We start from the raw sequence: 57,671 nt of genomic DNA, 5'->3' as shown, positions 1-57,671 counted from the left end.
GGGCGATGCCCGGGTAGGTGTCCAGGAAGTCCAGGCCCTCCAGGTCACGGCCGGTGTACAGCGGCTTGACGGCGATGCCTTCCGGGGTCTCCCAGAACGCCTCCTCCCCGCCGATCGCTTTGCGCCAGGCTTCGGCGCTGCCGTCGGCGGTGGGCGTCCCCAGCTCGATTCCGGAGAAGTCGGGGATTCCCATCAGGACACTCCCATGCGGTCGAGGGTGGTGGAGAGTACGGCGACGGCGTCACAGCCGGCGAAGACGTAGGCGTCGACATCGGTGTACCGGTCGGGGCGGCCGGCCAGGAACACCTGCCCGGCGCCGGCCGCCTTCAGCGCCCCGGCGGCCTCGGCGGCCTGCTCCTCGTACAGCGCGTCACTGGAGCACAGGCAGGCCACGGTGGCGCCGCTGTCCTTGAACGTGCCCTCCGTGACGGGTTCGATGCCGCCCGCCTGGAAGAGGTTCGAGGCGAAGGTCGCGCGTGCGGTGTGTGCGGCGGCGGGGCCCAGGGTGGCCAGGAAGATCCGCGGCCGGGTTCCGGTCGCCGCGAGGTGGTCGTCGGAGCGGGCCCGCAGAGCCTCGTAGGCCTCGTCGCGCCGTACGCGCGGCAGTCCGCCGGGCGGGGGCTCGGGCGCGGGCTCGCGCTCCACCGGCCGCTCGGCGAGATACGGGAACTCGCTGACCCCGGTGATGGGTTCGCGGCGCTTGGCGAGCTTCGCGCTGCGCGCCTCCCAGGTGCCGGCCAGGTCCTGCCCGAGCCGGCCCGAGCGCAGGGCCGCCGCCTGACCGCCCGCCCGCTCGATCTGCTGGAAGAACTCCCATCCGGCGTGGGCGAGTTCATCGGTGAGCTGCTCCACGTACCAGGAGCCGCCCGCCGGGTCGATCACCCGGGACAGATGCGACTCCTCGACCAGGATCGTCGAGGTGTTGCGGGCGATACGGCGGGCGAACGCGTCCGGCAGGCCGAGGGCATGATCGAAGGGCAGCACGGTGACGGCGTCGGCGCCGCCGACCCCGGCCGCCAGCGTGGCCATCGTCGTACGCAGCATGTTCACCCAGGGGTCGCGGCGCGACATCATCACCGGCGAGGTCACGGCGTGCTGCACCTGCGCACCCGCGCCCGGCGCTCCGCACACCTCGGCGACCCGCGCCCACAGCCTGCGCGCGGCCCGCAGCTTGGCGATGGTCAGGAACTGGTCGGCGGTGGCGGCGTACCGGAACTCCATTTGCGCGCAGGCCTGTTCGGTCGACAGTCCCGCCTCGGTCAGCTCCCGCAGATAGGCGACCCCGGTCGCCAGCGAGCAGCCCAGCTCCTGCGCGGCGGAGCCACCGGCCTCGTGGTACGGCAGCGCGTCCACGACCAGCGCCCGCAGCCCCGGATACCTCTCGGCACACAGCCGCGCGAGCCCCGCCGCCGGCGCGAAGTCGAAGGCCTTCCCCGTACGGGCCTCATGACCCAGCGGGTCCGCGCCGAGGTTTCCGCGCGCGGCCTCGGGGGCGACACCCCGCTCCTCGTACAGGCGCAGCAACTCCCGGGCGGCGGGCTCGACTTCGCGCCCCGCCTCGAGGATCACGGGCGCCAGGTCGAGATAGACACCGTCGAGGACCTGGGGGAGCGAGGACACCGGGAATCCGCCCTCGCCGACGACCAGCCAGAGCGAGGTGACGCCGTTCTCCAGGTCCGCGAGCACCGCGTCGGCCGCACCCGCCGCGTGCCGCTGCCGTACGTCCCAGCCGTCGACGCTGCTTCCCTCGGCGCGGCCGCCACGGACGAAGGGTGCGAAACCGGGGAAACCGGCATCGGGGGTGGTGTCCAGAGCCGTGTACAGGGGCCGGGTGACGAGCCCGTCCTCCAGTCGGGTGGACAGTGCGTCCTCGGCTGCTGCGCCCGAGATATCTTTGCCCGACTTGCGCAGTACGCCCTCTACGAGGCGCTGCCACTGTTCATGGGGCGCGGAAGGGAATTCGGCGGCCAGCGAAAGCCCGTCGTTGGGCAGGACTGTCATGCTCGGATGCTAGGGCAGAGTCCTCGAGCGACAGCAGAGGCCGAGCCTGTGACCTTGCCCTCGCCACCTCTGTGACCCCGGCCTCATGGCCAGGGAGAGTCGGTGTGCTGCAGGGCGAAGACCGCTTCGGTGGTGCGGCACAGGGCGTGGACCGCGTGGCGCAGTGACCGCCAGGAGGCCGGGCCGAGTACGACTCCTACGGGCGCCGCGGGCCACCACCAGGCGCCCAGGAGCGTGAAGGCGGTGCTCCGGACGAGGGCCTCCGGTCATGGAGTCCGGCGCCGCGACTGCCGCTGCGGGGTTCATGCCGGCCGGACGAGCCCCGTGTCGTAGGCGAAGATGGCGGCCTGGACGCGGTCCCGGGCGCCGATCTTGGCGAGGATGCGGCTGACATGCGACTTGACGGTGGATTCGGCGAGGTGGAGGCGTTCGGCGATCTCGGCGTTGCTCCAGCCGGAGGCGATGGCGGTGAGGACCTCGCGTTCGCGTGGGGTGAGGTCGGAGAGCTGTCGTTCCTGTTCGGGGGTGTGGCCGGGCAGTCGCTCGGTGAACGAGTCGATGAGTTTGCGGGTCAGGCCGGGGGCGATGACGGCGTCCCCGGCGGCCACCGCGCGGATACCGGCGATGAGCTCGTCGGGCAGCGCGTCCTTCAGCAGGAACCCGCTGGCTCCGGCGCGCAGGGCGGCGTAGGCGTACTCGTCGAGGTCGAAGGTGGTCAGCACCAGGACGCGGGAACGTCCGCCGGACTCGACGATGCGGCGCGTGGCCTCGATGCCGTCCATGCCGGGCATGCGTACGTCCATCAGGACGATGTCGGGGCGCAGTTCGGCGGTCATACGGACCGCCTCGGCGCCGTGCCTGGCCTCGCCGACCACGGTCAGGTCGGGGTGCTGCTCGATGAGCATGCTGAAGCCGAGGCGTTGCAGGGCCTGGTCGTCGACGATGAGGACGGTGGTCATGCGCGGCGTTTCTCCGTGGTCGAGGTCGAGGTCGAGGTCGAGGTGGTGGTCGTGGTCGTGATCAGGAGGCGGGCGCGGACCGTCCAGCCTCCGAGGGGGTTGGGGCCCGCGGTGACACTTCCCCCGTAGAGGGCGGCCCGCTCGCGCATCCCGACCAGGCCGCGTCCGTCGCCTTCTTGGGCGTGCGCCGGCGGGGTGCGCGGCGGTCCGGTGTCCTCGACGGTGACGTGTACGGCGGTGCCGTCGGCGGTGACGGTGACATGGGCGCTGGTGTCGGGGGCGGCGTGCTTGAGGGTGTTGGTCAGGGCCTCTTGGACGACGCGGTAGACGGCCAGTTGGAGGCCGGTGGCGAGATGGGTCAGGTCGCCGTCGGTGCGCAGGGTGACGGTGGGGCCGGCGGCGCGGACGCGCTCCAGCAGGGGTTTCAGGTCGTTGATGCCCGGCTGGGGGGCGAGCGGGGTCTCTTCGGGGGCGGCCTTCTCGTCATCGCCGATGACGGCGAGGAGGCGGCGCAACTCGGCCAGGGCGCCGCGTCCGCTGTCGGCGATGATGCGCAGAGTCTCGGCGCCCCGTTGGGGTTTCGCCTCGGTGAGTCCGGCGGCGCCGTTCGCGAGGCCGACGATGACGGCGAGGGTGTGGCCGAGGATGTCGTGCATCTCGCGCGCGACGCGGGCGCGTTCGGCGGCTGCGGCGAGGCGGGCACGCTGGTCGCGTTCGACCTCGAGGCGTACGGCGCGCTCGTGCAGGGCCCTGATGTACGCGTTCACGACCCGGCCCACCAGGCCCGCCGCGGCGACCGCGGCCACGAGCGCCGACTGGACGAGCGCCAGCACCGGAGTCTGCAGGTCGGTCGACTGGGCGCCGCCGCGGACGACGACCGCTACGGACGTCTGTGTGACGGCGACCGTCAGACAGACCGCCAGCGTGACGGGCCGGACGCTGCGGCCCACGCTGAGCAGCGCCACGATCCGCGCGGCTTCGGAGCCCGTGGCGGCGTCCAGGGCGAGGGACACCGCGGCGACGGCGGAGGTGAGGGCGAAGACCAGTACGGGCCGCCGCTGCCGCCACAGCAGCGGAACGCAGTATCCGGTCATCACCGCCAGCATCGTCGGTACGCCGGGTCCGATGCCGTTCACCGCGTCCCGCAGAGCCGGGCCACCGATCGCCGCGCAGAGGATCGGCACCGTCCATCGCCAGACCCACGGATGAGCCTGGTCCGCCTGGCGCATCCGCATGAGCCACTGCATGACCACGACGTCCGAGCGCCGCTCCGCCCCGCCCAGCAGGGTCTCGGGCGTGACGGAAGGAGCCGAGGGCCCGGGAGCGGTCGGTGCGGTCACGTCGTACACCCTCTCGATACAGGGGCCGCCCGCCGGTCCCGGGGGAGTGGGACCGGCGGGCGGGGCGGGTGGTCACGGCTGAGGTTCGTGCCGTACGCCTGCTTCGGATCGTACGGCCGACCGCTCAGCCCTTTCCGGTGGGAACCGGCTGGGGCTCCTCCATGGCCCTGGGGTCCTTGTCCAGCAGGTGCCGCAGCTTCTCGCCCTCGACATCCACGTCGGGCAGCACCCGCTCGAGCCAGGCGGGCAGAGCCCAGGCGCGGCGGCCCAGCAGGGCCATGACCGCCGGGACGATGGTCATCCGGACCACGAAGGCGTCGAAGAGCACGGCGGAGGCGAGGCCCAGGCCGATCGACTTGATGAGCGCGGTGTCGCTGAACAGGAACCCGGCGAACACGGAGATCATGATGACCGCGGCGGCCGTGACCACCCGGGCCCCGTGCCGGAAACCGGCGACCACCGCTTCCCTCGGCTCGGCCCCGTGGACGTACTCCTCCCGCATCCGGGTGACGAGGAAGACCTGGTAGTCCATCGCGAGCCCGAACACCACACCGACCATGAAGATCGGCAGCACGCTCACGATCGGGCCGGTCTGGTCGACGCCGAAGACATCCGCCGCCCAGCCCCACTGGAAGACGGCGACGACGACGCCGAGGGTCGCGAGGACGCTGAGAAGGAAGCCGAGGGCCGCCTTGAGCGGGACGAGGATCGAGCGGAACATCAGCATCAGCAGGACCAGCGCCAGGCCGACGACCACGCACAGATACGGGATCAGGGCGTCGCTCAGCTTGTCGGAGATGTCGATGTTGAGCGCGGTGGTGCCGGTGACCATCAGCTCGGCCCCGGTGTCGTTCTGGAAGGCGGCGCCCCGGTCGCGGATCTCGGAGACGAGGTCGACCGTCTCCTCGCTGGTGGGGGAGCTGTCCGGCACGGCGCGGATCAGGGCCACGTCGCCGGTCGTGTCGAAGGTCGCCGGGCTCACCGACGCGACATCGGGCAGATCGTCGAGCAGGGTTACCGCGTCCTTGGCCGCGGCCTCGGGGTCGTCGCTGCCGTGGGCGTCGACCACGACCGTCAGCGGGCCGTTGTAGCCGGGGCCGAAGCCGTCGGTGATGGTGTCGTAGGCGGTGCGCTGGGTACTGCCGGGCGTGGCCGTCGCGTCGCTGGGCATACCGAGTTGCAGCGAGAAGGCCGGAAGGGCGAGCAGGAGCAGACCGGCCACCGAGGCCGCGAGGACCTTCACCGGGTTGCGCAGCACGAACCGCGCCCAGCGCACGCCCATCGATTCGCGCTCGCCGCTCTCGATCGCCCGCATACGGCGCGTCTTGAGCTTCCCCGTCGAGATCCGCGGCCCGACGAAGCCGAGCATCGCGGGCAGCAGGGTGAGGGCGATGACCACGGCGACGACGACCGCGAACGCGGCGCCGAGCCCGATGTCGGTCAGGATCTTGATGCCGACGGCGCCGAGCCCGGCCAGCGCGATGACCACGGTCAGACCGGCGAACACCACGGCCGACCCGGCCGTCCCCAGGGCCCGCCCGGCGGCCTCCTCCGGCTCGTGCCCCTCCCTCAGCTCCCCTCGATAGCGGGAGACGATGAACAGGGCGTAGTCGATGGCCACCGCGAGGCCCAGCATCAGCGCCGGCGTGCTGGTGCTGGAGCTGAGGTCGATGAACGCGCTCGCGACGGTGATCCCGCAGATCGCCGCGATGACGCCGAACAGCGCGGTCAGCAGCGGCAGTCCGGCTGCGACCAGCGAGCCGAAGGTGATGACCATGACGACGGCGGCGATCGCGATGCCGATCAGCTCGGTCGCGCTCTGCTCGGGCTCTTCGTTGACGGCGGTGCCACCCATGCTCACCGCGAGGCCGGCCTCCTCACCCTGCTCGGCGACCTGCTCCAGGTCGGCGCGGGCCTGGTCGGAGACATCGGCCTGGACGACCGAGTAGGTCACCTGGGCGTAGCCGATGGCGCCGTCCTTGCTGACGGTGCCGCTGGTGTAGGGGTCGGCGACACTCGCCACCTGGGACGCCGACTTCAGCTCGGTGACCAGGTCCTCGACCTCGGCCTTGGTGGCCGCGGACGTCAGCTTCTTCCCGTCCGGCGCCTCGAACACCACCCGGGCGGTGGCCCCGGAGGCCGACGCCTGCGGGAACTCCTTCTCCAGCAGGTCCAAGGCCTTCTGGGACTGGGTGCCGGGGATGGCGAAGGTGTCCGTCGTGCCGGCGGAGACGGTGCCGGCCCCGATGCCGACGGCGGCCAGGACGGTGATCCACAGCATCAGGACGAGCCGTCGTCGTCGGAACGAGAACCGGCCGAGCCGGTAGAGGAAGGTGGCCACGGAGTACTCCCGGAGGGCGTGCCTGAAGACGTGCACGAAGACGTGCCTGAAGACGTGCCTGAAGACGTGCACGAAGACGTGCACGAAGACGTGCTTGAAGACGTGCACGAAGACGTGCACGAAGACGTGCTTGAAGACGTGCAGAGGGCAGTGAGAGGGCGGGAAGAGCGGGTCGGAGGCCTCGAGGCCCCGTGGAACCACGCTAGGAACGCTTCGCCGTCATCCGATGGCACCGGCGAGGTGAATACGGCCTCGGCCACCGGTACCCCGGTGCCGTACGCATGTCATCCCTCAGATGTACAGGCAGAAACGGGGACCATTCCCCGGTTGCATGCTACCGTCGGGACGGTAAACGGGGACCGGTCCCCGATAGTCGGGAGGGTGGAAGTGGCGGACACGGCACTGGTGTTGGGCGGGGGCGGGCTCACCGCGTACGCGTGGCAGGTCGGCATGCTGGCGGGGCTGGCCGACGCCGGGGTGGACCTCGGCGGTGCTGACGTGCTCGCCGGCACGTCGGCCGGCTCGCTGCTCGCGGTGGAACTGGCCACAGGTGCGGCGCCGGCCGACCTGTACGCGGTCCAGGTCGTCCGGAAGCGGGCCATGATGGAGGTGGACTTCACCTTCACCATGACGGTCAAGTACCTGTGGGCCGCGCTCGGTTCGCGCGATCCGGCGACCGTGGTCAAACGGCTGGGCAGGCTCGCGCTGAAAGTGCGCCACATGACGGAGGCCGAGGTCCTCGACGCGATCCGTCCCCAACTGCCTGTTCAGGAGTGGCCAAAGAGGCCGGTGCGGCTGTTCGCGGTGGACGCGCTCACCGGCGAGCCGAACGGCTTCAGTGCCGACAGCGGAATCGACCTGGTGACGGCGATGTCGGCCAGTTGCGCGCTGCCACCGCTGTTCCCGCCGATCACGATCGGGGCGGGGCGCTGGATGGACGGGGGTGTGCGCTCCACGACCAACGCCGACTTGGTGCACGACTGCCGACGGGTCGTCGTGCTGGCCCCGATTCCCAACCCACCGGGGGCGACCCCGGGCGCCTCCGATCAGGTGGCCGCCCTTGTCGCGGGCGGCGCCCGGGCCGCTCTGCTGGTCCCGGACCGAGCGGCCCGCCGCGCGTGCGGCCGTAACCCCCTGGACGCGTCCCGCATCCCCGGCGCGGCCCGCGCAGGGCTGCGCCAGGCAGCCGAGCACGCCGAACAGATCCGCACCATCTGGCACGGCTGAGCCTCCCGTCCAGGAGGCCATCGTCGAGGCCGTCCTCGGCGGCGCGACGCACGCCGAGGCACGCGCCGTGTCACTTGCTGTCGGGCCCCGAGAACACAGGGGCGGCGAGCAGTGCGTCCGCCGACGGCCAGATACTCAACGCCAGCGATGCAAGGCAGGCGCCTCGGGCTCGGATCCGGCACTCGTCCCAGGTGGAGGCCCAGCCGCTGATCTCAGCGGTCGGCGGGGGAGGCCAGGTGCACCAGCGGGGCGCCCCCTGCTCCTCGTCGACCAGGAGCCCTCGGCCCAGCCCGTCTGGTCAGGCCTTGATCACGGTGATGCGTCCGCCGCACAGTGCGGTGACGTCTTCGGGATCCGAGGTGAGGACCGTGACGGGGCCCGGTGAGGCAAGGGCGGTGGCGCTGAGCATGGCTTCGACGGCGTATTTGTGGCCGTGCAGGCCGGCGTCGGAGAGGAGGGCGGCGGCGCTGGCCAGGGCGAGCCGGGCGGTGACCGTGCGGTCGCGCAGCACGGCCATGGCCTGAGACCTGCTGCGAGGGCAAGGCACACCGCACCCGCCATGAGGACACCGTGAAGGTGGGATGCAGTGCGCACGCGAAGGGCGTCGTCATATGCGCCTGATGACGAGCACGGCCACGTCGTCGAGGTGGTCCACCGCGACCGCAGCGTCGAGGATCCGGTCAGCGATCGCCTCGGCGTTCAGTCCGTCGTGGAGGGCTTGGGCGGCCAGTGTTCCGACCCGCTCCAGGCCGGCGTCCAGCGTCAAGCCCGGCCCTTCGACCACACCGTCGGTGACCATGATCAGCGCGGTGCCCTCCTCCAGCGTGAAGGTCTCCTCGAGGTAGTCGGTGCCTGACAGGACTCCCAGCACCGGACCACCCGGCAGCTCGCGGATGTCACTGCTGCCGTCCTCGCGCACACAGAGCAACGGCACATGGCCTGCGCTGGTGCCGGTGACCTGTCCTTCGCGTGGACCGATGTACAGCATGGTGCAGCTGGCGAATCGTGACGCGTTCATCGTGACAAGCAGTTCGTTGGTGCGCGTCAGCACGGTTGCCGGCTCCGGTTCGTGTGGGGCGATCGCGCGGATGGAGGTGCGTACCCGTCCCATGAAGGCAGCGGCATCCACGTCGTGCCCTTGGCTGTCGCCGATCTCCAGGGCCACCGCACCGTCGGGCATCACGAAGGCGTCGTACCAGTCGCCGCCGATGTCGAGCCCGTCTCGGCTGGGCCGGTAGCGGGCGGCGACCTCCAAGCCCGGGAGATGCTCGGGCAGCGTGGGCAGCATGCTCTGCTGGAGCGCCGCGGCCAGCTCGACGCGGGCCTGCTGCAATCGGATGCGTCTGAGTGCCTGGCCTGCCAGGTCGGCCAGAGTAGTCATGAGGGCACGCTCGTCCGGGGGTGAGTGGTGCTCGCTGTCGTAGGTCACGACCCAGGCCCCGAGCGGCTGGTCGCCGACCGGACTGAGCGGGGCGATCGATATGCCGATGAAGGAGCCGAGCCACGGAATGCCGGCCGTTTGCGGCCAGTCACGCATGAGTTCTTCGTGGTTGGGGATGAAGTGCGGCTTGCCGGTTCGGATCGCGCAGGTCAACGGTTGCGGTTCATCGAGAGGCAGGCCTTCCATGGCGTCGATCTGCCGAGGGTCGACCCTGGCATCGGAGGAGGCGCGCAGGAGCCCTGTTTCATTGTCGAGGAGTGTCAGTACGGCGCCCGTGCCGCCGAAGGTTGCGGCGACCCGTGTCAGGACGACCTGCTGCAGTTCCTGCTCGGTGGCGGCGGTGATCAGGGCGGCGGAGAAGGCGGCGATCTCGTCGGCACGCTGCCGCTCGGCCCAGAGCGTGGCCAGTGCTTTCTGTCTGCCCGCCTCGAGCCGGGTGTCGTCGCGGATCACTCCGAAGACCTGCTCAGGGCCGCCATAGCCCAGCTGGATCCGACGGATCTGGCAGGCGATATGGTGCCACCCGTCGTTCTCGGTACGGAACCGCAGGCTGATCCAGGGGGACTGGGCTGCGGTCGAGCGCACGAGCCGTCTCAGCGCTTTCCGGTCATCTGGGTGAACTCGCCGGACCACCCTGGACAAGGACGTCGAGGCATGCGGGAACAGCGGGGCCAGAGCGGGTGCGCCACCCAGCCAATCCAGCCGGCGCCTTCCGGGTGCGTACATCCACAGGCCGAGGTCCGCGGCTGCGGCCGCCAACCGGAACGGGATCAGCAGGCCGCCCGGGTCGTTTCGCGCGTCCACCGAGTGCACCCACACCAGCCGCTCGCGACTTGCGGGATCCTTCACCGGCCGGGCCTCGATGAGGCTGACGACGGATGCGCTGCCCGGTCCGGAGAATTCCAGCACACGCATCGCGACCGTCTTCGTCGTGACCCCGTGTATCAGCAGACTCTCGGCCGAGGCTCGTTGGGTTTCGGGCAACAGGCCGAGAAAGTCGTAACCTACGCACTGGTTCGCCGGCCTGCCGAGCGCCGCGGCCATCGGGGCGTTGAGGGAGTGGATGGTGCCATCCATCGTCAGAAGAGCCGATGGGGTAGCCCAGCGAAGGAATTCGTCCCAGGTGTCCATCTGCCGCTCCCTGACAATCGTCGAGCGATGACCCAAACGATCCTTCCCCATCGTATTGCGGTCTTTTCGCTGATACGTCCCCTGAAAGAGCCCGGCACCTGCCCGATGCTGACACGCCGCATCGAGGCCGCCAGGGTGAAGCAACCAGGCGGCCAACGCTGACAACTGTTGGGGCACAGCGTTGAGCGCGGGCCGGGCTCCAGGTCGAAACCCCCGTGCCACTTCCAGAGAAACGGGGTCCCCCCCCCATGGCGCCCACGCCGTGTCGCCCCATGGGGGCGGGGTCGCTTGTGGCCTTGTGGCCTTGTGACCTTGTGACCTTGTGGGCGCTGAGGCCTGGCTCAGTGCGCGTCAGGGTCGGCGCGGCGGCACATTTCGCGATCCGGGATGCAGCACGGCGGGCAGCGCCTGCCGCGCTCACGTGGGCCGCCCGGCACCGTTTCCGCGCTCCGCTGACCCCCCTACCGGCTGCTCTGCCCAGACGGTCTTTCCCTGGGCTTGGTAGCGGGTGCCCCACTGTTCCGCGACGCTCGCGATGATGAACAGCCCTCGGCCTGTCTCGTCGATGGTGCGGGCATGTTTCACCTGCGGAGCGCTGGTCGCGGTGTCGCTGACCTCGCAGGTCAGCATCCGCTCGAGGACCAGGCGAAGTTGCAGGGGTGGAGCGCCGTAGCGGACAGCGTTGCCGACGAGCTCGCTGACGATGAGCTCGGTGGTGAAGGCCGTCTCCTCGTCCATACCCCAAACTTCCAGTCGGCGGCGGGCCGCTGCGCGGGCGATGGGGGCGGCCTGGGGGTCCGCAGGCAGGGCGCGGGTCAGTACCCGATCTTGGGGCAGCGCCTTCGTCCGGGCCAGCAGCATCTGTGTCTCGCCGGTCCGGTGGCCGTCCGTGAGTGCGTGCGCGATGTCGTCGCACAGATCCGGCAGGGGTCTTGTGCCGGCGCCTTCCAGGAGTGGGCGTAGTGGACCGGATGGCGCCAGGACCTCGTCCGCGAGCGTGGCCGTGCCCATCGCCAGAGTGCTTCCTTCGGGGAGGCTGACGGTGGTCGCGGGGAATGGGGCGTTGCCTGTTCCGGCGAGTTGGGGGCCTGAGGGTATGGGCAGGCTGGCCGAGGTGCCGTCGGGAAAGACCGCGACCGGCTCAGGGAGGCCGGCGCGGGCGACGGTGCAGGTGAGATCGACCGGGTCGTAGATCGCGATGACGCAGCCGGCGGTGAGCGGCTCGCGGTTCAGGGGATCCATGGGAGGCAGCGTTTTGCGCGCGGCCACGAGACGGGCCGCGGTGTCGCTGAGGCGGGCAAGCAGTTCGTCGGGCTGCAGATCCAGGGCGGCGAGCGTGTGGACGGCCGTCCGCAGGAGTCCCATCGTGATGGCCGCGGCGATACCTTGCCCTGCCACGTCGCCGACGATCAGCGCGGTCCGTGCACCTGGCAGTGAGATCGCGTCGGACCACGCGCCGCCGCCCTCCGGAGCGGGAAGGTGCAGTTGGGAGATCTCCACGGTGGCATGTGTGGCCGGTTGGTGAGGGAGAAGTCTGCGCTGGACGGTTCGCGCGATAATCCACTCGCGCATGAACTGACGGGCGTTGTCGATGCAGAGGGCAGCGTGCGTACACACGGCGGACGCCACCCCGACATCCTCCTCTTCAAAGGGGTCTTCCTGCCGGTGGCGGTAGAAGCTGACCACGCCCAGAGCATGGCCGCGCAACGCCAGCGGTACCACGATCAGGGAGTGGGCACCGGATCGCCTGATGACGTCGGCCCGCGCCGGGTCGGCGGCCAGCCACGAGCTGTCCTCCCCGATCGGCACCAGGCGAGGCCGAAGGTCCGACAGGACGTCCGAGAAGGGGGTGCCGGTCGGCATCGGTCGCACGACTCCGACGGGGGGACCCGAGATTCGGCCCTGGAAGGCTGCTCGGCGCAGTGGAACGTCCCCGTGGACGGGCACCAGGGGAGGGTCCTCTCCGCAGACGACGTCTTCGATCACCTCGACGTCGGCGATGCCGGCGAAGGCGGGCACCACCGCCTCCACCAGTTCCCAGCAGACATCCATCACGTTCAGCCGGTTCCCCACTCGTGCGCGGACCGTGTCCAGGAGGGCCAGGCGGTTCTGTGCGTTCTCTCGCTCGGTGACGTCGACCGTGGACACGACCAGTCCGACCACGTTGCTGTGAGAGTCCTCCACACGGAAGTAGGAGACGGACTGGATACGCCGCGCGGGCTGGCCTCGTGCCTTGACACAACGGACGATCCGGTCCACGACCGGCTCTCCGCTCGCCAGGACCCTTTGCGCCACAGCGGTTTCTTCCTCGGGGTCTGCGAGTTCACACGCCTCGGTGAAATGCTTGCCCAGCAGGTGCCTCACTGGTGTGTCAGGCATTCCGCCGGTGGCGGTGCTCATGCGGATCACGCGCAGCTGATTGTCGAGGACGTGCAATTCCACTGGGGAATGGGTGAACGCAGCCTTCAAGATCGCCACGTCCTGCCCCGACATGGTGTCCCCCGCTGCGAGCATCTGCCACACCACGGAAGTACCTCGCAGTACCGGCTTGACCAGCACCGCGGCCGCATCCGAGAAGCTTTCCCCTCGTCGTTCGCCGTCAGCGGCGAACTCACGCATGAGTGCGGTCACGGACTGCCCGACGGCTTCTTCGGCGGACCAACCGAAGAGCTCCTCAGCCGGACGCCCCCACTCGATCACCCGGCCAGTCTCATCGACGAGTACGAGCACGTCACCGCTGGGCATTCGAAAACACCTCCGCCCCCATCGTTACGCCGATCGGCTCAGCCCGCCTCCCATCACGGCTGTCCAGGGCCCGTGTTCAAAGATCGTTTAGTTACGGCCAAAAGCTGGCATGTCCTGACGGCAGGCTCTGACGGCAACGTCAGCAGGCCGTATCAGGCTTGAGCACCTCCAGGGTCGTTGATCGTGCTCGCCCGCGGGCTGCGGGAACCGAGTCTGCGAACAGGACCTGTTCCTGGGTGTGCCGGCACGCCGTGTAGACAAGTGACGGCTTCGCGATCTTGTCGGGGATGTAGCGCCTCAGTCGGCGGTAAGTCTGGTGCCGCACGTATGTCGCGTTGTGGGTCCAGGGGGGCCGCCATAAGGTCACCGGCATGTCTATACGCCTTCGTATGCGTCAAGCCCTGCCGGAAGCGATGCGCGCCCGTGACCGGGCCGCAGTGAGCGCCCTGCGCTCAACACTTGCTGCGCTGGACAACGCTGAGGCGGTGCCCGTGGACGAAGCAGAGCTCCGCGGCTCGGCCCTTGAGCAGTCGCCGGTTGGTGTCGGCGCTACCGAAGCAGCGCGGCGCGAGCTGAGCGAGCCCAGTGTGGTGGATGTCGTGCGCGCTGAGGCCGCCGAGCGACTGCAGGTTGCAGCGCAGTTGACTGCGCCCGCGCACGCTGACCGAGCCGCGCAGCTCCGCGCGGAGGCCGCCGTGCTGCTTCGCTTCCTCGACGGTCCCGGCACCGCATAGGAAACGACGTGTCGCACCCGAAGCGACGTAGGAGCAGGGCTGGCGATAGGTACGGCCACCGCGTGGTCATCGGGGGTCGTGTGGACTCCTGAAGATTGTGCGGTGACCGCGGGCCATGGCGTAGGCCCTGTCCGTTGGCGGGCGATGTCCGACCAGGCCATGGCCCTGATTGCAGCCCGGTTCGGGCGGGTTGAGCCCCGGACGACCGCGCGCGCCTACCTGCTCGGGCTGGTGTCGGGTGTCGAGCGCAAGTACTGCTGACGGCTGATCGAGCGGGCCGGCCACGCCCGGCCCAGGCCGATGCAGCGCCTGCTGCGCTACGCCCGCCGGGACGCGGATGCCGTCCGAGACGACGTCCGCACCTACCCCGTCGAACACCTCGGGGCCGACGGCGGTGTTCTCCTCGTCGACGAGACCGGCTTTGTGAAGGAAGAATGGCCGGGCCTCGGCAGGTGGACAGCGCCAGTAAACCGACAGCGGTGATGAAAGCAGCGGTGATCGCACCGCCGGAACCAGCAATGACACCGGCGACAGTTCATACCCCTCGAGTCCCTGCCACGGGCGACTGCGGCCCCGCTGGAGCCGGGAGGCTCGATCAGGGCGTTCAGGGGAGCGTTGCCTTGTAAGGGTGGAGGTGCGGGGTGGCAAGAGTGTGCAGGGCCCTCCAGGCTGGAGGAGCCCCGGCTCAGCGGCACATCTCGGCTGCGGGGAACCGTCGTTGACCGTGGCTGACCGCCTGATGTGGCACGACTGTGGCACGCGCCGACACCGCCTTGGACGTCAGTCGGGTGTTACCCAGGGCTTCGGCGTAGTCGGGTGGTGTCCGATCTGCGTTCGAGCGAGGCCGACTTCGACAAGATCAGGACAGTTCGCGCAACCGCCATGCCATGGGAGGCGGCGGCGTCCCGCCACGGTGCGGAACTGCCGCCCACCCTCTGTCCCAGCTCTTGCTTCACCTATCGAATTTCGATAGATTCCCATCGTTAATCGATGGAGGGGTGGGTCGTGGGGAAGCTGACAGTGGGTGCGCTGCGCGCCGTGCTCGTGGTGGTGCTCGCCGGCACCGTGTTCGTGCAGGCATTGATGGTGTGGACATTGGTCAGCGGGAGCGACCCGGAGGACGGGTCGCTCCCGCTGACCCCGCTGCGCGTGATCACAATCCTGGGCATGGCGTCGGCCCAGGTCGCGCTGATCTGCGTATGGCGGCTGGTGACGATGGTGCGACGCGGAACCGTATTCTCCCATGCCGCCTTCCGGTACGTGGACGGCGTGATCGGCGCGATCGTGGCGGCTGCCCTCCTGTGGTTCGCGGTCACGGCCATCAATGCGCCGGGCCAGCGGGAGGACCCGGGCGTCACCGTCATCATGGGCGGGGTCGGCGTGGCCATCCTGGGGGTCGCGCTGATCGTGCTCGTGCTGCGGATGCTGCTCGTCCAGGCCGTCGCGCGCGACGTCGAAGCGGCGCAGATGCAGGCCGAGTTGGACGAGGTGATCTGATGCCGATCGTCGTCGACATCGACGTGATGCTGGCCAGGCGGAAGATGTCCGTGGGCGAGCTCGCGGATCGCGTAGGGATCACGCCCGCCAACCTGGCGGTACTCAAGAACGGCCGCGCCAAGGCGGTGCGCTTCGCGACGCTCGCCGCGCTCTGCGAGGTGCTCAAGTGTCAGCCGGGCGACCTGCTGCGCTGGGAGGCCGAGGACGCCGCAGGCGGATGACGTGCCCTTCCAAGATCATGGAGTTCTCGACGCCCCGCGCTCCGAGTGGAAGACCGTGCCCGCCTACGCATCATCGCCGATCCCGCCTGCCTTTGACCAGCTCCGCGAGCATCCCGAGGCCGTTCCCGAGGAGATCCCGGGCCTGCTGGAGCGACTGGCCGAGGTGCCCGGCCCTCGCGATCCGCGCGGCGTACGGCACGCTCTGGTCGTCGTGCTCGCGCTGACCGCGTACGCATCTGGCCGGAGCGACCTCCCTGCTGGCGGTGGGTGAGTGGATCACCGACGCCCCGTCGTCCGTCCTGGAGCGCCTTGGCCTACGGCCCGATCCGCTGTCCCCGAAGCGGTGATTGCCGGCGGAGGCGACGGTGCGGCGGCTGCTGGGCCGCATCGACGACGACGCGCTGGACCGGGCGGCGGGCCGCCGGCTGGCCGACCGGCGCGCTGGGGCCGACGGTCAGCTGCACGCAGTGGCGGTCGACGGCAAGACCCTGCGCGCAGCGGCCAGGGCCACGGGCCGCAAGATCCATCTGCTCGCCGCCCGCGACCACCTCTCCGGCCTGGTCCTGGCCCAACTCGATGTAGGCGAGAAGACGTAGGCGAGAAGACCAACGAAATCACCTGCTTCCAGCCCTTGTTGGAGCCCCTCGGCGACCTGGCGGGCGTGGTCGTGACCAGCGACGCCAAGCACACCCAGCGCGAGCACGCCAGCTACCTGCTCGGCCGAGGCGCGCACTACGCAGGCTGTTCACCGTGCACACCTTGATGCGGCGGATCTCGCCGCGGCTGTGGCCGGTGTGGCGGGTGCGGCCCTGCAGTGGGATCTGCTCCCAGGGAGGGGACTGGCAGCATCGCCGCCGGCCCCCGGCACAACGCCTGCGACGCCAGCCGACCGCTCGCCCTCCTCGGACTCGCGCAAGGGGCGCGTCGGTGTACTCCAGCAGTGGAACCGTATGCCGGGTGAATGAGTCTCTTCGTTAAGTGCCGCATCGGTGGGGGGCGAAGATGGACGCTAATACGGGCATTGCTGTCTGCGCGACCGTGATAGCGGTTGGTTCACTCTGGATCAGCCTGGTGCAGACAAAGTCCGCCCGAGAACACAACCGGCAGTCCGTGCGACCCTTGCTGCAGATTCGGATGGTCAAGGGCTACAACGACGACATAGCCCGCCTCGAGGTCATCAATGCTGGTCTTGGCCCGGCGATTGTGACGAAGACCGTAGTGACATTCGACGGGGAGGTCGTCGGACAGTGGGACCTGCAGACCTATCGCAGAGTAACCGAGTCCTTCCCGTTTCAGCCTAAGGTACTGACCCTGGTCGAAGGCGCGGCTCTTCTCGTGGGGCAGAAGAGCTATTTGCTGCACGTCGATGGTTTCAGCGAAGATGAGCACAGATGGTTTTGGGAACTCATCTCCCGGAGAATGCTCATCGAGGTTCGCTATGAGTCTCTTTATGGCGGAGAGAACTTCGCAGTTCGCTCGTCGCCGTTGTGACGTGCCACCTAGCCTCGAGACTAAGAGCACCCCTAGCCGCGGGCCTCCTATGAGCCATTAATAAAGTTGCACAAGACTGATGCCGTCGCCGGCAGCGCGACTGAACCGAATTTTTCGCCGAGGTGTTTCGGCGTCTCATCGGACAGGTCGTTCGGGGATCCTCGGAAGAACCTTCTCGGCGATGTTGAGGAGAACGCTGTCGCTCGGGAAGGCTCCGGACGTGCTCCACACGGTGATGTCGCAGTAGCCGCCTCGGTCATCACGGTCCAGGGCCACGGTCAGCGTCCTGGCCAGGGGGCCTTGTTCGACCGGTCCGCCGGATCCGCCATTCCCGAGATTGATCTCGATCTTCATGGTGTGATCCGAGGAGAGGACCGCGGGCCGACCGAGGATCGTAAGCGTCTTGATGTCCTTCTCATCCCCGAACTTCATCAGCTTCACGTACTGGTCGGTCGACAGCTCGTTGTAAGTGGCCGAGACATTCACGGTGTACGTGTCGAACGTGACCTCGGCCTCCGGTTGGGCGACCTTCCCATCAGTCAGAGGAGCGGTGTTGTTGGTGCTGGAAACAGTGGTCGCGGTCTCTTCAGGCGTTCCAAGGAGCTTGGCCAGGTCTGGCCGGTTGAGCGCCTTGCACAGCTCTTCACCGGTCACAGGCTGGGGCGTGTCCTTGTAGGCCTTCGGAAGCTCCTCGTGTGTCCCGCCCGAACACGAGGCGGGCTGGGGGGTGTTGTCGTCGGACGGCATGAAGCGTGGGGCCAGCCACAGCGCGGCCGCGAGTGCCCCGAACACGGCCACGGCCGCGACGGCCTGGCCCCATGCGTTGTGCTCCTTCTCCGGAGTGTCCGGGCTGGGACGCGGCCCGGTTCCGGCCTGGGCCTGCGCCTTGGGCTGGGCGGCAGCATCGACTGCCGCCCCGTCTGCGGCGGCTGTCGGACTCGAGTTCCGGCGTGCGCGCAGGGCCCGGATCACCGCGTAGACGCGTATTGCGGTGAACACGAGGAACACCACGCCGAGACCGGCCGCGACCCGATCGTGATCGTGGAGGGCGAGATACATGATGCGTACGCCGAGAACAGACCCGACCGCGATGAGCAGGGGCTCGCGGACCCAGAACGGCAGGAGACGGAGGAGGAAACCGAGCATCCGGCGATCTCACCAGGACAAGATCACATTCGCCATGATGGAAGCCACAATTCCGGGCACGTGCAGGGCCTCGAAGCAAGAGACGCCAAGCCGACGATCCCGAGATCGGCTATCGAGACGACAGCGGGTGCAAGGGCTGAGCCGAAGCTGCCTGATGTTCTGGACCACTCCACCGCCCTGAGCCCGGACACCCACGGCACCGGGAGCGCACCCCTCTCGGCTGCTGGCGTCAGACTTTGATGACGGTGATGCGAGAGCCGCACAGGGCGATTAGGTCCTCGGGGTCTGAGGTGAGGACCGTCGCCGGACCGGGGGCGGCGAGGGCTGTGGCGCTGAGCATGGCGTCGATGGCGCACTTGTGGCCGTGCAGGCCGGCGTCGGCGAGGAGGGTGGCGGCGTGGCGGGCAATGGGCTCGGTGACCGGTTCGACGACGAGGCGGGACAGGGCCCATTCCAGGGCTGGGCGGCATCCACGGCACACGCGCTCCTTCCTCTGGGCAGAGTTCCCGGGAACTGGCATAGCTGGAAGGCCGATTGCTGGCTCAGCCCCGAACCGTTCGACGGAACGGCTGTACGCAAGTTCACTGAGCCCTTCCCTCTGGAGGAGGAGTGGCAGTGGGAGTACGACTACTACGACCACGATGAGCACTCACCTCTGCTCCACGGCATCTATCAGAACGGCTCGGTCCTCCTGGGCGGCAACCGTGACTGCGAGTTCTGGGTACTCGTGGTCACGGGGGCTCAGCGCGGCCGGGTCTGGTGGCTGGGAGATGGATGCGTGGCTCCGTACGCGGACGCGGGGGAGGAGAGCGAACTAGAAGCCGACTTCGTGGCCTGGTTCCAGGATTGGCAAGCCGACCGAGGATGGTGGTCCGAGCACCTCGACGGGTAGGTCTCAGCCGGCGGCAGCCTGTGCGGCCGAAGGGTCTGCCTCAAAGGGCAGGCCCTTGCACGGCGCCTTCTGATCCGTAGCTCTAGCGAGGATGGTCAGTTACGGCCATACCGGCCGCTACGTGGCCCCGAAGAGACGTTAACGGAGGCGGCTGTCGCTGCGGTTGCGGTACTCCGCTGCTGTACGGAGGCCGACTGCGAGGGAGCGCCTTCGGATCGGTACTGAGCTTCCCTACATCATCAAGGCGGCTCGCTCCGCTCACCGCACAATCAGCCGCCTGATGCCAGAGAAGGCGTACGTCGCGGCTGGGGCCGGTCGGCTCCACGGTATTAGCCTGGTTTTAGCCATCTTCCCTGTCCGGGTCCCGCGTTGAGCAAGACCAGGGAGCTACTCGCGCACCCGCAGCAGGCCCAGGCGCTCGCGCGTACTTGGCGACGGTAACCTTCGACGACCGCTCCAGTGGCTTACGCAACAGCACGTATGGCTTCGTACCGGGCATCGGTGATGCCGAATGCGGCATGGCGCATTTCACGCCTACATCATCTGGTCCGTACCAAGCTATTGACGCCCCCTTATCTCACTTCTTAAATCATGGGGCGACGCACTCACCCCCCACCTCGCTCGGCGCACCCGTGTGCCGGAAGGGAGAGCCGTGGTCTCGCCACGATCGCTCCGCAGATGTCTCCTCGCCGCCCTCTCTGCCATGCTGGTCGCGACCGCCGCGATCGGCCCGGCACAGGCAGACGCCCCGAGTGTCGGGGCCGCCGCCGTGGTGTTCTCCGACACCTTCGACGGGGCCGCCGGAGCGGCCGTCGACTCCTCGAAGTGGCAGATCGAGACCGGCGACAACGTCAACAACCACGAGCGGCAGTACTACACGTCGGGCAACAACAACGCGGCCCTGGACGGTCAGGGTCATCTGGTCATCACGGCCCGCCGGGAGAACCCGGCCAACTACCAGTGTTGGTACGGGACTTGCCAGTACACGTCGGCCCGTCTGAACACGGCCGGTAAGTTCACCGCGCAGTACGGGCACATCGAGGCCCGGATGAAGATCCCGCGCGGGCAGGGCATGTGGCCCGCGTTCTGGATGCTCGGCACACCGGTCAACTGGCCGGCCTCGGGCGAGATCGACATCATGGAGAACGTGGGCTACGAGCCCTCCACGGTCCACGGCACGATCCACGGCCCGGGCTACTCCGGCTCGGGCGGTATAGGCGCGGCCTACTCCCTTCCGAACGGCCAGGCCTTCGCCGACGCCTTCCACACCTTCGCCATTGACTGGGCCCCCGACTCGATCACCTGGTCGGTGGACGGCACCGTCTACCAGCGGCGCACACCCGCCGACCTGGGCGGGAACTCCTGGGTGTTCAACAAGCCGTTCTTCCTGATCCTGAACCTGGCGGTGGGCGGCTACTGGCCGGGCGACCCGGACGGCTCCACCGTCTTCCCGCAGCAACTGCTGGTGGACTCGGTGTCGGTGACCACGGGCGACACGGCCGCCGGCGTCGCGATCAAGGGGCTCGCCGGGAAGTGCGTGGACGTCGCGGCGGCGAACTCCGCCAACGGCACCCCCGTACAGCTCTACGACTGCAACGGCTCTGCCGCCCAGCAGTGGACCGTCGGCTCGGACGGGACGATCCGCGCGCTCGGCAAGTGCCTCGACGTCACCGGCAACGGGACGGCGGACGGCTCGACGGTCCAGTTGTGGGACTGCACGGGCGGACCGAACCAGAAGTGGGTCGTCTCCTCGGCGAACGACATCGTGAACCCGCAGGCGAACAAGTGTCTGGACGTGACGGGCGCCAACTCGGCCAACGGCACCCGGCTGCAGATCTGGACTTGCAACGGCACCGCCGCCCAGAAGTGGACGGTCGGCTGAGCCGCTGGCCCTGGGTCTGTCCGGCGGAGTAGGTGGCAGGAACGAAGAGGCGCCAAAACAGCGCTGGCGAGCGGGGCTTGGTGCGTGCAACTGCAAGGCGGAGAGGGGCGTCGACGCGATGGGGGAATCGGCAACCGACGCCAACGCCGCAGATGGACGTGCCAAGCCCCGCCCAGATCCTGTCCGGGTGATCACGGTCTCCCGCCGCACAGCCGCCGGACCGACCTCCATGGGTCGGCCCGGTCTGACGACTCAGGAGTGACAGAGTAGGTCGAGGACGACGGCCTCGGCGTCGAGGCCGTCGAGATACCGGTTGGCTTGTTCCCAGTGGCCGTCTGTGTCCGCGTCCATCCACGAGCCGTCAAGGGTGACCAGGGCGAAGCCGGGCACGGCGCACCGGACCGACCACAGCCGGGCTTCCTCGTGTTCCTGCGCGAAGTATGCAACCGGGTCGTTGAGCAGGAACGACGTGTCAAAGTGCGGGTCTCCCGCGACGGCCCGCTGGGCCACGTCCTGCACCAGCGGCTGGGCCAGATGCTCCTTCTTGGCGTCTGCCAAGGAGTACCTTTCAGGATCGGCCTCGTGGCGAGCGAGGAACTCGGCGAGCGGGCGGGCCGGCGGGTGTATCGCGGTCAGTTCGGTCCAAGCGGAGAGCAGGGCGTCATGCGTAAGCGCCGCTCGTTTCCGCATACCGTCGAAGTCGAGCAGACCCCGAGGTCCGCCGTAGCATTCCAGCGGCCCGAGGGCATCGAGCTTGGCCTTCCTGCGCGGCACGGTTGAGGCCGTGACGAGCCTGCGGTCGCCGTCGTGCGGAGGCAACACGAGGTAGGCGTTGCCCGGGCTGGAGTGGATGGCCCACCAGTCCCAGTGGCCGACCGGATTCCATTCCTCGGTGAGGTTGGCGTTGTAGGGCGCCATGGTGGCAGCTATCGCCTGTGGAACCTTCCGGGGCGCGGTCGGCGGCAGGCACACAGTGGCGAAGAACTTGGTCATGCCCGGGAGCGTAAGCCCTGGGATTTGTCCGCCCATGTGACTGTCACCTCGTCGGATCGTTGCTCGGCCAGGCGCGGGATGATCTGACAGATGCCGAGTGGGAGCGGCTGCGGCCGTTCCTGCCGGTGGGCAATGTTCGATGCGGTAGGTGGCGGGATCATCGGCAGGTGATCGACGGGATCTTGCACTGGGTGCGGACCGGGATTCACTGGCGTGACCTGCCGAAACGGTTCAGGCCGTGGAAGACGGTCTATGAGCGGCACCGGCTGTGGTCGGCCGACGGAACCTGGGAGCGGCTGCTCCAGCAGGTCCAACCGAAGCGGATGCCGCCTGTGACATCGACTGGGACATCGGGGTGGATTCCACGGTGGTGCGCGCTCATCAGCGAGAGGCAACGAGAAAGAGCGGGAGTCAGTGAGACTGACTCCCGCTCTCTCGTATCGGAATTCGCCCAGGTCAAATGCTTAGCCCGTGCCGCCGCGTCCAGGAGTTGGAACAGGCGCTTGGAAGGCGGGATCCAGCAGGCCGCAGTACGGAAGTACCTTCCAAGCGAAGTGCGTGGGAGGTCACGTTACTCCAGTGACCAGACCATCTGCGCTTCCTTTCATCAAAATGAAAGGAGGCATCAAGGGGTCAATAAACCGGTAACGGAGTCTGCGCTGAGTTCCACGTTTAGCGAGGATTCCGCCACGAGGCCCATCTAGGATTGAAAAGTCCGTGAGGTGATTCGCGAAGGAAGGAATTTCGTAACGACGTCCTGTCACTTCGGAGAGTTTCTCACGAACGTCGGGGGCGCCGAACGTTCCGAGGTCGTCCAATTCTGTCATGGAGCAAGCCGTCTGCGGTTTCCCGTATGAGCTCACTGAGCGGGGAAGACGAGCCGCAGAACGATCTCGCCGTCGTCGATCTCCCCGGTGGGCTCGAACCCGAACTTCTGGTAGAAGGGCCACGGTTCGCCGTCGCCAGGATCGTAGCTGGTCAGCAGTTCGGTAGCGCCGTCCGCGCGAACCAGGGCGACGATCTGCGTGAGCGCCTCTCGGCCGATCCCTCGCCTCTGGTGCCGCTTGTCGATGAGGAGGCGCCAGATGAAGTGCCGCCCTTTGTAAGGACCAGCCCGTGGCTTCCACGACAGCATCACGAAGCCGACTGGCTCGTCGCCGCGGTACACGGCGCGGTACCAGGGATTGGCCTCCGGTTTCTTTGTCGCTTCCTTGAGCGACTTGGACACGGAGGCGACGAACTGCTTCTGGTCACGTCGGACGCGGAGGGCACGAACGGCATCCCGGTTGTCGTCGGTGATCTCCTGCAGGTGCACGCCTGGGGACCTCATGCCACACCCCTTCCTGCATCCGGCAGCTGCGCCATCCGAGCCGACGTGAAGAGCCGCCGCCGTGCGGCAGTCTGTTGTGCTTACGCAAGGTCAAGGCCGTCAGGCTGGACGTCTTCGCAGCGTATTCGACGCAGCGGATCTGGAGCGGAACTGGCACGCCGGGCTGTGTCCGCGTCCGAGGCAGCTGCTTTGGCCTGGGCAGACGCTCCAAGATCCTGTCCACAAGTAGTCCACAGCCCCCGTCCTAGGGCCGCTCAGCGCTGCATATGGCTGCACATACGCGAAGACCCCGACCGCAGCGTTTCCGCTGGTGACGGGGTCTTTGGGCACCTCATAACGGGTGCCCCCGGCAGGATTCGAACCTGCGCACACGGCTCCGGAGGCCGTTGCTCTATCCCCTGAGCTACGGGGGCGTGTCGGCCGCGGTGTGTGCGGCGACGGGTAGAACCCTACCAGCTCTTTCGGGGGTGACTGGCATGGGTTTACGTGGGGGAGGGGCGGTGTCCTGGGGAGGGGGAGGCGGGTTGTCCGTGGGGGAGGGGCGGAGGCCCCGTATGGGGGTGGAAGTGGGGAAAACCCGGACGCGGCGGTGGGGGCGGACCTACTCTCGAGTTGTGCCAGGCGCGTCCGGGCGGGTGCTTGTTGTGGACGACAACAAGGTCATCCGGCAACTGATCAGGGTCAACCTCGAGCTGGAGGGCATCGAGGTCGTGACCGCGGCCGACGGTGCCGAATGCCTGGACGTCGTGCATCACGTGCGACCCGATGTGGTGACCCTGGATGTGGTCATGCCTCGGCTCGACGGGCTGCGGACCGCTGCCCGGTTGCGTGCCGATCCCCGGACCCGGAATCTTCCCCTCGCGATCGTCAGTGCCTGCACTCAGTACGAGGTCGAGAGCGGGCTCGATGTGGGTGTCGACGCCTTCCTCGCCAAGCCCTTCGAGCCTTCGGAACTCGTGCGGCTCGTAAGGGAGTTGATGGAGCGGCGGGGGAGTGAGGGTGTCGGGGGCGGTGGCGGAGGCGGAGGCGATGCGGGCTTGTCGTTCGAAGGTGCCTTTCGTGCGGAGGGGTTCGCCACGGACGGGTTCGGGGTGGACGAGGCCGAGCGTGCTGGGCGCGCCGGGCACTGAGGTCGTATCCGTAGTCGTAGTCCTAGTCGACGGAGTGACAGTCCTGCGGTCTTGTGGAGTCGTTGCGGCCGTGGGGCGCGGCCGTCTGTGAGGGCGCGTGCCTCGGCAGTCCGCCCAACCTGGGACCGGCGTCCACATCCCGGACCCCGGGCAAAACCGAGTCGCCTACCCACCCCCCTCCTCCCCTACGCTTGTCCCGTGACCCCCGTCGAGCTCTCCCGTACCGTGCTGCGCGCGGTGCGTCGTGCTGTGGACGAGGGGGAGCTGAGCGTGGCCGTGCCGGTGCGGGCGGTGGTGACGCCGCCGGGGCCGGGCGGGTGCGGGGACTACGCGACGAACATCGCGTTGCAGCTCGCGCGCTCGGCCGGACGGCCGCCCCGGCAGGTGGCCGAGATCCTGCGTCCCCATCTCGCCGGTACGGACGGTGTAACCGACGTGGCGATCACCGGCCCGGGGTTTCTCAACATTCGGCTCGCGGACGCGGCCGTCGCCTCCCTCGTACGGGAGATCCAGCGCGGCTCCTACGGCCACGGGGACGCCCTCGCCGGGCAGACCGTCCCGCTCCGGATCCCGTACGACGTCCGCGCGGAGGTCGTCGCCGACGCGGTCGTACGGATCGTCGCCACCCAGGGTGGCCGCGCCGAGGTGCGGCACGCCGAGCCGGTGAATCTCCGGCCCGTGCCGGCGTCCGAGGACCCCACCCCGCTCGGCCCCGACGCCGCCCGCTGGGCCCTGCTCCACCCGGCCGGCCATGATCGGCCCCGGATCACGGCGGACCACCTCGTCCAGCGCGAGAGCAACCCTCTCTTCCGCGTCCGGTACGCCCACGCCCGCACCCGGGCCCTCACCAGCAACGCCGCCGCGCTCGGCTACACCGGCGCCCCCGGTGACGTACGCCAAGCCGAAGGCATCCCCGGCGCCCCCGGTGACGGACCCCACGCCGACCACCTCCTGGGCGCCCTCGCCGACCACCCCCATGCCCTGAGCGTCGCCGCGACCCACCGTGCGCCCGATCGTCTCGCCCGGCACCTCGTCAGTACGGCCGATGCCCTGCTCGCCTTTCAGCACACCGTGCTGCCGCTCGGCGACGACAAACCCTCGGCCGCCCACCGCGCCCGGCTCGCGCTCGCCGAAGCCGCCGGGACGGTGCTGGCCGGCGGCCTGTCCCTGCTCGGCATCAGCGCACCCGACCATCTGTGACTATCTGTGAGAGAAGAATGAGCCGTTCCGCACACCCCGCCGGGCCCCGTCACGCCGATGTCCTGCCCGAGGGTCACTACTCCGCCCCGCCCGCCGACCTCAACGCCCTCGACCCGAAGGTCTGGGCGCACACCGTCACTCGTACGGACAGTGGCGCGGTCAGTGTCGGTGGCATTGATGTGACCACGCTCGCCGAGGAGTTCGGCACCCCCGCCTACTTCGTCGACGAGGCCGACTTCCGGGCCCGCGCGCGTGCCTGGCGTACCGCCTTCGGGCATGACGCCGATGTCTTCTACGCGGGCAAGGCGTTTCTCTCCCGCGCCATCGTGCGGTGGCTGCACGAGGAGGGGCTCAACCTCGATGTGTGCTCCGGTGGGGAACTCGCCACCGCCCTCTCCGCCGGTATGCCCGCCGACCGGATCGCCTTCCACGGCAACAACAAGTCCACCGAAGAGATCACCATCGCCGTCGAGACCGGTGTCGGGCGTATCGTCCTCGACTCGTTCCAGGAGATCGTGCGGGTCGCGCACATCGCCCGGTCGCTCGGCAAGCGGCAGCGCGTGCAGATCCGGGTGACCGTGGGCGTGGAGGCGCACACGCACGAGTTCATCGCCACCGCGCACGAGGACCAGAAGTTCGGGATCGCGCTGGCCGATGGGCAGGCCGCGGAAGCCGTGCGCCGCGCGCTCTCCCTCGACGGGCTCGAGCTGGTGGGGATTCACTCGCACATCGGGTCCCAGATCTTCGACATGGCCGGGTTCGAGGTCGCCGCCCGTCGTGTCGTGTCGCTCCTCGCCGCCGTCCGGGACGAGCACGGTGTCGAGCTGCCCGAGATCGACCTCGGCGGCGGTCTCGGCATCGCCTACACCAGCGAGGACGACCCGCGCGAGCCGCACGAGATCGCCAAGGCGCTGAGCGAGATCGTGACGCGGGAGTGCGAGGCCGCCAACCTGCGGACGCCTCGTATCTCCGTCGAACCCGGGCGCGCCATCGTCGGGCCGACCGCCTTCACGCTCTACGAGGTCGGCACCATCAAGCCCCTCGAGGGGCTGCGGACGTACGTCTCCGTGGACGGGGGCATGTCCGACAACATCCGGACCGCTCTGTACGACGCCGAGTACAGCGTCGCTCTTGTGTCGCGCTCCTCCGACGCCGAGCCCATGCTCGTCCGCGTCGTCGGCAAGCACTGCGAGAGCGGGGACATCGTGGTGCGGGATGCGTTCCTGCCCGCCGACCTGGCGCCCGGTGACCTCATCGCCGTGCCGGCCACCGGTGCGTACTGCCGGTCCATGGCCAGCAACTACAACCACGCACTGCGGCCGCCGGTCGTCGCCGTGAACGACGGCGAGGCCCGGGTCATCGTCCGCCGTGAGACGGAGGAGGACCTCCTGCGCCTCGACGTCGGGTGACAGGGCGGATGACACAGCCGATGACCCAGGTGACCCGGGTGGAAGATCTCCTGTATTCACCTACTCGAAAAATGAAATAAGCGTCTCACGATCCGGACAAAGGATAGAAAGTCCCGTCCGGTGAGTGAGACTGGTCCAACCGTAGACGGTATGAGGAAACGAGGTCGGATGATGCGTACGCGTCCGCTGAAGGTGGCGCTGCTGGGCTGTGGGGTAGTCGGCTCAGAGGTGGCGCGCATCATGACGACGCACGCCGCCGACCTCGCGGCCAGGATCGGCGCTCCGGTGGAGCTGGCCGGAGTCGCCGTCCGCCGTCCCTCCAGGGTCCGTGAGGGTATCGACCCCGACCTCGTCACCACCGACGCCACCGCGCTCGTCAAACGCGGGGACATCGACGTCGTCGTCGAGGTCATCGGCGGTATCGAGCCCGCCCGCTCCCTCATCACCACCGCCTTCGAGCACGGTGCCTCCGTCGTCTCCGCCAACAAGGCGCTGCTGGCCCAGGACGGCGCGGCGCTGCACGCCGCCGCCGAGGAGCACGGCAAGGACCTCTACTACGAGGCAGCCGTCGCCGGTGCCATCCCGCTCATCCGGCCGCTGCGCGAGTCCCTCGCCGGCGACAAGATCAACCGTGTGATGGGCATCGTCAACGGCACCACGAACTTCATCCTCGACAAGATGGACTCCACGGGCGCGGGCTACCAGGAAGCCCTCGACGAGGCCACCGCGCTCGGGTATGCCGAGGCCGACCCGACCGCTGACGTCGAAGGCTTCGATGCCGCCGCCAAGGCCGCGATCCTCGCCGGAATCGCCTTCCACACGCGCGTGCGGCTCGACGACGTGTACCGCGAGGGCATGGCCGAGGTCACCGCCGCCGACTTCGCCTCGGCGAAGGAGATGGGCTGCACCATCAAGCTGCTCGCCATCTGTGAGCGGGCCGCCGACGGGGGGTCGGTGACCGCGCGTGTGCATCCCGCGATGATTCCGCTGACCCACCCGCTCGCCTCCGTGCGCGGCGCGTACAACGCCGTGTTCGTCGAATCGGATGCCGCCGGGCAGCTCATGTTCTACGGTCCGGGCGCCGGCGGCGCCCCCACCGCGTCCGCCGTGCTCGGCGACCTCGTCGCCGTCTGCCGCAACAAACTCAGCGGTGCGACCGGCCCCGGCGACTCCGCGTACACCCAGCTGCCCGTCTCACCCATGGGCGAGGTCGTCACGCGTTACCACATCAGCCTCGACGTGGCAGACAAACCGGGTGTTCTCGCCCAGGTGGCCACCGTCTTCGCCGAGCACGGCGTGTCGATCGATACGGTTCGACAGCAGGGCAAGGCCGGCGAGGCTTCTCTCGTCGTCGTCACTCATCGAGCGTCCGACGCGTCCCTGAACGGGACCGTGGAGGCGCTGCGCAGCCTCGACACCGTGCGGGGTGTCGCCAGCATCATGCGGGTTGAAGGAGAGTAACCAGCAATGACCCACCAGTGGCGCGGAATCATCGAGGAGTACCGGGACCGGCTTCCGGTGTCCGACAGCACGCCGGTCGTGACGCTTCGTGAGGGCGGTACGCCGCTCGTGCCCGCGCAGGTGCTCTCCGAGCGCACGGGCTGCGAGGTCCACCTGAAGGTGGAGGGCGCCAACCCGACCGGGTCCTTCAAGGATCGCGGTATGACCATGGCCATCACGCGGGCCAAGGAGGAGGGCGCGAAGGCTGTCATCTGCGCCTCCACCGGCAATACGTCCGCCTCCGCGGCCGCGTACGCCGTGCGCGCGGGCATGGTGTGTGCCGTGCTCGTCCCGCAGGGCAAGATCGCCATCGGCAAGATGGGCCAGGCCCTGGTGCACGGCGCGAAGATCCTTCAGGTCGACGGCAACTTCGACGACTGTCTGACGCTGGCGCGCTCGCTGTCGGACAACTACCCGGTGGCGCTGGTCAATTCGGTCAACCCGGTGCGTATCGAGGGCCAGAAGACCGCCGCGTTCGAGATCGTGGACATGCTCGGCGACGCGCCCGACATCCACGTCCTGCCGGTGGGCAACGCGGGCAACATCACCGCGTACTGGAAGGGCTATCAGGAGTACGCCGCCGACGGCATCGCCCGGCAGACCCCGCGCATGTGGGGCTTCCAGGCCGCCGGTTCCGCGCCCATCGTGCGCGGCGAGGTCGTCAAGGACCCCTCGACCATCGCCACCGCGATCCGCATCGGCAACCCGGCCTCGTGGAAGTTCGCGCTGGCCGCGCGGGACGAGTCCGGCGGCGTCATCGACGAGGTGACGGACCGTGAAATCCTGCGCGCCTACCGGCTGTTGGCCGCGCAGGAGGGCGTTTTCGTCGAGCCCGCGTCCGCCGCGTCCGTCGCCGGTCTGCTGAAGGCCGCCGAGCAGGGCAAGGTCGACCCCGGCCAGAGGATCGTCTGCACGGTCACTGGAAACGGGCTCAAGGATCCGGACTGGGCCGTCGCCGGCGCCCCGCAGCCGGTCACCGTTCCGGTGGACGCGGTCACGGCGGCGGAGCGGCTCGGACTGGCGTAAAGCCGCCTGACGCAAACCCGCCAGAGGCAACCCGTCGGGCGTGAGCCTGCCGGACGTAATCTGTCAGGCGCGAACGCGCCAGACGCAACCTGTCAGGCGACAGACGCGAACCCGTCCCACGCGTCCAACGCGGCCCGGTAAAGGCCGTAGTCAGGGCCACCCCTACCGCAACCCGATGGGGGGTGCACAGGGGGCTTACGACACGCATCGTGCGCCTCCTGTGCGCCCTATGTCGCCACAGAACCTTCCTTCGATAGGCTGTACCGAACCCGCCTGCCGCATATGCCTCCGCATACGGCACGGTGCCGCGCCGTCATTGCGGTCTGAGGGTCTCCACGTACCTATCGAATGTCTTCGACAATCACGCAGCTCAAGGAGAGTCATCGAGCGATGGCCGGTCCAGCGTTCCGTGCCGCCGCCGTCCGGGTGCGCGTCCCCGCCACCAGCGCCAATCTCGGGCCGGGCTTCGACGCCTTCGGCCTGTCACTGGGGCTGTACGACGACGTGGTCGTCCGGGTGGCCGACTCCGGGCTGCACATCGACATCGCAGGTGAGGGCAGCGAGACGCTCCCGCGCGACGAGAGCCATCTCCTCGTACGCTCCCTGCGCACCGCTTTCGATCTGCTGGGCGGACAGCCGCGCGGCCTCGAGATCGTCTGCGCCAACCGCATCCCCCACGGGCGGGGCCTCGGCTCCTCCTCGGCCGCGATCTGCGCCGGCATCGTCGCCGCGCGTGCCGTGACGATAGGCGGCGACAGCAAGCTCGACGACACCGCGCTGCTCGAGCTCGCCACCGAGATCGAGGGACACCCCGACAATGTCGCGGCCTGTCTGCTCGGCGGCTTCACGCTTTCCTGGATGGAGGCCGGTGCCGCGCGCGCGATCAGGATGGATCCGGCCGATTCCATCGTTCCGGTGGTTTTCGTACCGGGAAAGCCGGTCCTCACCGAGACCGCGCGCGGTCTGCTGCCCCGCACCGTTCCGCATGTCGACGCCGCTGCCAACGCGGGCCGTGCCGCACTGCTCGTGGAGGCCCTGAGCCGACGCCCCGAGCTGCTGCTGCCCGCTACGGAGGACCGGCTGCACCAGGAGTACCGCGCCCCGGCGATGCCGGAGAGCGCGGCGCTGGTGGAGCGGCTGCGGGCCGACGGCATCCCCGCGGTGATCTCCGGCGCGGGCCCCACGGTCCTCGCGCTGGCCGACCGTGAGTCGGCCGACAAAGTCGCCCACCTCGCAGGTCAGGGCTGGGCCGCCAATCGACTGGACCTCGATGCCCAAGGGGCGAGCCTGTTGCCGCTCGCCCCGGTCGGTGTCCAGTAAAGGCGCGCGGTTACCGGATTTCGAGAGGGGGAATGTTTGTTGGATCCGGTAGTGTTAACCTCAAGTCTGCACCCGACCCCACCACGGCGAGGTGCTTCACGTCCCCGTCCGGGACAACCATTCTTCCGGGAGCCTCCCAAACTGCTTTGTGCCGTGCATTGGGTGCTATGCGCCAAGCAGTGTTGAGCACGCTCCGGAACCGGCGTGACCGTGCCGATGACACCGCAATTCAGTGCCACGGATCCGGAATCGTCATCACCAGATATGTCTTCCGCCGCTTTGGCGGACCACCGCCCCGGCACGGTCCACACAGCAAGGACCAAATCCGGACAGCACAACCGGTCGCCGAGCCAGACAGGCCGACGTCCGCTCCAGGGAAGGACCCTTCGTGAGCGACACCACCGATCTGATGGGCGCACGTGTCGAGGAGACCGCTGCCGCGCCCGCCACGGACGCCTCTGCCGCGCCTGCCTCCGGTGCCGGCTCCCGGCGGCGCCGCGGTACCGGCCTCGACGGCATGGTGCTGGCCGAGCTGCAGCAGGTCGCGTCCGGCCTCGGTATCAGGGGCACCGCGCGGATGCGCAAGAGCCAGCTGATCGAGGTCATCAAGGAGGCGCAGGCCGGGGGAGGAACCTCGGCGAAGAGCGCCGCATCCTCGCCCGCCGGGGACGCCGCCGAGGCCAAGCCGAGGCGCCGCGCCACCTCCAAGGCCCGTACGGGCGAGGAGGCCGCCGCGGCCGAGAGCAAGGCCGGTAAGGCCGCCGACAAGGCCGTGGCCCCCGTGGCCCAGCAGCAGATCGAGATCCCCGGCCAGCCGGCCAGCGACGACGCCCCCGTGGGCGAGCGTCGCCGCCGCCGCGCCGTGGCCGAGGCGGGCAGCCCGGAGACGGTCACCGCCGAGGCGAAGAGCGAGCCGAAGGTCGAGGTCTCCGTGGAGGCCAAGGCCGACGCCGGTGACGGCGCCGAGGGCCGTCAGGGCCGTCGTGACCGCCGTGACCGCGCCGACCGTGACCGTGGTGGCCGTGACCGCGACCGCCGCGGTGGCAAGGGCGACGAGCAGCAGGGTCAGGGCCAGGGCGGCGGCGCCGGTCAGCAGCGTCAGGAGCGCCAGGACCGGCAGCAGCAGGGTGGCGGCCGTCAGGACCGACAGGACCGCCAGCAGCGCGACAACGGCCCGCAGGACGACGACGACTTCGACGGTGGCCGTCGCGGCCGTCGTGGGCGCTACCGCGACCGTCGTGGCCGTCGTGGCCGCGAGGAGTTCGGCCCGAACGAGCCGCAGCTCGCCGACGACGACGTCCTGATCCCCGTCGCGGGCATCCTGGACATCCTCGACAACTACGCGTTCATCCGTACGTCCGGCTACCTGCCGGGTCCCAACGACGTGTACGTCTCCCTCGCCCAGGTCCGCAAGAACGGTCTGCGCAAGGGTGACCACGTCACCGGAGCGGTCCGGCAGCCGAAGGAGGGCGAGCGCCGCGAGAAGTTCAACGCGCTCGTGCGCCTGGACTCCCAGAACGGCATGGCGCCCGAATCCGGCCGTGGGCGACCGGAGTTCAACAAGCTGACCCCGCTGTACCCGCAGGACCGGCTCCGCCTGGAGACCGACCCGGGCGTGCTGACCACCCGCATCATCGACCTCGTGTCGCCGATCGGTAAGGGCCAGCGCGGTCTGATCGTGGCCCCGCCGAAGACCGGCAAGACCATGATCATGCAGGCGGTCGCCAACGCGATCACGCACAACAACCCCGAGTGCCACCTGATGGTCGTCCTGGTCGACGAGCGTCCGGAAGAGGTCACCGACATGCAGCGGTCGGTGAAGGGCGAGGTCATCTCCTCGACCTTCGACCGTCCGGCCGAGGACCACACCACGGTCGCCGAGCTCGCCATCGAGCGCGCCAAGCGCCTGGTGGAGCTGGGCCACGACGTCGTCGTCCTGCTCGACTCGATCACGCGTCTGGGCCGTGCGTACAACCTCGCCGCCCCGGCCTCAGGCCGCATCCTGTCCGGTGGTGTCGACTCGACGGCCCTCTACCCCCCGAAGCGCTTCTTCGGTGCGGCCCGCAACATCGAGGACGGCGGTTCGCTGACCATCCTCGCGACCGCGCTCGTCGACACCGGGTCCCGCATGGACGAGGTGATCTTCGAGGAGTTCAAGGGCACCGGCAACATGGAGCTCAAGCTCGACCGGAAGCTCGCCGACAAGCGCATCTTCCCGGCGGTGGACGTCGACGCGTCCGGTACCCGTAAGGAAGAGATCCTGCTCGGCAGCGACGAGCTCGCCGTCACCTGGAAGCTGCGTCGCGTGCTGCACGCGCTCGACCAGCAGCAGGCGATCGAGCTGCTGCTCGACAAGATGAAGCAGACGAAGTCGAACGGCGAGTTCCTGCTGCAGATCCAGAAGACGACGCCGTCGCCGGGCAACGGCAACGACTGACGTCAGCAGGATCAGTAGTCGGTAGCTGGTCAGTAGCCGGTCGGTAACTGGTCAGTAGCGCAAAGGGCCGCCCCCGTCACTCAGGTGACGGGGGCGGCCCTTTGCGTGGAATGGGACAGGTGTACGATCGCGATTCTTTGAAACTTCTTAGAACTCGCAAGCTCCTGGGGGGACTTGAGTGGATACGTCCATGTCCGGACGCGGTCGTCACAGACGCCGTATACGTATAGCCGTGCCCGTCGCGGCGGCGACCCTGGCGGCCGCGGTCGGCGGCGCGCTCCTGATGTCGTCCGCGAACGCCGCACCCACGCCGTCGACATCGATGGCGAAGCCCAGCACCTCCTCGCCCTCCCTGACCGAGCTGCGGCAGCGGATAGCGGGAGCCGTCGCCAGTGACGGCACGGCCGGTGGGACCACGATGAAGAAGTCCGCGCTGAGCGCGGGCACCGGCGGCGCGACCATCGAGCCGAAGATCATCGGCGGCACCACGACGGCCATCGCCAACGCCCCGTGGATGGCGCAGCTCTGGTACCTCGACGACAAGGGCACCAGCAGCACCAGCGACGACTTCGGCTTCTTCTGCGGGGGCGCCGTGGTGTCGCCGACGAAGATCCTCACCGCCGCGCACTGCGTCAAGGGCTACGACTGGCACGCGAACGGCGCCATCGTGACCGGCACCTCGCAGCTCCCCTCGGCCGACGGCACCGACGTGCACGGCGGTACCGTCTCGGGCGTCTGGCGCCAGTGGAACCACCCCTCGTACAGCGCGTCGACCATCAACAACGACATCGCGGTGCTCACCCTGCCCAACCCGATCAAGGCCAAGCCGATCCGGATGACGACGTCGGGCGACACCGCGTCGTACAAGTCCGGCACCGAGGCGACGGTCTACGGCTGGGGCCGCACCAGCTCCACCACCCAGGACATCTCCGAGAACCTGAAGACGGCCACGCTGCCCATCAAGTCGGACGCCACCTGCGCCGACACCTACGGCAGTGCCTTCATCAAGGGCCACATGGTCTGCGCGGGCACCCCGGCGACCGGCAGTGACACCGGCACCACCTCGGCCTGCAACGGCGACTCCGGCGGCCCGCTGGTCGTCGGCGGCGTCAACGGCCGGATCGTGGGTGTCGTCTCCTGGGGTGTGAAGGACTGCGTCGAGAAGGGCGCGTACAGCGTCTTCACGAAGGTCAGCACCTACGTCGGTGCCACGTATCCGCGGATCGAGGACACCAACCTCAGCGGTGACCACAAGGCCGACCTGTTCGTGCGCAAGTCCTCCGGCAAGGAGGCCTTCGAGAAGGACTCCAAGGGCACCTCGTTCGGTGCGCGTCAGTCGTGGGGTGTCTGGAGCAGGTCCAACCTGATCCTCCAGACCGACCTCAACCGGGACGGCTACCAGGACTTCATCGAGCGCGTGAGCTCCAGCGGCGACATCCGCTGGCGGCACTACGTGCCGTCCACGGACTCCTGGGCCGACACGAAGCTCTTCAGCGACTGGAGGACCCGCACCCGCGTCGTCGCCCCCGGTGACGTGACCGGCGACGCCCTGCCCGACCTGCTCTCCGTCGACTCCGGCGGCGCCCTGTGGATCTACCCGGGCAAGGGCAACGGCACCTTCTCGGCGCGCGTCAAGGTCGGCTCCGGCTGGAACCAGTACAACCTCCTGCGCGGCCACGGCGACTTCACCGGCGACGGCAAGGCCGACCTGATCGCGCGCAGCAAGAGCGGCTCGTACATCTATCTGTACAAGGGCACCGGCAAGGCGGGCAGCGGGGCGTTCTCGGCCCGCGTCAAGGTGCGCACCTGGGCCGGTTACAACGCGTTCGTCGCCCCCGGTGACGTCACCGGCGACGGCAAGGCCGACTTCCTGGCCCGTACGCCCGGCGGCACGCTCTACCTGTACAAGGGCACGGGCAAGGCCACCAGCGAGATGTTCGCCACAAGAATCAAGATCGGCACCGATTTCAAGCAGTACGACGTCTTCGCCTGAAATCGCAGGTGAGCAGGGGTTTGCCCGAGCTCGCCGGTGACACAGCGTGTCCATCGCACCACGTGGTGGGCACGCTGCGTCGTGCAACCCTTTCCCGAGTTTCCCCGTCTGCCCGTACAGAGTGACCATGGAGCGGTACGCGTCACGACGACAGGCGGGGCCTGACCCTGAAAGCAGGGGGTAACCGAACGTAGAGGGACAGAGGAGCGCATGCCTGCCGAGAGCACGTTCGAACTCGGTGCCGCGGGGGAGCCCGACATAGCGGGCGAGACCGGTACCCGTACCAGTGGCCCACGCCGCCGCGCGAAGGGCCGCCGCCGCAAGCCGCGCGGCAAACGCGGCAAGGCCCTGCTCATCACGGCCTGGACCGCGGCGGGCATCGTCGTCCTGGGCGGCACCGGCGCCGGATACCTGTACTTCAAGCTCAACGGCAACATCAAGAGCGTCGACATCAACAACGCTCTCGGCGCCGACCGGCCCCTGAACGTCGACAACGGCTCCCAGGACATCCTGGTGCTGGGCTCGGACACCCGCTCCGGCGCCAACGAGGACCTGGGCGGCGGCAGCGACGACGGCACCGCCCGCTCGGACACGGCGATGATCGTGCACGTGTACCAGGGTCACAAGAAGGCCAGCGTGGTCTCCATACCCCGCGACACCCTCATCGAGCGCCCCTCCTGCACCGATGCCAAGGGCGACACGCACGACGCGGCCTCCGAAGTGATGTTCAACTCCGCGTACTCCACCGGCGGCGCCGCCTGCGCCGTGAAGACCGTCGAGTCCATGACCGGTATCCGCATGGACCACTACATCGAGGTCGACTTCAGCGGCTTCCAGAAGCTCATCGACGACCTGGGCGGGGTGGACATCACCACCACCGAGGACATCTCCGACCCGGACAGCCATCTGGAGCTGAAGGCCGGCGAACACACCCTGAACGGCGAGCAGTCGCTCGGACTGGTCCGCACCCGGCACGGTGTCGGCGACGGCTCCGACCTCGGCCGCATCCAGCTTCAGCAGGCGTTCATCAAGGCCCTGGTCGAGCAGGTCAAGCACATCGGCGTGCTGACCAACCCCTCCAAGCTGATCAAGATCGCCGACAGCGCGACCAAAACCGTCACCACCGACTCAGACCTCGCCTCGGTCAGGAACCTCGCGTCCTTCGCGAGCGGTCTCAAGGGCATCAGCTCGTCGAAGATGAGCATGGTGACGATGCCGGTCCAGTACGACAGCGCGAACATCAACCGCGTCCTCGTCGACGAGGACAAGTCCCAGCTGGTCTGGAAGGCCCTCAAGAACGACCGGGCGATCCCGAAGGCGGCCACCGAAGGCACGGCCACCGGCACCGCCAAGGGTGTCGTCAGCTCGTCGTGAGCCTTCTGACGGAGCCAGGGAATAGAACGCGGCGCCCCCCGGTTTTGGGGGATGCGGCCAGTCCTGGCAGACTGGTACGTCGGCTCCGGTTCACGCCTCCGCAATCCGCGGCAGCGACCCGGCGCCCTCCCGAAACTAGGAGACACCTTGAAGCGCGACATCCACCCCGAGTACGTCGAGACGCAGGTCAGCTGCACCTGTGGCGCGTCGTTCACCACCCGTAGCACGATCTCCAGCGGTTCCATCCGCGCCGAGGTCTGCTCCGAGTGCCACCCGTTCTACACGGGCAAGCAGAAGATCCTCGACACCGGTGGCCGTGTGGCCCGCTTCGAGGCCCGCTTCGGCAAGGCTGCCGCTGCCAAGAAGTAGCGAGCCCACAGCGCCGGTCTTCGGCGTCCCCGGCATGGGGGCGCCGGGACCGGCGCTTTGCGGTGCAGCCCCCTCCCCCGAGCTCTCGACTTCTCCCCCAGTGCCTTAAGGGCCTGGGAGGGACCCCCAGAGCAGGGGGTACCCCCATGCCGTACCTACGTCCCCGAGCCCATCATGGAGCTGGGGACAGCCCATTGGAGCCGGAGATGTTCGAGGCGGTCGAGGAACTCATCGGCGAGCACGCCGATCTGGAGAAGAAGCTCGCTGACCCGTCGGTCCACGCCGACCAGGCCAACGCGCGCAAGCTCAACAAGCGCTATGCCGAGCTGACCCCGATCGTCGCGACGTACCGCTCCTGGAAGCAGACCGGCGACGACATCGGCACGGCGAAGGAGTTCGCGGCCGACGACCCGGACTTCGCGGCCGAGGTCAAGGAGCTGGAGAAGCAGCGCGAGGAGCTGACGGAGAAGCTGCGTCTGCTGCTGGTCCCGCGCGACCCCAGCGACGACAAGGACGTCATCCTCGAGATCAAGGCGGGCGCAGGCGGCGACGAGTCGGCCCTCTTCGCCGGCGACCTGCTGCGCATGTATCTGCGCTACGCCGAGCGCGTCGGCTGGAAGACCGAGATCATCGACTCCACCGAATCCGAGCTCGGCGGCTACAAGGACGTCCAGGTCGCCGTGAAGACCAAGGGCGGCCAGGGTGCCACCGAGCCCGGCCAGGGTGTCTGGGCCCGCCTGAAGTACGAGGGCGGTGTGCACCGCGTACAGCGCGTGCCGTCGACCGAGTCGCAGGGCCGCATCCACACCTCCGCCGCCGGTGTGCTGGTCACGCCCGAGGCCGAGGAGGTCGACGTCGAGATCCACGCGAACGATCTGCGGATCGACGTCTACCGCTCGTCGGGTCCCGGCGGCCAGTCCGTCAACACGACCGACTCCGCGGTGCGCATCACGCACATTCCCACCGGAGTCGTCGCTTCCTGCCAGAACGAGAAGAGCCAACTGCAGAACAAGGAGCAGGCGATGCGTATCCTGCGCTCCAGGCTCCTGGCGGCGGCACAGGAGGAAGCGGAGCGGGAGGCCGCGGACGCCCGCCGCAGCCAGGTCCGCACCGTCGACCGCTCCGAGAAGATCCGTACGTACAACTTCCCGGAGAACCGCATCTCGGACCACCGCGTCGGATTCAAGGCGTACAACTTGGACCAGGTGCTCGACGGAGACCTCGACGCCATGATCCAGGCGTGCGTCGACGCGGACTCGGCCGCGAAGCTCGCCGCTGCATAAACGCTCACGACACCAGCTCAGCCCGGAGGACCAGCGTGAACCTGCTGCTCGCGGAAGTGGCCCAGGCCACCCAGCGGCTGGCCGACGCCGGCGTGCCCTCGCCGCGCAACGACGCCGAGGAGCTCGCCGCCTTCGTGCACGGCGTGAAGCGGGGCGAGCTGCACACCGTCAAGGACGCGGACTTCGACGCCCGCTACTGGGAGGTGATCGCGCGCCGCGAGGCCCGCGAGCCGCTCCAGCACATCACCGGACACGCCTACTTCCGCTACCTGGAACTCCAGGTCGGGCCAGGCGTGTTCGTGCCCCGGCCGGAGACCGAGTCAGTGGTCGGCTGGGCCATAGACGCCGTACGCGCGATGGATGTCGTGGAGCCCCTGATCGTCGACCTGTGCACCGGCTCGGGCGCCATCGCGCTCGCCCTCGCACAGGAAGTCCCGCGCTCCCGCGTCCACGCCGTGGAGCTGTCCGAGGACGCCCTGAAGTGGACCCGCAAGAACGTCGAGGGGTCCAGGGTCGCCCTGCGCCAGGGCGACGCCCTGGACGCCTTCCCCGACCTCGACGGCCATGTGGACCTGGTCATCTCCAACCCGCCGTACATCCCGCTCACGGAATGGGAGTACGTCGCACCGGAGGCCCGGGACTACGATCCCGAACTCGCCCTGTTCTCGGGCGAGGACGGACTCGACCTCATCCGCGGCATCGAGCGCACCGCGCACCGGCTGCTGCGCCCCGGCGGCGTCGTCGTCATCGAGCACGCCGACACCCAGGGCGGGCAGGTGCCGTGGATCTTCACCGAGGAGCGGGGCTGGGCCGACGCGGCCGACCACCCGGACCTCAACAAGCGACCGCGGTTCGCGACCGCCCGTAAGGCGATGCCGTGAGCACGCGCAGTTCAGGAACGTCAACTAAGCAGTACGTGTACGAGGAGGCTCGCTAGATGGCACGGCGATACGACACCAACGACGCGACCGACCGCACCACCGGTCTGCGTGAAGCCGCGTCCGCCGTCCGCCGTGGCGAGCTGGTGGTCCTCCCGACGGACACGGTGTACGGCGTGGGCGCGGACGCGTTCTCCTCGGAGGCCGTCGCCGATCTCCTCGAAGCCAAGGGGCGGGGCCGCAACATGCCCACCCCCGTCCTCATCGGCTCCCCGAACACCCTGCACGGCCTTGTCACGGACTTCTCCGAGATGGCCTGGGAACTGGTCGACGCGTTCTGGCCGGGCGCGCTCACCCTCGTCGCCAAGCACCAGCCGTCCCTGCAGTGGGACCTGGGGGACACCCGTGGCACCGTAGCCGTGCGCATGCCGCTGCACCCGGTCGCCATCGAACTGCTCACCGAGGTCGGCCCGTTGGCCGTTTCCTCCGCGAACCTCACGGGCCACCCCGCACCGGAGGACTGTGACGCCGCGCAGGAGATGCTCGGCGACTCGATCTCCGTCTACCTGGACGGCGGCCCGACCCCCGGCAACGTTCCGTCGTCGATCGTCGATGTCACCGGCAAGGTGCCCGTGCTGCTGCGCCAGGGGGCACTGTCGGCGGAGGAACTGCGGAAGGTCGTACCCGACCTCGAGGTGGCGAATTGACAGCCCCTGACGCGGGGCGTGGCATAGGCACGGGGATCACGGGGACCAACGGGTCCCCCAGGGGATCCTTCCGCATCCTCCACGTCAGCACCGGCAACGTGTGCCGCTCGCCGATCACCGAGCGGCTGACCCGCCATGCCCTGGCGGACCGGCTCGGGGACCCCCTGTGGGGCGGCCTGACCGTGGAGAGCGCGGGCACCTGGGGCCACGAGGGCGCCCCCATGGAGGCCAACGCCGAGACGGTCCTCGCGGACTTCGGCGCGGACCCCTCCGGCTTTGTCGGCCGTGAGCTCCTCGACGACCATGTCATCCGCGCCGACCTGGTTCTCACCGCCACCCGCGACCACCGCGCCCAGGTCATCTCCATGGGCCACTCGGCGGGCCTGCGCACCTTCACCCTGAAGGAGTTCACCCGCCTGGTCCGCGCCATAGATCCGGCCACCCTCCCGCCCCTGGACGAGGGCGTGATCGAGCGCGCTCGCGCCCTGGTCCGGGCCGCCGCCGCTCTACGCGGGTGGCTGCTGGCTCCGACGGCGGAGGCGGACGAGGTGTATGACCCGTACGGCGCACCTCTGCCCTTCTTCCGGTCGATCGGTGAGGAGATCAATGAGGCGCTGGACCCCGTGGTCACGGCGCTGACGGGTGTGCGGGCGCGCGCGTAACACCGGGCGACCCACCGGTCCCGGTTCTACATTGGACGTAGCGCGCCCCCGTCGAGGTCGCACCCCCGCCCGAGGTCCGGAGTCCACCATGCCGGTCACACAAATGCTGGAAGCGGATGTCCTGCGGCGTCAGGACCCGGAGCTCGCCGAGATCCTGATCGGGGAGCTGGAGCGGCAGTCGACGACGCTGCAGTTGATCGCGGCCGAGAACTTCACCTCGCCTGCCGTGCTGGCCGCGCTCGGGTCGCCGCTGGCGAACAAGTACGCCGAGGGGTATCCCGGCGCACGCCACCACGGCGGCTGCGAGATCGTCGACGTCGCGGAGCGGATCGCCGTGGACCGGGCCAGGAGCCTCTTCGGTGCCGACCACGCCAACGTGCAGTCCCACTCCGGATCTTCGGCCGTCCTCGCCGCGTACGCCGCGCTGCTGCGGCCCGGCGACACCGTCCTGGCCATGGGGCTGCCGTTCGGCGGCCACCTCACGCACGGGTCGCCCGCGAACTTCTCCGGCCGCTGGTTCGACTTCGTCGGATACGGGGTGGAGGCCGAGAGCGGGCTCATCGACTACGCGCAGGTGCACACGCTGGCTCGTACGCACCGTCCGAAAGCCATCGTCTGCGGTTCCATCGCCTATCCCCGGCACATCGACTACGCCGTCTTCCGGGAGATCGCCGACGCGGTCGGCGCCTATCTGATCGCCGACGCCGCCCATCCCATCGGGCTCGTCGCCGGGGGAGCGGCGCCCAATCCGGTGCCGTACGCCGACGTGGTCTGCGCCACCACGCACAAGGTGCTGCGCGGCCCCCGCGGCGGCATGATCCTCTGCGGCGGTGAACTGGCCGAGCGCGTCGACCGGGCGGTCTTCCCGTTCACCCAGGGCGGTGCCCAGATGCACACGATCGCCGCCAAGGCCGTCGCGTTCGGCGAGGCGGCGACCCCGGCCTTCACGGCGTACGCCCATCAGGTGGTCGCCAACGCGCACGTGCTGGCCGAGGCGCTGATCGCGGAGGGGCTCCACATCACCACCGGTGGGACCGACACCCACCTGCTGGTCGCCGACCCCGCGCCGCTCGGCGTCGACGGACGTGGCGCCCGCGGTCGGCTGGCTGCCGCCGGGATGGTCCTGGACACCTGTGCGCTGCCGCACGGAGACGCCCGTGGCCTGCGGCTCGGCACGGCGGCGCTCACGACTCAGGGCATGGGCGAAGAGGAGATGGCGCAGATCGCGGCGCTGTTCGCCGCGGTGCTGCGGGACGAGACCGACAGCAGGACGGCTCGTGAAGAAGTGCGGGAGCTGGCCGGAAGATTTCCGCCCTATCCGGACTAGCGAGGGGTATGCGCACTCCTGTGCACAGCCACTCGTGCAACCATCGTCGCTACCCGGAAGTCCCCGACCATATGCGCGCATCGCTAGGCTGTGGGGCTGAGATGGCCGGCGAGACCTGTGGGGAAGCCCGTGCGTGAATATCTGCTGACGCTCTGCATCACGGCCGCGGTGACGTATCTGCTGACAGGGCCGGTACGGAAGTTCGCGATCGTGGCCGGAGCCATGCCGCAGATCCGTGCGCGTGACGTGCACCGGGAACCCACGCCGCGGCTCGGCGGTATCGCGATGTTCTTCGGTCTGTGTGCGGGCCTGCTCGTCGCCGACCACCTGACGAACCTCAACAAGGTCTTCTCCAGCTCCAACGAGCCACGCGCGCTGCTCTCCGGCGCGGCACTGATCTGGCTGATCGGCGTCCTGGACGACAAGTTCGAGATCGACGCGCTGATCAAGCTGGGCGGTCAGATGATCGCCGCGGGCGTGATGGTCATGCAGGGTCTGACGATCCTGTGGCTTCCCGTCCCGGGAGCGGGCCTGGTCGCGCTCACCCAGTGGCAGAGCACCCTGCTGACGGTGGCGCTGGTGGTCATCACGATCAACGCGGTGAACTTCGTGGACGGCCTCGACGGCCTCGCCGCCGGCATGGTGTGCATCGCCTCCGCCTCGTTCTTCCTGTACGCCTACCGGATCTGGTACTCGTACGGCATCGAGGCCGCCGCCCCGGCGACGCTCTTCGCGGCGATCCTCATGGGCATGTGTCTGGGCTTCCTGCCGCACAACATGCACCCCGCGCGGATCTTCATGGGCGACTCCGGCTCGATGCTGATCGGGCTGGTGCTGGCCGCCGGCGCGATCTCCATCACCGGCCAGATCGACCCCGACGCGTTGAACCTGTTCTCCGGCTCGGAGCGCAACACCGTGCACCAGACGGTGCCGGTCTACATCCCGCTGCTGCTGCCGCTGACGATCATCGCGGTCCCGGCCGCCGACCTGGTGCTCGCGATCGTGCGGCGCACCTGGCGCGGACAGTCGCCCTTCGCCGCCGACCGCGGACATCTGCACCACCGTCTGCTGGAGGTCGGCCACTCGCACAGCCGGGCCGTCCTGATCATGTACTTCTGGTCGGGACTGATCGCCTTCGGCGCCCTGGCCTTTTCGGTGAACTCGGCGTCCATGTGGATCGTGCTCGGCATCGCGGCGCTCAGCGCGGTGGGTCTCGTACTGCTCCTGCTGCCGCGCTTCACACCGCGCGCCCCGCGCTGGGCCGAGAACCTCGTGCCGCCGCGCTACCGCCGCCGGCGCCGGGCCGCCGTGGCGGAGGAGGCGGCTGTCGCGTACGGGGCGGAGGCGCCGGGGGAGCCGGGGGAGGAGGACCGCGAGCACCGTGCCCCGGTCGCTGCGGGAGTCTCGGGTGTCTCGGGTGTCTCAGGAGTCAACGGAGCGACCGCGATCGGCCCCCGTTCGCGCTTCCTGGATCGGCGCAAAGCCGGGTCTTCGCGCTGACGCACAGCAGGCAACGTAAGAATTCGGTAAGAGAGATCATCGCCGAACCGTCCCAATACCAGACAAGTCGCCCCTCGAAGTGCACAGACGCGCAGCGTCACTCTCATGTGTGACAGCGAGCACACCTTCTAGGTAAAGACCGCATCAAATAGTTTGTGATACCGTTCACGAGAACCCGGGCTAGAGCCGAAGGACCGTCAAGAGACGGCCCCTTGGCGTGAGGTTCTCTCTCAGCCCAGGGCTACGCTCGTCCATGACGACACCCTGCCCCCCTTAGCAAGCGGAGTTGCCGCCATGCCGTCCAATGACGTCCGGATCCTCCTTCAAGCAGCTGTGCCCACAGCCGCCGTCGGCGCGATTGCCGCCGTCGTCTGCGGTGTGGTCGCCGGTGGCAAGGGAGTGGTGGGGGCGATCGTCGCGACGCTGGTCGTGATCCTCTTCATGGGCATCGGGCTCTACGTTCTGCAGCGCACTGCCAAATCGCTTCCGCACTTGTTCCAGGCGATGGGTCTGATGCTGTACACGGCGCAGATTCTTCTGCTGTTCATCTTCGTCGCCGCGTTCAAGAACACGACGCTGTTCAACCCCAAGGCCTTCGCGATCACTCTGGTCGCCGCCACGCTCGCGTGGATCGGCGCACAGGCGCGTGCCCAGATGAAGGCCAAGATCCTCTACGTCGAACCCGAGTCTTCGAAGGGCGACAAGCCCGAAAAGACTGGGCACTCGTCGTGAGGGGTAGGGCCGGGATAAGTGGGCCGGAGAGAGCCTGCTATCGTCCGGTGCCAACTGCGGCATCGCGGGCGCGGGCATCTGAGCTGACGCCTGCTCAAACGCGAGGCTTGATGCCCCACAGCCGCCCCCACATCCGTAACACCAGTCCAGTGCCGAACCGCGGCTGCGCGCCGCGCCGACACAACGAGGTTGCCGTACCTATGCGCCACGCTGAAGGAGCCCGCGGTGAGTGCTGACCCGACGCAGGTGCTCGCCTTCGAGACCGACTGCCACATCTTCGACGGCTGTGGATTCCCGGCTCCCGGCCTGCACTCGTTCCTGTTCGAGCCCCTCGTGGGCGACGCGGACAGCAGCGTCTACTTCAACAAGACGATGCTCCTGGCGCTGCTCGGCTCGGTCATTGTCGTCGGCTTCTTCTGGGCCGCCTTCCGTAAGCCGAAGGTCGTCCCGGGCAAGCTGCAGATGGTCGCCGAGGCGGGCTACGACTTCATCCGCCGCGGTGTCGTCTACGAGACGATCGGCAAGAAGGAAGGCGAGAAGTACGTACCGCTGGTCGTCTCGCTGTTCTTCTTCATCTGGATGATGAACCTCTGGTCGATCATTCCGGTCGCCCAGTTCCCGGTCACGTCGATCATCGCGTACCCCGCGGTCCTCGCGCTGATCGTCTACATCCTCTGGGTCTCGCTGACCTTCAAGCGGCACGGATTCGTCGGTGCGTTCAAGAACTTCACCGGCTACGACAAGTCGCTGGGCCCGGTTCTCCCGCTGGCCATGTTCATCGAGTTCCTCTCGAACCTGCTGGTCAGGCCGTTCACCCACGCCGTACGACTCTTCGCGAACATGTTCGCGGGCCACACGCTGCTGCTGCTCTTCACGATCGCCAGCTGGTACCTGCTGAACGGCATCGGCATCGCCTACGCCGGCGTCTCTTTCATCATGGTCCTCGTGATGACGGCCTTCGAGCTCTTCATCCAGGCCCTGCAGGCGTACGTCTTCGTGCTCTTGACCTGCACGTTCATCCAGGGCGCGCTCGCCGAGCACCACTGAGCCACCCCCCTGTAAAACCCCCTAAGCGTCCGGTGGCCAACCCCCGCCGGTCCGTACAGAGAAGGAAGAATCAGCATGGCTGCCACTGAGACCCTCGCCGCCGTCTCCGGCTCCCTCGGCTCCATCGGCTACGGCCTCGCTGCCATCGGCCCTGGCGTCGGCGTCGGCATCATCTTCGGTAACGGCACCCAGGCGCTGGCCCGTCAGCCCGAAGCTGCCGGCCTGATCCGCGCCAACCAGATTCTCGGCTTCGCGTTCTGTGAGGCGCTCGCCCTCATCGGCCTGGTCATGCCGTTCGTCTATGGCGTGTGATCGTCGGATCCACGACAGCCCACTAGACGAAAGGCACTGATATGAGCCAGCTGCTCACTGTCGCGGCTGAGGAGATGGAAAATCCCCTCGTCCCGCCGATCCCCGAGCTTGTCATTGGCCTGATCGCCTTCGTCATCGTCTTCGGCTTCCTCGCCAAGAAGCTCCTCCCGACCATCAACAAGGTTCTGGAAGAGCGCCGCGAGGCCATCGAGGGCGGTATCGAGAAGGCCGAGGCCGCTCAGACCGAAGCCCACAGCGTGCTGGAGCAGTACAAGGCCCAGCTCGCCGAGGCCCGGCACGAGGCCGCGCGGCTGCGCCAGGAGGCGCAGGAGCAGGGCGCCACGCTCATCGCCGAGATGCGCGCGGAAGGCCAGCGGCAGCGTGAGGAAATCATCGCCGCCGGTCACACGCAGATCGAGGCCGACCGCAAGGCCGCCGCACAGGCGCTGCGCGGCGACGTGGGCAAGCTCGCCACCGACCTGGCCGGCAAGCTCGTCGGCGAGTCCCTGGACGACCACGCCCGGCAGAGCCGCGTCATCGACCGCTTCCTCGACGAGCTCGAGGAGAAGGCCGAGGCGGCTCGATGACAGCACACGGAGCGAGCCGCGAGGCAACCGCAGCCGCACGTGAGCGTCTCGACGCGCTGACGGACAGCACGCCGGTGGACGCGGCGCAGCTCGCCGACGAGCTGGCCGCGGTCACCGCGCTGCTGGACCGCGAGGTGTCGCTGCGTCGGGTCCTCACCGACCCGGCGCAGCCCGGCCAGGCCAAGGCCGAGCTGGCCCAGCGCCTGCTCGGTGGTCAGGTCGGCGGCCCCGCCGCGGACCTGGTGGCCGGAATGGTGCGCTCGCGCTGGACGCAGTCGCGCCACCTGGTGGACGCCCTCGAGGAGCTGGCGAACGCAGCCGACCTCACGGCGGTCCAGCAGGCGAACGCGCTCGACGACGTCGAGGACGAGCTGTTCCGGTTCGGCCGGATCGTCTCTTCGAACACCGGGCTGCGAGCCGCGCTGACCGACCGCACCGCCTCGAAGGCGGCCAAGAGTGAGCTGCTGCGCAGCCTGCTCGGCGGGCGGGCCAATGCGACGACCGAGCGTCTGGTGACGCGCCTTGTGACCGCGCCGCGGGGACGTAGCCTGGAGGCGGGACTCGAGTCCCTGTCCAAGCTCGCCGCCGATCGCCGCGACCGCATGGTCGCCGTCGTCACCTCGGCGGTCCCGTTGAGCGACGGACAGAAGCAGCGCCTCGGCGCCGCTCTGGCGAAGCTCTACGGCCGCCGGATGCACCTCAACCTCGCCGTGGACCCCGAGGTCGTCGGCGGGATCCGGGTGCAGGTCGGTGACGAGGTCATCAACGGCTCCATCGCGGACCGACTTGAGGACGCCGCTCGCCGCATGGCGAGCTAGCAACTCCATAAGCACAGCAGTACGCAATTACGGCCCTCGTTGGGCCGTGCAGAGGATTCACCTCTCTTAGGGGGGAGTCCCCATCCCCCCAAGTGAAACTTCGGGCCCAACAAGGAGAGCAGGGAACCCAGATGGCGGAGCTCACGATCCGGCCGGAGGAGATCCGGGACGCGCTGGAGAACTTTGTCCAGTCGTACAAGCCGGACGCGGCCTCGCGCGAGGAGGTCGGTACGGTCACCCTTGCCGGCGACGGCATCGCGAAGGTCGAGGGCCTCCCCTCGGCCATGGCCAACGAACTGCTGAAGTTCGAGGACGGCACCCTCGGCCTCGCGCTCAACCTGGAAGAGCGCGAGATCGGCGCCATCGTCCTTGGTGAGTTCAGCGGCATCGAGGAGGGCCAGCCGGTGCAGCGCACCGGTGAGGTGCTTTCCGTGGCTGTCGGCGAGGGCTACCTCGGCCGCGTTGTCGACCCGCTCGGCAACCCGATCGACGGCCTCGGCGAGATCGAGACGTCCGGTCGCCGCGCCCTCGAGCTGCAGGCCCCGGGCGTCATGGCCCGTAAGTCGGTGCACGAGCCGATGGAGACCGGCTACAAGGCCGTCGACGCGATGACCCCGGTCGGCCGTGGCCAGCGCCAGCTGATCATCGGTGACCGCCAGACCGGCAAGACCGCGCTCTGCGTCGACACGATCATCAACCAGCGCGACAACTGGCGCACCGGCGACCCGAAGAAGCAGGTCCGCTGCGTCTACGTCGCCATCGGTCAGAAGGGCTCCACCATCGCCTCCGTGCGTGGTGCGCTCGAAGAGGCCGGTGCGCTGGAGTACACGACCATCGTCGCCGCCCCGGCGTCCGACCCGGCCGGCTTCAAGTACCTTGCGCCGTACACCGGTTCGGCCATCGGTCAGCAGTGGATGTACGAGGGCAAGCACGTCCTCATCATCTTCGACGACCTCTCGAAGCAGGCCGACGCCTACCGCGCCGTGTCCCTGCTGCTGCGCCGCCCGCCGGGCCGCGAGGCCTACCCGGGTGACGTCTTCTACCTGCACTCCCGTCTGCTGGAGCGCTGCGCGAAGCTCTCCGACGAGATGGGCGCGGGCTCGATGACCGGTCTGCCGATCGTCGAGACGAAGGCCAACGACGTCTCGGCGTTCATCCCGACCAACGTCATCTCCATCACCGACGGCCAGTGCTTCCTGGAGTCCGACCTGTTCAACGCCGGCCAGCGTCCGGCCCTGAACGTCGGTATCTCGGTCTCCCGCGTCGGTGGCTCCGCCCAGCACAAGGCGATGAAGCAGGTCTCCGGCCGACTTCGCCTCGACCTCGCCCAGTACCGCGAGCTGGAGGCGTTCGCCGCCTTCGGTTCCGACCTGGACGCCGCGTCGAAGTCGCAGCTGGAGCGCGGTCAGCGTCTGGTCGAGCTGCTCAAGCAGCCGCAGTACCAGCCGATGGCCACCGAGGACCAGGTCGTCTCCGTCTGGGCGGCCACCACCGGCAAGATGGACGAGGTCCCGGTCGCCGACATCCGCCGCTTCGAGACGGAGCTGCTTGAGTTCCTGCACCGCAAGGAGCAGGGCCTCATGACCTCCATCAAGGAGGGCGGCAAGATGTCGGACGACACCCTCACCGCCATCGCGGACGGCATCGCGGACTTCAAGAAGCAGTTCGAGACCTCGGACGGCAAGCTCCTCGGCGAGGACGCTCCGGCCGCGGCCAAGTGACGTAAGGAAGGGACCTGACTCATGGGAGCCCAGCTCCGGGTCTACAAGCGTCGCATCCGATCCGTCACCGCGACCAAGAAGATCACCAAGGCGATGGAGATGATCGCCGCCTCGCGCGTCGTCAAGGCGCATCGCAAGGTGAGGGCCTCCACGCCGTACGCGACCGAGCTCACCCGCGCGGTCACGGCGGTCGGTACCGGTTCGAACACCAAGCACCCGCTGACCACGGAGGCGGAGACGGCGACCCGTGCCGCGGTGCTGCTCCTCACGAGCGACCGCGGACTGGCCGGCGCGTTCAACTCCAATGCCATCAAGGCCGCCGAGCAGCTGACGGCGCGCCTTGAGGCCGAGGGCAAGGAGGTCGACACGTACATCGTCGGCCGCCGCGGTCTCGCCCACTACAACTTCCGCGAGCGCAAGGTCGTGGAGTCGTGGTCGGGCTTCACCGACGAGCCCAGCTACGCGGACGCGAAGAAGGTCGCGGGTCCGCTGATCGAGGCCATCGAGAAGGAGACGGTGGACGGCGGAGTGGATGAAATCCACATCGTCTACACCGAGTTCGTCTCGATGATGACGCAGACGGCGCTTGACGGCCGCCTGCTGCCGCTGCGCCTCGAAGAGGTCGCGGAGGAGGCGCCCAGCAAGGGCGAGATTCTTCCGCTGTTCGAGTTCGAGCCGTCGGCGGAGGACGTCCTTGACGCCCTGCTGCCGCGGTACGTCGAGAGCCGTATCTACAACGCGCTGCTCCAGTCGGCTGCTTCCAAGCACGCCGCCACGCGCCGCGCGATGAAGTCGGCGACCGACAACGCGGGAGACCTGATCACCTCGCTCTCCCGCCTTGCCAACGCGGCCCGCCAGGCCGAAATCACCCAGGAAATCAGCGAGATCGTCGGTGGCTCCGCAGCCCTTGCCGACGCGACCGCGGGGAGTGACAAGTAATGACGACGACTTCTGAGACGGCCGTTGCCACGGGCCGCGTCGCCCGGGTCATCGGCCCGGTCGTCGACGTGGAGTTCCCCGTCGACGCGATGCCGGACATCTACAACGCCCTTCACGTCGAGGTGGCCGACCCGGCCAACGCCGGCGAGAAGAAGACGCTGACCCTGGAGGTCGCCCAGCACCTGGGTGACGGCCTGGTCCGCACGATCTCCATGCAGCCCACCGACGGTCTGGTCCGCCAGGCCCCGGTCACCGACACCGGCGACGGCATCACCGTCCCGGTCGGCGACTTCACCAAGGGCAAGGTGTTCAACACCCTCGGTGAGGTGCTGAACACGGACGAGAAGTACGACGGCGAGCGCTGGTCCATCCACCGCAAGGCCCCGCGCTTCGACGAGCTCGAGTCGAAGACCGAGATGTTCGAGACCGGCGTCAAGGTCATCGACCTTCTCACCCCGTACGTCAAGGGTGGAAAGATCGGTCTGTTCGGTGGTGCCGGTGTCGGCAAGACGGTGCTCATCCAGGAGATGATCTACCGCGTCGCCAACAACCACGACGGTGTCTCCGTGTTCGCCGGTGTCGGCGAGCGCACCCGTGAGGGCAACGACCTCATCGAGGAGATGTCGGACTCCGGCGTCATCGACAAGACGGCGCTTGTCTTCGGCCAGATGGACGAGCCCCCGGGCACCCGTCTGCGCGTGGCCCTCGCGGGTCTGACCATGGCGGAGTACTTCCGCGATGTGCAGAAGCAGGACGTGCTGTTCTTCATCGACAACATCTTCCGCTTCACGCAGGCCGGTTCCGAGGTCTCGACCCTGCTCGGCCGCATGCCCTCCGCGGTGGGTTACCAGCCGAACCTGGCCGACGAGATGGGTCTCCTCCAGGAGCGCATCACCTCGACCCGTGGTCACTCGATCACCTCGATGCAGGCGATCTACGTCCCCGCGGACGACCTGACCGACCCGGCCCCGGCCACCACGTTCGCCCACCTCGACGCGACGACGGTTCTGTCCCGTCCGATCTCCGAGAAGGGCATCTACCCGGCCGTGGACCCGCTGGACTCCACGTCCCGCATCCTGGACCCCCGCTACATCGCGGCGGACCACTATGCGACCGCGATGCGCGTCAAGTCGGTCCTGCAGAAGTACAAGGACCTTCAGGACATCATCGCGATCCTCGGTATCGACGAGCTGGGCGAGGAGGACAAGCTCACCGTCCACCGTGCCCGTCGTGTGGAGCGCTTCCTGTCCCAGAACACCCACGTCGCCAAGCAGTTCACCGGCGTCGACGGGTCGGACGTCCCGCTGGACGAGTCGATCGCGGCCTTCAACGCGATCATCGACGGCGAGTACGACCACTTCCCGGAGCAGGCGTTCTTCCTGTGCGGTGGCATTGAGGACCTCAAGGCCAACGCCAAGGAGCTCGGCGTCTCCTGAACCTGGTGTTCCTGAGGAACTCGTGTCCTGAGGAACTCGTGTTCGTGAGGAGGGGGGCGGGGCCGCACCTCGCGGGGTGCGTCCCGTCCCCCTCCGTACGCCCATTAGACTTTGACCCAACACCCGGCGGCAACGGCCGGGTGGTGACCCGAGGAGCCCACCTTGGCTGCTGAGCTGCATGTCGAGCTCGTCGCCGCGGACCGCAGTGTCTGGTCCGGCGAGGCCACCCTGGTCGTCGCGCGTACCACGTCCGGCGACATTGGCGTCATGCCCGGTCACCAGCCGCTGCTCGGTGTGCTGGAGTCGGGCCCGGTGACCATCCGTACGAGTGATGGTGAAACGGTCGTGGCCGCGGTGCACGGCGGTTTCATCTCGTTCGCCGACGACAAGCTGTCGCTGCTGGCCGAGATCGCCGAGCTGTCGGACGAGATCGATGTCCAGCGTGCGGAGCGGGAGCTCGAGCGTGCGAAGGCGGAGGGCGACGAGATCGCCGAGCGCCGCGCGGACGTCCGACTCCGTGCGGTGTCGGCGCGCTGACCCAGCGCGCCGTGTGATGCTTTGCCTCAGCCGCGGCGGGGACCGGATGACTCCGGACCCCGCCGCGGCTGAGGCGAATGCGGAGGTTTTTTCTTTTCCGTTACCTAGGAGACGAGGAGGTCGGTGTCGATGGTCCTCGCTCTGACTGTGTGCGGATTGGTAGTGGCCCTCGTGGTGGTGGGGCTGTTCGTCTTCGGCCTGCGCCGCCGACTGATCCAGCGCTCCGGCGGCACCTTCGACTGCAGCCTGCGCTGGGACGTCCCTGAGAAGAGCGACACCAACGGCAAAGGCTGGGGTTACGGCGTCGCCCGCTACAACGGCGACCGCATCGAGTGGTACCGCGTCTTCTCCTACGCCCCCCGCCCGCGCCGCGTCCTGGAACGCTCGGCGATCGAGGTGGCCGGCCGCCGCACCCCGGAGGGTGAGGAGGAGCTGGCCCTGCTCTCCGACGCGATCATCCTGGCCTGTGTGCACCGGGGTACCCGGCTCGAACTGGCGATGAGCGAGGACGCGCTGACCGGTTTCCTTGCCTGGCTGGAGGCGGCGCCTCCGGGGCAGCGGGTGAACGTCGCCTGATGGCTGTTGTGGTCTGACCGGCCGCATCAGCCGGTGCCGCGAACGGCACCGGCTGAACGGGATCCAAATTCTTCACCAGGGGTGCCCATCGCGGTATGCCGGTGTGATCACCTGAGCTTCTGCAGAAACCGCAGGTGGACCGACTGCCGCATCCCCCGGCGAGAATGGGCGGCCCACCGGTTAGATCCATTCCAGTAATCCATTTCCCGGGCAGCAGCCGCAAGACAATTGGCATATGTCACCCGAATGGCTCAGGTTCATAATCGCATGTCGGCCACGGATATCAGGGCCAAGCGCCGGGCATTGCACGGGGCTTGGCCCTGATCGTCGTGTCCCGACAAGGGTTTGGCCAGGGAACGGGAGTTCGATAGAAGGAGGGGTGAGAAGGGGGAAAGGGGCAAGAGAGTACTCCGTTCGAGTGATAAGGGCGACTGTGTCTTGTCACTCAATTGGACGCATGGCTCACTGAGAGTGTGAACCGGCGGGCTGCCCATCCCCGAGCCGGGGGAACGTTCGGACAGGCAGCGCTCGCCGGTTTTTCCTTGCCCGGGAGAGAACGCGGAAGCTGCGGTGCACCGGCCATCGCGCGGGGTCAGTGCCGGTTCGTTCCCCTGGGGCGCGGCAGCACCCGCTGAGCGGTGCTCGCCGTCTCGGAACCGGGTGGGAAGAGACCGACGTGCCTTCGGCGGCGGTCCCACCTCTGCGACGCGGCAGCCAGTGGCTGGCCCAACCTTGTCGGTTCCTCGCAATGTCCCCAGCAACGAGCGAGGAGTGTCCTCATGCCCATCTCTCCGAATCAGGGTTCCACCGGTGGCGGAACCCTGGTGACCATCACAGGCACGAATCTGTCCAACACCAGCTCGGTGAAGTTCGGCAGCAAGTCCGCCACGAGCGTCACCAACGTCTCCCCGACGCAGGTCACCGCGGTCTCGCCGTCGGGAACCGGCACGGTCGGGGTCACCGTGACCACCCCGGGCGGCACCAGCAGCCCCGTGTCGTTCTTCTACGTCGGCGCCCCGTTCAAGGCGGCCCTGAGCGCCACCTCCGGGCCGCTGGCCGGCACCAACACGATCACCATCAGCGGGACGGGTCTGTCGACGGCCACCAGTGTGACCTTCGGCGCGAACTCCGCCACGCCGACCGTGATCAGTGACAGCTCGATCAGCGTCGTCGTGCCCGCGGGCGCGGCGGCCGGTGCGGTGTCAGTGAGCGTGACCACCGCGGGCGGCACCAACAACGGGTTCAGCTACACCTACATCGACCTCCCCGCGATCACCACCATCAGCCCGGACACGGGTCCGACCTCGGGCGGGACGGCGATCACCATCACCGGCACCAACCTGGGCAGCACGGAATCGGTCACCGTCGGCGGCGCCACGGCGCCGTTCTCGCCGATCAACGCCACCACGCTGTCCGTGGTCACCCCGCCCGGCACCGCGGGAGCGGCCGACGTGGTCGTGACCAACCCGGCCGGATCGGACACCGAAATCGGCGGCTTCGACTACGTCGCCGGGCCCGGTATCTGACCGGTCCGATCGCCTCCGCCACAGGGAGGCGCAAACCCCCGTCCGGGCGGCAGTCCCCCCTCCGCCCGGGCGGGCTCGACTCCGAAGCCCTGCCATTTAGTGGCCGCACGCGTCATCGATCCCTCAGTCCTGTGTGAAGGAGTACAGCCATGGCCGCCCCTGTGGTCTCTTCGGTCAGCCCCAACCAGGGGCCGCCCTCGGGTGGTACGACCGTCGTCGTGACGGGAACCGATTTCACGGCAGTGGCAACCGTCCGGTTCGGATTCACCCCCGCCTCGTCATTCACCGTCAACAGCAGCACGCAGATCACGGCTGTGACCCCGTCCGGCAGCGGAACCGTGAACGTCAACGTCATCACAAGCCAGGGCACCAGCACCCAGTCCGTGCCCTTCACCTATGCCACGGCTCCCACCCTCTCGGGCCTGTCGCCGAATCAGGGTCCGGTCTCCGGCGGGACGACGGTGACGCTGACGGGCACGGGCTTCACCAATGTGACGGCGGTGCGGTTCGGCGGGGTGGCGGCCACCTCGTTCACCGTCAACAGCGGCACCCAGATCACCGCGGTCAGCCCGGCCCGCGCCGCAGGCCCGGCCGACGTCACCGTGACCGCTTCGAGCGGCACCAGCAACGCCCTCACGTTCACCTATGTCGCTGCTCCCTCCGTCACCGGTCTGTCGCCGAATCAGGGTCCGGTCTCCGGCGGGACGACGGTGACGCTGACGGGCACGGGCTTCACCAATGTGACGGCGGTGCGGTTCGGCGGGGTGGCGGCCACCTCGTTCACCGTCAACAGCGGCACCCAGATCACCGCGGTGACCCCTGCCCACGCGGCAGGCGCCGCGGCCGTCACGGTGACCACTCCCTCCGGCACCAGCGACTCCGACGACCCCAACGCGTTCTTCTTCTACGCCGCGTTGCCCACGCTGACCGCCCTCGATCCTGGCTCCGGACCCACGGCGGGCGGCACCACGGTCAGGATCACCGGCAGCAACCTCCTCGGTGCGACCGCGGTGCGGTTCGACGGCGTGGCGGCGGACTCGTTCACCGTCGACTCCGCCACGCAGATCACCGCGGTGACCCGGAGCCACGCCCCTGGTGCCATCGAGGTCACGGTGACCACCCCCGGCGGCACCAGCAACTCCCTCGGCTATGTCTTCCTCGACGTGCCCGTACTGGCCTCCCTGGTACCGGCCCAGGGGCCGACGCACGCCGGTACGGTGGTCACGCTGACCGGCAGCAATGTCGCGGCCGTCACCCGCGTCCAGTTCGGCGCCGTCACCGCGTCGTTCACGGTGGTCTCCCCGACGCAGGTCACCGCCGTCGCGCCGGCAGGGCCCGCCGGGCCGGTCTCCGTCACGGTGACCACGCCCGCCGCCACCAGCAACGGCCTGACGTACACACGGCTCGCTTCGCCCGCCATCTGACCGCATCCCGCGCCCTGAGCGCGGGTGAAGCCGGAGAGGCAGGGGGACCTGCCTCTCCGGCTTCAGATTTCGGAATGCGGTTGCCCGGGCGTCAGTTCAGCCCGTTGTTGATGGCGTTCACCAGCTCGCCGTTGCTGGTGTCTCCGCTGAACTCCCAGAAGAACGCGCCACCCAGGCCCTGATTCCTGGCCCAGGTCATCTTCCCGGCGATCGTCGACGGGGTGTCGTACGACCACCAGTTGCTGCCGCAGTGCGCGTACGCGGTGCCCGCGACGGTGCCGGTGGCCGGGCAGGAGTTCTTCAGGACCTTGTAGTCCTCGATGCCCGCCTCATAGGTGCCGGGTGCCGCACCGGTCGCCGTGCCACCGGGGGTGGACTGGGTGACGCCGGTCCAGCCGCGGCCGTAGAAGCCGATGCCGAGCAGGAGTTTGGCGGACGGGACGCCCTTGGCCTTGAGCTTGGCGATCGCGTCGGCGGAGTTGAAGCCCGCGGCCGGGATGCCGGGATACGAGGTGAGCGGCGAGTGCGGGGCGGTCGGGCCGTCCGCGTCGAAGGCGCCGAAGTAGTCGTACGTCATCACGTTGTACCAGTCGAGGTACGAGGACGCGCCGCCGTAGTCGGCCGCGTCGATCTTGCCCCCGGAGGAGCCGTCGGCGGTGATGGCCGCGGTGACCAGGTAGTTCGAACCGAACTCGGTGCGCAGCGCCGACATCAGGTTCTTGAAGGCCGCCGGGCCCGAGGTGTCGCAGGTCAGACCGCAGGCGTTCGGGTACTCCCAGTCGATGTCGATGCCGTCGAAGACGTCGGCCCAGCGCGGGTCCTCCACGACGGCCTTGCAGGACTTGGCGAACGCCGCCGCGTTGGCCGCGGCCTGGCCGAAGCCGCCGGAGTAGGTCCAGCCGCCGAAGGAGTACAGCACCTTGATGTGCGGGTACTTGGCCTTCAGCTGGCGCAGCTGGTTGAAGTTGCCGCGCAGCGGCTGGTCCCAGGTGTCGGCGGCGCCGCTGACGGACTGGTCGGCGGTGTAGGCCTTGTCGTAGGCGGCGTAGGTGTCGTCGACGGTGCACTGGCCGTTCTTGACGTTGCCGAACGCGTAGTTGATGTGCGTGATCTTGGACGCGGAGCCCGAGGTCACCAGGTTCTTCACGTGGTAGTTGCGGCCGTAGACGCCCCACTCGGTGAAGTAGCCGAGCTTGACGGCGGAGCCGGTGGGCGGGGGATTGGTGCCGCCGGTGGTGTGCACCGCGACCGCGCCGCTCACCGGACCGGTCTGATCGGCACTGTCACGGGCCTGGACGGTGTACGAGTAGTCGGTGCCGGCGGTGAGACCGGTGTTCGTGTACGAGGTCGTCGTCACGGTGGCGACCTTGGCTCCGTCGCGCAGCACGTCGTAGTTCTTGACGCCCTTGTCGTCGGTGGCCGCGCTCCAGTCGAGCTTCACCGAGGTGTCGGTGATCGAGGAGGCGGTGGGGGTGCCGGGTGCGGAGGGCGGATTGTCGCCGGGGACGGTGGGCCCGCCGTCACAACTCCCGCCATTGAGCAAGCAGTTGGAGGGTGCGCCGGAACCGGAGCCGTTGAAGCCGAAGGAGACGGAGGCGCCGGCGGCGAGGGTGCCGTTGTAGGACTTGTTCTTGGCGGTCCAGTGGGTGCCGGAGGACGTGACGTCCGCGTCCCAGGCCGAGGTGACGGACGTACCGGAGGGGAAGTCCCACTCGATCGTCCAGGAACTGATGCTGGTGGTCCCGGTGTTCTTGACCGTCCACTTGCCTTCGAAGCCCGTACCCCAGTCCTGGGTCTTGGCGAACGTGGCGGTGGCGGAGGCGGCCGCCTGGGCGGGGCTCGCGAGGCCGACCAATCCGGCGAGCGGGAGCAGCAGGGACGCGAACCCTGCCGCGACTCGGTGTCTGAAGCGCATGCTGCGCCTCCTCTTCTGTTTTGCGCCTCCGGGGCGCAGCAGTCTGTGTCGTGGGCATGGCATGACATAGCGCAGTGCGGGGAGCATAGAAAGGTCTGGACCAGAGGTCAATAGGTCTGGACCACTGCGCCGCGGTCTGCTCAGACACCCAACTCCTGTGTCAGCACTGCCGCGCCCGGTCTGATGAAGAAGTGGTGAGCCGGGTGCTGCGCGGTGCCGGGGCGATGATCAGCGCGACGATCACAGTTCGGCCCTTTGCCGTCGTTGCCGCGCCGAGGGTGTACGGCCACAAGGTCCGGGTCAAGCTGAGGCTGCCCGAGGGCTTCGGCGAACGGCGGCCGAAAGTGAGCGTCTCTAGAACTCTGTGTGTGCCTGTGGTTTCCAGGCTTTACGGGCGCGACGTGGCCGTGTGCGGTTGCCGTCCGGTGGTCCGATCCTCGGGGTGAGGGGGTGGACTTCGGTGGCGTGCAGGTGGTGGAAGCCGGTCCGCTCGGCGGCGCGGGTGCGCCGCCGACAGGTTCTGCGTGAGAGCCGCACCCGGCCGGACCGGAGAAGGTCTTCTCCGGTCCGGCCGGGGGGGGGGGAGACAAAAGCCGGGCACGGCCGGAAAGAGGG

Annotated in this window: 49 protein-coding genes, 1 tRNA gene and 3 pseudogenes (1 of these 53 running past the window's edge); 39 read left to right on the top strand and 14 right to left on the bottom strand. The window is 68.6% G+C overall.

What is annotated here, in order from left to right; all coding sequences use genetic code 11:
• The 5 genes from scpA to AB0D57_RS25400 all read right to left on the bottom strand — a co-directional run.
• Positions 1-193 carry the 5' end (the start) of a methylmalonyl-CoA mutase gene (gene scpA, locus AB0D57_RS25420; protein ID WP_362077210.1) on the bottom strand. It extends 1,970 nt beyond the left edge of the window, so the window shows 193 of its 2,163 coding nt (coding positions 1-193); the start codon lies at positions 191-193; the stop codon falls past the left edge of the window.
• Positions 193-2,001 carry a methylmalonyl-CoA mutase subunit beta gene (locus AB0D57_RS25415; protein WP_362077207.1) on the bottom strand — a complete coding sequence of 603 codons (1,809 nt, stop codon included), beginning with the start codon at positions 1,999-2,001 and terminating at the stop codon, positions 193-195. Before AB0D57_RS25415 ends, scpA begins: the two co-directional genes overlap by 1 nt.
• A 302-nt stretch (positions 2,002-2,303) precedes the next feature.
• The gene (locus AB0D57_RS25410) at positions 2,304-2,960 is read right to left on the bottom strand and encodes a response regulator transcription factor (protein WP_362077204.1); all 657 of its coding nucleotides are present in this window, start codon (positions 2,958-2,960) and stop codon (positions 2,304-2,306) included.
• Entirely contained in the window at positions 2,957-4,300 is a 1,344-nt protein-coding gene (locus AB0D57_RS25405; protein WP_362077201.1) for a histidine kinase, read from the bottom strand. Before AB0D57_RS25405 ends, AB0D57_RS25410 begins: the two co-directional genes overlap by 4 nt.
• A 124-nt stretch (positions 4,301-4,424) precedes the next feature.
• Entirely contained in the window at positions 4,425-6,641 is a 2,217-nt protein-coding gene (locus AB0D57_RS25400; protein WP_362077241.1) for an MMPL family transporter, read from the bottom strand.
• Positions 6,642-7,028: 387 nt separating this feature from the next.
• Between AB0D57_RS25400 and AB0D57_RS25395 the strand changes: the two genes are divergently transcribed.
• On the top strand, positions 7,029-7,868 hold the full coding sequence (locus AB0D57_RS25395) for a patatin-like phospholipase family protein (protein ID WP_362077198.1): 840 nt from the start codon (positions 7,029-7,031) through the stop codon (positions 7,866-7,868).
• Positions 7,869-8,166: 298 nt separating this feature from the next.
• On the opposite strand, the gene AB0D57_RS25390 is transcribed toward AB0D57_RS25395, so the two are convergent.
• The 3 genes from AB0D57_RS25390 to AB0D57_RS25380 form a co-directional block, all read right to left on the bottom strand.
• Positions 8,167-8,385 carry a hypothetical protein gene (locus AB0D57_RS25390; RefSeq protein ID WP_362077195.1) on the bottom strand — a complete coding sequence of 73 codons (219 nt, stop codon included), beginning with the start codon at positions 8,383-8,385 and terminating at the stop codon, positions 8,167-8,169.
• A 90-nt stretch (positions 8,386-8,475) separates the two neighbouring features.
• Positions 8,476-10,596, bottom strand: coding sequence for a SpoIIE family protein phosphatase (locus tag AB0D57_RS25385; RefSeq protein WP_362077192.1), 2,121 nt, complete (start codon positions 10,594-10,596; stop codon positions 8,476-8,478).
• A 261-nt stretch (positions 10,597-10,857) separates the two neighbouring features.
• A complete protein-coding gene (locus AB0D57_RS25380; RefSeq protein ID WP_362077189.1) occupies positions 10,858-13,185 on the bottom strand; it encodes a SpoIIE family protein phosphatase in 2,328 nt (775 codons plus the stop codon).
• 413 nt (positions 13,186-13,598) lie between these two features.
• Here AB0D57_RS25380 and AB0D57_RS25375 point away from each other — a divergent pair, with 413 nt between their 5' ends.
• The 7 genes and pseudogenes from AB0D57_RS25375 (at position 13,599) to AB0D57_RS25345 (ending at position 17,128) form a co-directional block, all read left to right on the top strand.
• Complete coding sequence (locus AB0D57_RS25375) at positions 13,599-13,919, top strand: hypothetical protein (protein ID WP_362077239.1); 321 nt, start codon at positions 13,599-13,601, stop codon at positions 13,917-13,919.
• 330 nt (positions 13,920-14,249) lie between these two features.
• Positions 14,250-14,385: pseudogene (locus AB0D57_RS25370) on the top strand (IS701 family transposase); the annotation flags it as partial.
• A 539-nt stretch (positions 14,386-14,924) separates the two neighbouring features.
• Entirely contained in the window at positions 14,925-15,416 is a 492-nt protein-coding gene (locus tag AB0D57_RS25365) for a DUF2975 domain-containing protein (protein WP_362077237.1), read from the top strand.
• On the top strand, positions 15,416-15,637 hold the full coding sequence (locus AB0D57_RS25360; protein ID WP_266636582.1) for a helix-turn-helix transcriptional regulator: 222 nt from the start codon (positions 15,416-15,418) through the stop codon (positions 15,635-15,637). The genes AB0D57_RS25365 and AB0D57_RS25360 overlap by 1 nt, the downstream gene beginning before the upstream one ends.
• A gap of 1 nt (position 15,638) precedes the next feature.
• Entirely contained in the window at positions 15,639-15,908 is a 270-nt protein-coding gene (locus AB0D57_RS25355) for a hypothetical protein (RefSeq protein ID WP_362077184.1), read from the top strand.
• Between the two features lie 94 nt (positions 15,909-16,002).
• Positions 16,003-16,233, top strand: coding sequence for a hypothetical protein (locus AB0D57_RS25350; RefSeq protein ID WP_362077181.1), 231 nt, complete (start codon positions 16,003-16,005; stop codon positions 16,231-16,233).
• A 406-nt stretch (positions 16,234-16,639) separates the two neighbouring features.
• On the top strand, positions 16,640-17,128 hold the full coding sequence (locus AB0D57_RS25345; RefSeq protein ID WP_362077179.1) for a hypothetical protein: 489 nt from the start codon (positions 16,640-16,642) through the stop codon (positions 17,126-17,128).
• 135 nt (positions 17,129-17,263) lie between these two features.
• Here AB0D57_RS25345 and AB0D57_RS25340 read toward each other — a convergent pair whose 3' ends face one another.
• Positions 17,264-18,274 carry a DUF6215 domain-containing protein gene (locus AB0D57_RS25340; protein WP_362077176.1) on the bottom strand — a complete coding sequence of 337 codons (1,011 nt, stop codon included), beginning with the start codon at positions 18,272-18,274 and terminating at the stop codon, positions 17,264-17,266.
• Positions 18,275-18,503: 229 nt separating this feature from the next.
• Positions 18,504-18,740, bottom strand: a pseudogene (locus AB0D57_RS25335) (DNA-binding protein); the annotation flags it as partial.
• Here AB0D57_RS25335 and AB0D57_RS25330 point away from each other — a divergent pair.
• Together AB0D57_RS25330 and AB0D57_RS25325 are read left to right on the top strand one after the other, a co-directional pair.
• Positions 18,633-19,166: a hypothetical protein gene (locus AB0D57_RS25330; RefSeq protein WP_362077244.1), complete on the top strand. Its 534-nt coding sequence runs from the start codon at positions 18,633-18,635 to the stop codon at positions 19,164-19,166. The pseudogene AB0D57_RS25335 and the gene AB0D57_RS25330 sit on opposite strands and share 108 nt — an antisense overlap.
• A 652-nt stretch (positions 19,167-19,818) precedes the next feature.
• Positions 19,819-21,048 (top strand): family 16 glycosylhydrolase, encoded by a 1,230-nt coding sequence (locus AB0D57_RS25325; protein WP_362077173.1) that lies wholly within the window; start codon positions 19,819-19,821, stop codon positions 21,046-21,048.
• A gap of 252 nt (positions 21,049-21,300) precedes the next feature.
• Here the strand turns inward: AB0D57_RS25325 and AB0D57_RS25320 are convergent, their stop codons facing one another.
• Entirely contained in the window at positions 21,301-22,041 is a 741-nt protein-coding gene (locus AB0D57_RS25320; protein WP_362077170.1) for a hypothetical protein, read from the bottom strand.
• Positions 22,042-22,100: 59 nt separating this feature from the next.
• Between AB0D57_RS25320 and AB0D57_RS25315 the strand changes: the two are divergent.
• A pseudogene (locus AB0D57_RS25315) lies at positions 22,101-22,426 on the top strand (transposase); the annotation flags it as partial.
• Positions 22,427-22,900: 474 nt separating this feature from the next.
• Here the strand turns inward: AB0D57_RS25315 and AB0D57_RS25310 are convergent.
• Complete coding sequence (locus tag AB0D57_RS25310; protein WP_362077167.1) at positions 22,901-23,371, bottom strand: GNAT family N-acetyltransferase; 471 nt, start codon at positions 23,369-23,371, stop codon at positions 22,901-22,903.
• A gap of 341 nt (positions 23,372-23,712) precedes the next feature.
• Positions 23,713-23,784: transfer RNA gene (locus AB0D57_RS25305), tRNA-Arg, on the bottom strand.
• Between the two features lie 222 nt (positions 23,785-24,006).
• Between AB0D57_RS25305 and AB0D57_RS25300 the strand changes: the two genes are divergently transcribed.
• The 28 genes from AB0D57_RS25300 to AB0D57_RS25165 all read left to right on the top strand — a co-directional run bounded on the left by AB0D57_RS25300 (position 24,007) and on the right by AB0D57_RS25165 (position 55,141).
• Positions 24,007-24,501 (top strand): response regulator, encoded by a 495-nt coding sequence (locus tag AB0D57_RS25300; RefSeq protein ID WP_362077234.1) that lies wholly within the window; start codon positions 24,007-24,009, stop codon positions 24,499-24,501.
• A gap of 198 nt (positions 24,502-24,699) precedes the next feature.
• A complete protein-coding gene (gene nrtL, locus AB0D57_RS25295; RefSeq protein WP_362077164.1) occupies positions 24,700-25,701 on the top strand; it encodes an ArgS-related anticodon-binding protein NrtL in 1,002 nt (333 codons plus the stop codon).
• A 17-nt stretch (positions 25,702-25,718) separates the two neighbouring features.
• Positions 25,719-27,110 carry a diaminopimelate decarboxylase gene (gene lysA / locus AB0D57_RS25290; protein WP_362077161.1) on the top strand — a complete coding sequence of 464 codons (1,392 nt, stop codon included), beginning with the start codon at positions 25,719-25,721 and terminating at the stop codon, positions 27,108-27,110.
• Between the two features lie 168 nt (positions 27,111-27,278).
• The gene (locus AB0D57_RS25285; protein WP_362077158.1) at positions 27,279-28,571 is read left to right on the top strand and encodes a homoserine dehydrogenase; all 1,293 of its coding nucleotides are present in this window, start codon (positions 27,279-27,281) and stop codon (positions 28,569-28,571) included.
• A 6-nt stretch (positions 28,572-28,577) separates the two neighbouring features.
• Positions 28,578-29,636 carry a threonine synthase gene (thrC, locus tag AB0D57_RS25280; protein WP_362077155.1) on the top strand — a complete coding sequence of 353 codons (1,059 nt, stop codon included), beginning with the start codon at positions 28,578-28,580 and terminating at the stop codon, positions 29,634-29,636.
• Positions 29,637-30,026: 390 nt separating this feature from the next.
• Complete coding sequence (thrB, locus tag AB0D57_RS25275; RefSeq protein WP_362077151.1) at positions 30,027-30,956, top strand: homoserine kinase; 930 nt, start codon at positions 30,027-30,029, stop codon at positions 30,954-30,956.
• 388 nt (positions 30,957-31,344) lie between these two features.
• The gene (gene rho / locus AB0D57_RS25270) at positions 31,345-33,393 is read left to right on the top strand and encodes a transcription termination factor Rho (protein ID WP_362077148.1); all 2,049 of its coding nucleotides are present in this window, start codon (positions 31,345-31,347) and stop codon (positions 33,391-33,393) included.
• Between the two features lie 190 nt (positions 33,394-33,583).
• The gene (locus AB0D57_RS25265) at positions 33,584-35,386 is read left to right on the top strand and encodes a trypsin-like serine protease (RefSeq protein ID WP_362077145.1); all 1,803 of its coding nucleotides are present in this window, start codon (positions 33,584-33,586) and stop codon (positions 35,384-35,386) included.
• 210 nt (positions 35,387-35,596) lie between these two features.
• A complete protein-coding gene (locus tag AB0D57_RS25260; protein WP_362077142.1) occupies positions 35,597-36,760 on the top strand; it encodes an LCP family protein in 1,164 nt (387 codons plus the stop codon).
• A 147-nt stretch (positions 36,761-36,907) separates the two neighbouring features.
• A complete protein-coding gene (gene rpmE, locus AB0D57_RS25255) occupies positions 36,908-37,129 on the top strand; it encodes a 50S ribosomal protein L31 (RefSeq protein ID WP_033323852.1) in 222 nt (73 codons plus the stop codon).
• Between the two features lie 206 nt (positions 37,130-37,335).
• Positions 37,336-38,412 (top strand): peptide chain release factor 1, encoded by a 1,077-nt coding sequence (gene prfA, locus AB0D57_RS25250; protein WP_054233261.1) that lies wholly within the window; start codon positions 37,336-37,338, stop codon positions 38,410-38,412.
• 35 nt (positions 38,413-38,447) lie between these two features.
• Positions 38,448-39,293, top strand: a complete 846-nt coding sequence (prmC, locus tag AB0D57_RS25245; RefSeq protein WP_362077137.1) for a peptide chain release factor N(5)-glutamine methyltransferase — start codon at positions 38,448-38,450, stop codon at positions 39,291-39,293.
• Positions 39,294-39,349: 56 nt separating this feature from the next.
• Positions 39,350-39,997, top strand: coding sequence for an L-threonylcarbamoyladenylate synthase (locus tag AB0D57_RS25240; protein ID WP_362077134.1), 648 nt, complete (start codon positions 39,350-39,352; stop codon positions 39,995-39,997).
• The gene (locus AB0D57_RS25235) at positions 39,994-40,659 is read left to right on the top strand and encodes a protein-tyrosine-phosphatase (RefSeq protein ID WP_362077131.1); all 666 of its coding nucleotides are present in this window, start codon (positions 39,994-39,996) and stop codon (positions 40,657-40,659) included. Before AB0D57_RS25240 ends, AB0D57_RS25235 begins: the two co-directional genes overlap by 4 nt.
• 88 nt (positions 40,660-40,747) lie before the next feature.
• Positions 40,748-41,986, top strand: a complete 1,239-nt coding sequence (gene glyA / locus AB0D57_RS25230; RefSeq protein ID WP_362077128.1) for a serine hydroxymethyltransferase — start codon at positions 40,748-40,750, stop codon at positions 41,984-41,986.
• A gap of 129 nt (positions 41,987-42,115) precedes the next feature.
• Complete coding sequence (locus tag AB0D57_RS25225; protein WP_362077125.1) at positions 42,116-43,486, top strand: MraY family glycosyltransferase; 1,371 nt, start codon at positions 42,116-42,118, stop codon at positions 43,484-43,486.
• A gap of 294 nt (positions 43,487-43,780) precedes the next feature.
• The gene (locus AB0D57_RS25220; RefSeq protein WP_362077122.1) at positions 43,781-44,218 is read left to right on the top strand and encodes a hypothetical protein; all 438 of its coding nucleotides are present in this window, start codon (positions 43,781-43,783) and stop codon (positions 44,216-44,218) included.
• Between the two features lie 210 nt (positions 44,219-44,428).
• The gene (gene atpB, locus AB0D57_RS25215; protein WP_362077231.1) at positions 44,429-45,265 is read left to right on the top strand and encodes a F0F1 ATP synthase subunit A; all 837 of its coding nucleotides are present in this window, start codon (positions 44,429-44,431) and stop codon (positions 45,263-45,265) included.
• Between the two features lie 75 nt (positions 45,266-45,340).
• Entirely contained in the window at positions 45,341-45,577 is a 237-nt protein-coding gene (locus AB0D57_RS25210) for a F0F1 ATP synthase subunit C (protein ID WP_067273352.1), read from the top strand.
• 41 nt (positions 45,578-45,618) lie between these two features.
• Positions 45,619-46,164, top strand: a complete 546-nt coding sequence (locus AB0D57_RS25205) for a F0F1 ATP synthase subunit B (protein ID WP_362077118.1) — start codon at positions 45,619-45,621, stop codon at positions 46,162-46,164.
• Positions 46,161-46,982, top strand: a complete 822-nt coding sequence (locus AB0D57_RS25200) for a F0F1 ATP synthase subunit delta (RefSeq protein WP_362077115.1) — start codon at positions 46,161-46,163, stop codon at positions 46,980-46,982. The genes AB0D57_RS25205 and AB0D57_RS25200 overlap by 4 nt, the downstream gene beginning before the upstream one ends.
• A 131-nt stretch (positions 46,983-47,113) precedes the next feature.
• Positions 47,114-48,703 carry a F0F1 ATP synthase subunit alpha gene (gene atpA, locus AB0D57_RS25195; protein WP_362077112.1) on the top strand — a complete coding sequence of 530 codons (1,590 nt, stop codon included), beginning with the start codon at positions 47,114-47,116 and terminating at the stop codon, positions 48,701-48,703.
• A 21-nt stretch (positions 48,704-48,724) separates the two neighbouring features.
• A complete protein-coding gene (locus AB0D57_RS25190; protein ID WP_362077109.1) occupies positions 48,725-49,642 on the top strand; it encodes a F0F1 ATP synthase subunit gamma in 918 nt (305 codons plus the stop codon).
• On the top strand, positions 49,642-51,078 hold the full coding sequence (atpD, locus tag AB0D57_RS25185; protein ID WP_362077106.1) for a F0F1 ATP synthase subunit beta: 1,437 nt from the start codon (positions 49,642-49,644) through the stop codon (positions 51,076-51,078). Before AB0D57_RS25190 ends, atpD begins: the two co-directional genes overlap by 1 nt.
• A 162-nt stretch (positions 51,079-51,240) precedes the next feature.
• A complete protein-coding gene (locus tag AB0D57_RS25180) occupies positions 51,241-51,615 on the top strand; it encodes a F0F1 ATP synthase subunit epsilon (RefSeq protein ID WP_362077103.1) in 375 nt (124 codons plus the stop codon).
• A 129-nt stretch (positions 51,616-51,744) separates the two neighbouring features.
• Positions 51,745-52,191, top strand: coding sequence for a DUF2550 domain-containing protein (locus AB0D57_RS25175; RefSeq protein ID WP_362077100.1), 447 nt, complete (start codon positions 51,745-51,747; stop codon positions 52,189-52,191).
• A 779-nt stretch (positions 52,192-52,970) separates the two neighbouring features.
• The gene (locus AB0D57_RS25170) at positions 52,971-53,717 is read left to right on the top strand and encodes an IPT/TIG domain-containing protein (protein WP_362077097.1); all 747 of its coding nucleotides are present in this window, start codon (positions 52,971-52,973) and stop codon (positions 53,715-53,717) included.
• Positions 53,718-53,866: 149 nt separating this feature from the next.
• On the top strand, positions 53,867-55,141 hold the full coding sequence (locus tag AB0D57_RS25165) for an IPT/TIG domain-containing protein (RefSeq protein WP_362077094.1): 1,275 nt from the start codon (positions 53,867-53,869) through the stop codon (positions 55,139-55,141).
• 91 nt (positions 55,142-55,232) lie between these two features.
• Here AB0D57_RS25165 and AB0D57_RS25160 read toward each other — a convergent pair whose 3' ends face one another.
• Positions 55,233-57,056 (bottom strand): glycoside hydrolase family 18 chitinase, encoded by a 1,824-nt coding sequence (locus AB0D57_RS25160; RefSeq protein WP_362077091.1) that lies wholly within the window; start codon positions 57,054-57,056, stop codon positions 55,233-55,235.
• Positions 57,057-57,671 lie beyond the last annotated feature (615 nt).

The sequence above is a fragment of the Streptomyces sp. NPDC048275 genome, from assembly GCF_040652275.1.
GTDB lineage: Bacteria > Actinomycetota > Actinomycetes > Streptomycetales > Streptomycetaceae > Streptomyces.
Note: the sequence above shows the minus strand (reverse complement) of the source record. Positions and strands in the feature narration are given on the sequence as shown.

Coding starts and splice junctions, on each gene's coding strand:
- AB0D57_RS25415 (WP_362077207.1), bottom strand. CDS start 2,001: ATGACAGTCCTGCCCAACGACGGGCTTTCGCTGGCCGCCGAATTCCCT.
- AB0D57_RS25410 (WP_362077204.1), bottom strand. CDS start 2,960: ATGACCACCGTCCTCATCGTCGACGACCAGGCCCTGCAACGCCTCGGC.
- AB0D57_RS25390 (WP_362077195.1), bottom strand. CDS start 8,385: ATGGCCGTGCTGCGCGACCGCACGGTCACCGCCCGGCTCGCCCTGGCC.
- AB0D57_RS25380 (WP_362077189.1), bottom strand. CDS start 13,185: ATGCCCAGCGGTGACGTGCTCGTACTCGTCGATGAGACTGGCCGGGTG.
- AB0D57_RS25375 (WP_362077239.1), top strand. CDS start 13,599: ATGCGCGCCCGTGACCGGGCCGCAGTGAGCGCCCTGCGCTCAACACTT.
- AB0D57_RS25360 (WP_266636582.1), top strand. CDS start 15,416: ATGCCGATCGTCGTCGACATCGACGTGATGCTGGCCAGGCGGAAGATG.
- AB0D57_RS25345 (WP_362077179.1), top strand. CDS start 16,640: ATGGACGCTAATACGGGCATTGCTGTCTGCGCGACCGTGATAGCGGTT.
- AB0D57_RS25340 (WP_362077176.1), bottom strand. CDS start 18,274: ATGCTCGGTTTCCTCCTCCGTCTCCTGCCGTTCTGGGTCCGCGAGCCC.
- AB0D57_RS25320 (WP_362077170.1), bottom strand. CDS start 22,041: ATGACCAAGTTCTTCGCCACTGTGTGCCTGCCGCCGACCGCGCCCCGG.
- AB0D57_RS25310 (WP_362077167.1), bottom strand. CDS start 23,371: ATGAGGTCCCCAGGCGTGCACCTGCAGGAGATCACCGACGACAACCGG.
- lysA (WP_362077161.1), top strand. CDS start 25,719: ATGAGCCGTTCCGCACACCCCGCCGGGCCCCGTCACGCCGATGTCCTG.
- AB0D57_RS25285 (WP_362077158.1), top strand. CDS start 27,279: ATGATGCGTACGCGTCCGCTGAAGGTGGCGCTGCTGGGCTGTGGGGTA.
- thrC (WP_362077155.1), top strand. CDS start 28,578: ATGACCCACCAGTGGCGCGGAATCATCGAGGAGTACCGGGACCGGCTT.
- thrB (WP_362077151.1), top strand. CDS start 30,027: ATGGCCGGTCCAGCGTTCCGTGCCGCCGCCGTCCGGGTGCGCGTCCCC.
- AB0D57_RS25265 (WP_362077145.1), top strand. CDS start 33,584: ATGTCCGGACGCGGTCGTCACAGACGCCGTATACGTATAGCCGTGCCC.
- AB0D57_RS25260 (WP_362077142.1), top strand. CDS start 35,597: ATGCCTGCCGAGAGCACGTTCGAACTCGGTGCCGCGGGGGAGCCCGAC.
- prfA (WP_054233261.1), top strand. CDS start 37,336: ATGTTCGAGGCGGTCGAGGAACTCATCGGCGAGCACGCCGATCTGGAG.
- AB0D57_RS25240 (WP_362077134.1), top strand. CDS start 39,350: ATGGCACGGCGATACGACACCAACGACGCGACCGACCGCACCACCGGT.
- glyA (WP_362077128.1), top strand. CDS start 40,748: ATGCCGGTCACACAAATGCTGGAAGCGGATGTCCTGCGGCGTCAGGAC.
- AB0D57_RS25220 (WP_362077122.1), top strand. CDS start 43,781: ATGCCGTCCAATGACGTCCGGATCCTCCTTCAAGCAGCTGTGCCCACA.
- AB0D57_RS25210 (WP_067273352.1), top strand. CDS start 45,341: ATGGCTGCCACTGAGACCCTCGCCGCCGTCTCCGGCTCCCTCGGCTCC.
- AB0D57_RS25205 (WP_362077118.1), top strand. CDS start 45,619: ATGAGCCAGCTGCTCACTGTCGCGGCTGAGGAGATGGAAAATCCCCTC.
- AB0D57_RS25200 (WP_362077115.1), top strand. CDS start 46,161: ATGACAGCACACGGAGCGAGCCGCGAGGCAACCGCAGCCGCACGTGAG.
- atpA (WP_362077112.1), top strand. CDS start 47,114: ATGGCGGAGCTCACGATCCGGCCGGAGGAGATCCGGGACGCGCTGGAG.
- AB0D57_RS25190 (WP_362077109.1), top strand. CDS start 48,725: ATGGGAGCCCAGCTCCGGGTCTACAAGCGTCGCATCCGATCCGTCACC.
- atpD (WP_362077106.1), top strand. CDS start 49,642: ATGACGACGACTTCTGAGACGGCCGTTGCCACGGGCCGCGTCGCCCGG.
- AB0D57_RS25175 (WP_362077100.1), top strand. CDS start 51,745: ATGGTCCTCGCTCTGACTGTGTGCGGATTGGTAGTGGCCCTCGTGGTG.
- AB0D57_RS25170 (WP_362077097.1), top strand. CDS start 52,971: ATGCCCATCTCTCCGAATCAGGGTTCCACCGGTGGCGGAACCCTGGTG.
- AB0D57_RS25165 (WP_362077094.1), top strand. CDS start 53,867: ATGGCCGCCCCTGTGGTCTCTTCGGTCAGCCCCAACCAGGGGCCGCCC.
- AB0D57_RS25160 (WP_362077091.1), bottom strand. CDS start 57,056: ATGCGCTTCAGACACCGAGTCGCGGCAGGGTTCGCGTCCCTGCTGCTC.